Source organism: Mesorhizobium montanum (assembly GCF_033977145.1).
Taxonomy (GTDB): domain Bacteria; phylum Pseudomonadota; class Alphaproteobacteria; order Rhizobiales; family Rhizobiaceae; genus Mesorhizobium; species Mesorhizobium montanum.
On the sequence record NZ_JAVIJF010000003.1, the window covers coordinates 1 to 56,595 of the forward strand.

Consider the following 56,595-nt stretch of genomic DNA (forward strand, 5'->3'; position numbering starts at 1 on the left):
GGCCAGCGCTCACATATCCGCGCGCAAAAGGCCGGACATATGAGCGCAAGCGATCCGATCAAATCATCTCCAGCCAAAGCCTTGCAAGCAGGGGGCCGTCCACATATGAGCACCGGAAGCGCAGGAAGCCGCCATTTGCAGACCGGCCTCACCTGAATATCGGTGCACCTTAGATGTCGCTGGGAGGTGACAAGGTGTCGCCGACGAGCTATGGATGGCGCGTCGAGGGCTCAGGCGACTGAGTCCTTCCTGTTTGCGGGAGAGAGCAGCGCAAGCTGTCGCCGAAGGGGAAATCGCCCGAAATCTCTCAGGCAAAAGAACCGTAAACGGGAAAGACAACTCTGGAAAGTCGGGAATCTTCCCGCGCCGAAGGTGTAAGCGCTGCCGACAGAGTTACGGGGCGCGAGTCTCTCAGGCTTCAGACAGAGGGGCACGAACAGGCCGCCAACGGCGGTCGATTGGCGTGCGACTCTGGAGAAGACATGACAGGCCAAGACACCACAGGCGAAGACACCACCCACCTCCCCCTCGAGGATTTGCACCAGGCCGCGGGCGCGCGTTTCGGCGCCTTCGCCGGCTGGTCGATGCCGCTCACCTACCCGCCCGGCGTGATGAAGGAGCATCTTCACACGCGCGACCATGCCGGGCTGTTCGACATCTCGCATATGAAGCTTTTCGAGGTCAGCGGCCCGGGCGCCGCGGCGCTGCTGAACCGCGCCTGCCCTTTCGATGCCCGCGCGCTGGAAATCTCGCAGTCCAAATACACCTTCTTCCTCAACGAGGCGGCAGGCATCATCGACGACCTGATCGTCACGCGCCTCGGCAACGACCGATTCATGGTGGTGGCCAACGCCGGCAACGCCGTCGAGGACGAAAAGCATCTTTACGCGCTGGCCGCGGATTTCGACGTCAGCGTGGAACCGCTCGACCGGGTTTTCCTGGCCATCCAGGGTCCCGAGGCATGGGCTGCTCTGTCCCGCGCGGGCATCGAGACCGGCTCGCTGCTCTTCATGCACGGCATCGAGCCGCGGCAAAACTGGTTCATGAGCCGTTCCGGCTACACCGGCGAGGACGGCTTCGAAATCGGGCTGCCGGAAGCGGAAGCCCGCGATCTCGTCGCCAAGCTCCTGGAAGACGAGCGCGTGCAGTGGATCGGCCTTGCCGCCCGCGACAGCCTGCGCCTCGAGGCAGGTCTCTGCCTACACGGTCAGGACCTGACGCCCGAGATCGATCCGGCAAGCGCCGGATTGATGTGGGCAATCCCCAAGGAGGTTCGCGCCGCCGGCCATTTCATCGGCGCCGACGCACTGCGCTCGATTCTCGAGCGCGGGCCGTCGCAGAAGCGCGTTGGCCTGAAGCCCGACGGACGCCAGCCGGTGCGCGCGGGTGCGGCGCTCGTCGATGCCGACGGCCATCCGGCCGGCCACGTCACCTCCGGCGGCTTCGGCCCTTCGGCCGGGCATCCGGTCGCCATGGGCCACGTAAATGCGGCGCTGGCAAAACCCGGCACGAAGCTCTTCGCCGATGTCCGTGGGACCAAAATCCCTGTCGACATCGCCGCCCTGCCCTTCACCCCACATCGCTACCGCAAAGGATAAGTTCCCGATGGCAAAGACCTATTTCACGCAAGATCATGAATGGCTTCGCGTCGAAGGTGGCGTCGCCACCGTCGGCATCACCGACTATGCGCAGGAACAGCTCGGAGATCTCGTTTTCGTCGAGCTGCCGGAAGTCGGCCGCAAGCTCATCAAGGGCGACACCGCCGTCGTCGTCGAATCCGTCAAGGCGGCATCGGACGTCTACGCGCCGGTCGACGGCGAGATCACCGAAGCCAACGCCTCACTGTCCGCCGACCCCTCGCTGGTCAATTCGGCGGCGATCGGCGACGGCTGGCTCTGGAAGATGAAGCTTGCCAACGAAAGCCAGCTCGACAGCCTGATGGATGAGACCGCCTACAAAGCCCATATCGGCTGATAGCAGGATTCTGGAAATGACCGCAGCACCTATTCCCTTCTCGGCCCGCCATATCGGCCCCGGCGTCAGCGACGTCAGGGCAATGCTCGCCACCATCGGCGTTCCATCCGTCGAAACGCTGATCAGCCAGGCTGTGCCGAGATCGATTCGCCTCGACTTGCCGCTCAACCTGCCCGCTCCGGCGAGCGAAGCGGAAGCGCTGGCCGAATTGTCGGCGATCATGGCGAAGAACACGGTGCTGAAGAGCTTCATCGGCGCCGGCTATCATGGCGTCTTCGTGCCGCCGGTCATCCAACGCAACCTGTTCGAGAATCCGGCCTGGTACACGGCCTACACGCCCTACCAGGCCGAGATCAGCCAGGGCCGGCTGGAAATGCTGTTCAACTTCCAGACTTTGGTCGCCGAGCTCACCGGCCTGCCGGTGGCTTCGGCCTCGCTGCTCGATGAAGCCACCGCCGTCGCCGAAGCTGTCGGCATTGCGCTGCGCCACCACCGCGACAAGCGCACCAAGGTGGCGCTTGCCGGCACGCCGCATCCGCAGACGCTGGATGTCGTGCGCACCCGCGCCGAGCCGCTCGGCATCGAGGTCGACGGTGAGACGATCGACGACAACACCGCGGCCTTGCTCGTATCCTGGCCCGACACCTTCGGCGTCTATGGCGACCACAAGGCGGCGATCGAAAAGGCCCGCGCCGCCGGCGCGCTGGTCGTCTTCATCGCCGACCCGCTGGCGCTCACGCTGACGGACGCGCCGGCAAAGCTCGGCGCCGACATCGCCGTCGGTCCCATGCAGCGCTTCGGCGTGCCGATGGGCTTTGGCGGCCCGCATGCCGCCTATTGCGCCGTGTCCGACAAATTGACCCGTCTTATGCCCGGCCGTCTCGTCGGTCAGTCGACAGACACCAAGGGCCGTCCCGGCTATCGGCTGGCGCTGCAGACGCGCGAGCAGCATATCCGCCGCGACAAGGCCACCTCCAACATCTGCACGGCGCAGGCGCTGCTCGCCAACATGGCGACGGCCTATGCGATCTGGCACGGCCCAGCCGGCCTGCAGGCGATTGCCGGCCATGTTCATAACCTGGCCGACCGCCTTGCCTCCGGCCTCAAGGCAGCAGGCGTTTCCGTGCTCGGCGCGAGCCGCTTCGACACGGTGACGGCCGATGTGGAGGGCAAGGCGGCTTCGATCGCGCAAGCCGCCGAAAAGACCGGCCGGCTGCTGCGCGTCATCGATGCCGACCATGTCAGCATCGCTTTCGACGAGACCTCGACGGAAGACGATCTCGAGGCGATCGCCGGCCTCTTCGGCGCCAAGCCGGGCGCGGGACGCGGTTCGATGCCGGGCAAGCCGCGGGGCAAGGAGTTCCTGACCCAGCCGGTCTTCCACGAGAACCGCTCGGAAACCGAGATGATGCGCTTCCTGCGCCGGCTGGCCGACAAGGATCTGGCGCTCGACCGCACCATGATCCCGCTCGGATCCTGCACCATGAAGCTCAATGCCGCGGCCGAAATGATGCCGGTGAGCTGGCCGAGCGTCGCCAATTTGCATCCCTTCGCGCCGGCCAGCCACTCGGCGGGCTACCGCGCCATGGCCGGCGAGCTCGAAGCCTGGTTGTCGGAGATCACCGGCTTCGACGCGGTGACCTTGCAGCCCAATGCCGGCAGCCAGGGCGAGTATGCCGGCCTGCTTGCCATCCGCGCCTACCACCGCGCGCGCGGCGAAGGCCACCGCACCGTCTGCCTGATCCCGTCTTCCGCGCACGGCACCAATCCGGCGAGCGCCGCGATGGCCGGCATGAGCGTCGTCGTCGTGCGTTGCCTGGACGACGGCAATATCGACATGGACGATCTGCGCGCCAAGGCCAACGAGCACTCCAAGGACCTCGCGGCGCTCATGTTCACCTACCCCTCGACGCATGGCGTCTACGAGGAAGGCGCGCGCCATCTCTGCGCGCTGATCCACGAGCATGGCGGCCAGGTCTATTTCGACGGCGCCAACCTCAACGCCCTGGTCGGCCTCGCCCGTCCCGGCGATATCGGCGCCGACGTCTGCCACATGAACCTGCACAAGACCTTCTGCATCCCGCATGGCGGCGGCGGCCCGGGCGTCGGTCCGATCGGCGTCAGGGCGCATCTCAAACCCTATCTGCCGGGCCATGTCACCGAAGGCTCGGCGCATGCCGTGGCGGCCGCTCCCTTCGGCAGCGCTTCCATCCTGCCGATCACCTGGATGTATATCCGCATGATGGGCGGCTCCGGCCTGAAGCAGGCGACCGAGACGGCGATCGTTTCCGCCAACTACGTGGCGACGCGGCTCGCGCCGCATTTCCCGCTCCTCTACAAGGGCCGGAGCGATCGCATCGCCCATGAGTGCATTCTCGACACCCGCGTGCTCAAGGAAAGCGCCGGCATCAGCGTAGACGACATCGCCAAACGCCTGATCGACTACGGCTTTCATGCGCCGACCATGTCGTTCCCGGTTGCCGGCACACTGATGGTCGAGCCGACCGAGTCCGAGCCCAAGCGCGAGCTCGACCGCTTCTGCGAGGCGATGATCGCCATCGCCGGCGAAGCGGCGAAAGTGGCGAAAGGCGAGTGGCCGTCCAACGACAATCCGCTAGTCAACGCCCCGCATACCGCCGCGGAGGCGCTGGCAGGCGCATGGACCCATCCCTATTCGCGGTTGGAGGCCGCCTATCCGGCGGGCGACGCGGATCTTTCGGCAAAATACTGGCCGCCGGTGTCGCGCATCGACAACGTCGCCGGCGACCGCAATCTGGTCTGCTCGTGCCCACCGCTGTCGGAATATCTCGGCGCCGCGGAGTAGACGGTTTGTTCAGGCGGTTTTCAGGGCCGGCCCGGCATCGGGCTGGCCCGCTCCGTCCTGCTGCGTGACGACGCGGTTGCGCCCGGCACGCTTGGCCGCATAGAGCGCCGCGTCGGCTTGCGCCAGCACCTCGTCCAGGGGGGCGCCCGCGGCCGAGCCGAATCCCATGCCTCCGCTGACGCTGCTGCGCAGCGGACCGCGATGGGTCGGAACGATCTCGGTGCCGAACGCGACACCGATCCGGCTTGCCATGTCATGCGCCTTTTCCGGCGTCACGCGCGACATGACGAGCGCGAATTCCTCGCCGCCCAGCCGGAAGGCGTCGACCCCTGCCCTGCCGTACTTGTTGATCACCGCCGCGAAGCGGCAAAGAACCTGATCGCCGACCGGATGGCCGAAGACGTCGTTGGTCGTCTTGAAATGATCGAGGTCGAACATCGCGATCGCCATGAACGGACCGAAGCTGCGATCGCCGTAAAGCTCGTTCAGCGCCCTGCGGTTCATCAGGCCGGTCAACGGATCGGTCATTGTCTCGGCCTTGAGCTCGATCTGCGCCTGCAGGTGGTGCAGCGAAAGCGTCAGCGCGCCGAGGCCGGTCATGCAGGCGACCGCGATGACGGAGTTCAAACGCTCCGCCCAGTTGTCGGGCGCGGCGCCAAGCACCCATTGGCCCTCGACAAGCAGCACCAGGCCGCACAGCGCGAAGGATATGCCGCAGGCTCCGCTCAGGAAGGAGACGACCAGAAGGATGCGGCGGTCATGATCGCCTTTCATCCAGAACATCGTCCCGATCGCGGCGAGCAGCGCCGTCACGGTCGCGTAAGTGATCTGGAAGCCGATGCCATCGAAACCGAAATAGGTGAAAGCGGTGCAGGCGGCCATGGCTGCAAATGTCGGTACGATGCCGCGGCGGTAGTCGCGAAAACCAAGATACTGCATGGCCGACAGGCAGATGACCAGGAAACCCAGGGTGAGCAGCGCGAGCACGACCTGGCACAGCCAGGGATCGGCATCCTTGGTGTAACGCCAGAACGCGACGACATGGGCTACGAGCACCAAGATGCCGCAGGCGACCGTGAGCACGAAGCGCGTCCTCGGCGTGGTGAGCCAGATCGCAAACATGGTGATGCTGAGGCATGTGCCCGACAGTGCCGCCGCAAGCAGGAGCGAACTGAAATCCAACATCTGTGAATCACCTGCCCTCGGGAAGTCGCCGCTCGCCTGATTGTAGATCGTCGCGGCTCGTCGAAAACCGTTTTCGACTGTCACCTCGACTTGACTTCGATACAAGGTTTACAAAGCGTCGACTTTCAGAGAGAAAGCCATTGGCAGGACGGATGTAATAGAAACTTGATCAGCCTTTGTCGAGCAGCGCCAGATTGGCGTTGACCACCGTCTGGTCGGCCATGCCGGCCTTGGCCTCGAGCAGCAGCACGCGCGCCTTTTTCTTGTTGCCGCGCAGGAGCTGCGAATAGCCCATATTGTTGACGATCTGAGGTTTGCGCCCGGCGACCTTCACCAGCTGCGCATAGGCACGGTCGGCGAAGTCGAAACGGCCAAGCTCGTCATAGGACGCGGCAAGCCCCATCCAGGCCTCGGCATCGTCGGATTTGAGTTCGACCGCCTTGCGGAAATGCTGTTCGGCAAGGCCGAAATTCGCCTCCCGGAACTGCGCTTTGCCTTCAACGAGGTCGTTGGCGCTGACATCCTTGGCCACCGGCTGGATTGCCGTGGTCTTGGTCGTGTCGACGTTGTTGTTCGTCGTGCAGCCGGTGATCATCAAGACGGCCGCCAACGCCGCCGCTGCCCTGGGAAATCTCTGACGCATGCCCCTGCCCCATCGCCCGATTTGCCGGGTCGTTCTTCAGGTAAAGACCATACAGGGGAGCGATTAAGCTTCGGTGCCGAAATGCAGCTAAGTTTTGGTAGCCTGCAAACGATGCGTTAACCAGCGCCGGCGCCTGGATTTAGAGCAATTCCAGGAAAAGTGTGAGCGGTTTAGGCTCGCCGACTTCGCCGTAGCCTTCCGTCCGGAATTGCGTCAAAACAAAGAGATAGAGCGGTTCGCGGGTTTCCGTGAAACGCTCTAGTGGTGGGCGGTCAGCTTCACGATGATCGGTATTATGGCGATCATCAGCACCACCGGCAGGATGCAGACCGTCACCGGAACCGACATCTTGGCCGGCAAGGCATGCGCTTTCTCCTCGGCCAGCGACATGCGCTTGTGCCGCATTTCGTCGGAGAAGACACGCAGCGAGCCCGACAGGCTGGTGCCGAGCTCCTTGGATTGCTGCAGCAGCGTCGCGAAAGAACGCACCTCATCGAGGCTGAGGCGGTCGGCAAGCGCCTTCAGCGCATCGTCGAGGCTGCGGCCGGCGCGCAATTCCAGCGACACCAGCATCAGGTTCTGGCTGAGCGATGGATAGGTTCGGGCAAGCTCCTTGGAAACGCGTTCGATGCCAGCCTCCATGCTCATGCCGGCATCGGAGCAGACGATCATCAGATCCATGAAATCTGGAAAGCCGTTGCGGTATTCGCGCATCTTTTCCCGCACCTTCTGCGTCAATATCAGGCCGGGCAGGAAATAGCCGCCGGCGCCCGACAGGATGATGAAGGTCCAGCGGCTGGTCATGGTCGACTCGGCACTTGCCGCCCAGTGGTTGACCAGGAACGCGCCGAGCGCTGCGCCGACCAGGGTGGCGAAACGGACCAGGAAGAACGTGCCGACGGCGCGCGGCTCCATGTAGCCGGCCTGGATGAGCTTCATGCGCAGCCGCGCGACGTTTTCCGGATCGCTCTTGGCGTAGAACTCCTGCGCCCGCCGCACCGCCTTCTCGCGCACGACATTCGTATTCTTCTTGGGCGCGGGCTCCACGTGTTCGACCGGCAGCGCCAGCTCGACTTTCAGCCGGCGCTTGATATCGCTGCGATCGCCCTTGGCAAGCACGAGCGGCCAGGCCACCGCGCCGCCGCCCAGCGCCAGCAGCAATATGGCCACGGGCATCAGCGAAGTCGGCGCCAGCGAAGCGAGGAAGCGAATGATGTCTTCCATCTCAGAACCTGAAATTCGACATCTTGAACATGATGGCGTTGCCGAGCAGCAGCCAGATGATGGAGCCGCTCAGCATGTACCAGGTCTTCGGCACGTCCCAGACATCTTGGTAAAACTGCGGCATCAACACCATGATGGCGGTGAACAGAAGCACCGGCACCGCGGTCAGGATGTAAGCCGACATGCGCCCTTCCGTCGAAATGGCGCGGACCTTGCGGCGCAGCTTGCCGCGATCGCGGATCGTCGCGGACAGACCGTCGAGGATCTCGCGCAGATTGCCGCCCGAACTGCTTTGGATCGACACCGCCGTGACGAACAGCGGCAAGTCTTCGTGACCCACCCGATCGAACAGGTTGTTCAGCGCCGAGACCAGGTCGGAGCCATAGGTCACCTCGTCGGCGACGACACCGAACTCGGTGCCGATCGGATCGGCCATTTCGCGCGACACCATGGCAACAGCCACCGGCACCGGATGACCAGCCTTCAGGCCGCGCGTAATGAGTTCCAGCGCCTCAGGCAGTTGTATCCCGAACCGCTTGAGCCGGCGCTTGCGCATCCAGCGCATTGCCATCACAGGCAGAACTGGCAGCAACATGAGAAAAAGGACCAGGCCGAACAAGAGCGGCAAGCCCTTCCAGATCGCCACGAGCGCCAGTGCCGCGGCCACACCCGAGGTGATCATCAGGAATTTCGGCAGCGGTGTGGTCATGCCGGACTGCGTTCGCAAGGCGCGGAAGCGGTCGAGGGAAAAGATGGATGTGGCGCCGTCGATCCCGCGCTCCTTGCGCAGCTGGATCAGCACCTGCTCCTGGCTGATCTTGTTCTCCGCAAGCTTCATGCGGCGGTTGATTGCCGTGCGCTTGTCGCTGCGCCCGGCATAGAGCAGATAGCAGCCCTCGGCGATCATGATGCCGGTGAGCGCCGCCGCTGCGTACACGGCGTAGATCGGGCTGAAGCCATCCAGCATCGGCCTTAGTCCTGCGGCCGGCCGGGTTCAAAATACTTGCCCGGGAATTCGATGCCCATGTTGCGCAGATCCTCGAGGAAGCGCGGACGGATGCCCGTCGCCTCGAAGTGGCCTAGGATCTTGCCGTCCGCCTCCATGCCGGTGCGCACGAAGCGGAAAATCTCCTGCATCTGGATGACGTCGCCTTCCATGCCGGTCACCTCGGCGACGCTGGTCACCTTGCGCTTGCCGTCGGAAAGGCGCGTCAGCTGGACGATGATGTCGATGGCACTGGAGATCTGGCTGCGGATCGACTGCACCGTCATCGGCATGCCGGTCATGCCGAGCATCTGTTCCAGACGTGAGATGGCGTCGCGCGGCGTGTTGGCGTGGATGGTGGCCATCGAGCCTTCATGGCCGGTGTTCATCGCCTGCAGCATGTCGAAGGCTTCCTCGCCGCGGCACTCGCCGAGGATGACGCGGTCGGGGCGCATGCGCAGCGCATTCTTGACGAGGTCGCGCTGCTTCAATTCGCCGTGGCCCTCGATGTTGGCCGGGCGTGTTTCCATGCGCGCGACATGCGGCTGCTGCAATTGCAGCTCGGCCGCGTCCTCGATGGTGATCAGGCGTTCGTCTTCCGGAATGAAAGCCGACAGGGCATTGAGCATCGTCGTCTTGCCGGTGCCGGTGCCGCCGGAGATGATCGTGGTCTTGCGGGCATGCACCGCCGCCGCCAGCACCTCGGCCATGTTCTGGGTGATGGCGCCGAATTCGACCAGCTTGTGCAGGCCGAGCTTGTTCTTGGAAAATTTGCGGATCGAGACCAGCGGCCCGTCGACGCCGACCGGGCGGATCGCCGCGTTGAAGCGCGAGCCGTCGAGCATTCGGGCGTCGACCATCGGCTGCGATTCATCGACGCGACGGCCGACCGCCGCGACGATTTTGTTAATGATTCGAAGCAGATGCGCTTCATCCTTGAACGGGATGTGGACCTGCTGCAGCTTGCCGCGCTTTTCGACGAAGCAGTTCTGATGGCCGTTGATCAGGATATCGTTGATCTCGGGGTCCTTGAGCAGCGGCTCCAGGGGCCCGAGACCGACCATCTCGTCGACGATGTCGTCGACCAGGGAGTCTAGCTCGGCGTTATTGATCGCCATCCGCTCGTTGCGCGTCTTTTCGGAAACGAATTCGTGCACCTGCCGGCGCATTTCATCCTTGGGCAGCCGCTCAAGCGCCACGAGGTTGATCTCTTCGAGCAGCATGCGATGGATGCGCACGCGCGCATCGAGCACCTTGTTGGCGCTTTTTGCAGGCGCGGCTTCGGGCTTCGGCGGCGTCGGCCTGCGGGTCGTCGGAATGATCACTGCATTGTGTGCGACGGGCGCAGATTCGGGCGCCCGCTGCGGGCGGACGTCACGGCTCTGCAGGTTGGAAAAGCGGCTGGTCATCCTGCCTTCCTTTTCAGCAAGCCCTTGCCCAGGCCGAACAGTGACTTCGACTTGACCGTGGTCTGGACGGCCTCCTCCGGCAGGATGATCTTCTTCAGGTCGTTGACGACATTGGCGTTGGGGTCGATGGCGTGCAGCGGCACGCCGCGGTCGACGGCCTCGCGCACCAGTCGGTAGTTGTTGGAGATGCCGCCGACGAAATGCTCGCCGAGTATGTCCTGGACATCGGCCTGCTTGATGCCGCTGTCGAACATCTTCTGCTCGAAGCGGTTGACGATGACGTTGGGCTTCACTTCCTTGCCGGCGGTCTCATAGACGGCCTGGATGAGACGCTGCGTGTGGCGCAGGCAAGGCACCGTCATCTCGGCGACGATGTAGAGCTTGTTGGAACCCAGCAGCACCGTCTCGGTCCAGGGGAACCAGGTGCGCGGCAAGTCGATGACGACATTGTCGAAATAAGCCGCCACGAGGTCGAGCATGCGCACCACGACATCGGTCTTGAACGAGCGCATATCCGAGGGGCGCGTCGGCGCGGCAAGCACGCACAGCCCGCTCGCATGCTTGGACAGCATCACATCAAGCAATTGCCGGTCGAGGCGCTCCGGCTGGTTCTCGATTTCGGTGATATCGAAACGCGGTTCGAGGTCGAGATATTCGGCGCAGGCGCCCTGCTGGAAATTGAGGTCGACGACGCAGGTCGAGGCGCCGCGCATCACAGAGTGATGCAGCTGGAAGGCTGTCTGCAGGGCGAGCGTGGTGGTGCCGACGCCGCCGGCGGCCGGCATGAACGTATAGATGTGCGATTCGGTGTTCTCTTCCCGCCCCGGCCCCTGCAAGGCACGGATGACGGAACGCACGAGGTCGGCAGTCGTAATCGGCTTGACCAGGAAATCGGCGACCTTGAGCTGCACCAGGATGCGCACCGCCGCCGCGTTGAATTCCTGGGTGACGACGACAACCGGGACGCGCCCCTCCAGCCGGCGCATGATGCGCTGCAGGGACTCGATTTCCTCGAGCTTGGCGGCGTCCATGTCGACAATGACAACGCCGAAATCGGCATCCTGCACCTCGCCGCGCAATTCCTTGACGCTCTTTTCGACGGTCAGAAGCTCGATGACCTCGGAGGAGGCAAAGGCCGTCCGCGTGTCCTGCAAAAACGTCCTGTCCGTCGAAACCAGCAGGATCTTCTTGGTCTTGGTACCAGATGCCATCGTCGTCAGCCCATCAGTTCGATGTCGTTGATGATGATGTCGTCGATGCCGACCCGGAACCGGCCTTCGCACCGACGGCAATGGTCTCGGAACCCGGACGTTGAGCCGGCACCAGGAGCCTGGTGTTCTGGACGCCATATTTCCAGGGATCGACCATTTGCATGGCCGTGTTGGATGCCTGCGCGTTGCCAGCGGCCAGCGTCACCCCTTCGGCGCGCACACAGTCGTCGCTGGTGCAACCGCTAACGAAACCGGCCAAAAGCAGAGCGATGCAAAGGGGGGTGCGCATGGCCTTAGTCCTTCGGCAGGTCGAGGAAGTGGCCGGACGTGGCGGCGGCCACCGGGCGGGCGGCGCTGCCGTCGGCCAGGCTCACCGGACGCTTCGACGCCGAGGCGTCCACTTCCTCGGTGTTGTTCAGAAAATAGTCGGCGGAACTTGGCGGCTGGGTGCCATCGGTCGGTTCGACCATCTTCTTCGACGGATCGACCGGCTTGACCAGGTAAGGCGTGACGATGATCACCAGGTCGGTCTCGCGCCGCTGATAGGATTTCGAGGAGAACAGCGAACCGAGCACCGGCAGCTTGCCTATCCCCGGCACCCGCGATGTCGTGATATCGTTCTGCGACTGCAGAAGACCTGCAATCATGAAGCTCTGGCCGTTCTTGAGGTCGACCGATGTCCTGGCGCGGCGCACGATGAAGGCTGGGATGGAAATGCCGCTGCTGACCTGGATGGAAGCAGACGGGTCGATCGAGGACACTTCCGGCGCGATGTCGAGGCTTACCAATCCGTCCTTCAGCACCGTCGGCGTGAAATCCAGGCCGACGCCGTACTTCTTGTAGGTGACGCTGATCTTGCCATTGTCTTCCGAAACCGGGATCGGGAATTCGCCGCCGGCAAGGAAGCTCGCCGTCTGGCCCGAACGTGCAATCAGGTTCGGTTCCGCAAGCCGCCGCGCCAGACCGCGTTCCTCGAGCGCCTTGATGGCGATGTCGATTGAAACGCCGTTCGACAGCAGGCTACCGATGATTTCACCTGTTCCGGCAGCCGGCACGTTTCCCCCGTCCGGGTTCAGCACGACTTTGCGATTGCCGATGCCATAGGCGAAATTGGCGGCGTATTTGGCGCCCAGATCCTGACCGGCCTGACGGTTGATCTCGACGAAACGGACGTTGAGCTGCACCTGCTGCGAAGACGAGATGTTGACCGAGTTGATGACTTCTTCGTTGCCGGAAAAACGCGACGCGATCTTGCTGGCCTTGTCGGCGGCGACCGCATCGTCGGCCTCGCCCGACAGCACGACGCGGCCGTTTGCCGAACCGACCTTGATCTTGGCGTCGGGCACGCTGGCGCGGATGGTGCTGGCCAGTTGGTCGGTGTCCAGCGTCACCTCGATGTCGATGGTGCCGACAAGCTGCTTGTTCTGGTCGAACAGCGCGATACCGGTGGTGCCGAGATTGTTGCCCAGCACATAGAAAGATTTGTCGGTCAGCGGGTTGACGTTGGCGATCTCCGGATCGCCGATGACGATCTGATAGAAGGCGGCGCTCGTCATGATCGTCTTCGGTTTGCCCTTGGCGACCTTGATCGAGGCGTTCTTGTTCGCCGAGACATAGACGACGTCATTGTCCGCCCTTGCCGGCGCGGTAACGCCAAGCATTGCCGCCGCCAGCGCGATCGCGCCAAGCAGGCGCCATCCCCCGGTCGTCCGAAATGCATCAAACCCAAACATCTTACCCCGTCCCGCCGGTCCCCACCGGCTATTGCTGCAGTTCCTGCGGCGGTTCCCGTGAAGGAACCTTGTATTCCTCGACCTTGTCGCCACGCGTCACGATCACCGTCTTGAATTTCGGCTCGGGCTCCTTCGTCACCGCATTGACGAGCGAGGCGGCGCTCGCCTGCGCGCTTGCGGCAACCGAGCCGCCGAAGGACGAGATTGTCGTAAGCCCGTCTTTGCTGGCGCTGGCGTCGGCCGCCGAGCGCAAGGACAGCGACAAGGTGCCGACGGTGCGGGCAAGCGCCACCTTCTGCGCCCCCTCGTTGGTCACCTCGATGGTCACCGAGTTGGCGATCTGCGGCTCGGTCTTGCGCTCGTCGGCGCCCTGCCCGACCGAAAGCACCTTGGCATCGGAGACGACGACCTCGGACGTGACCGTCGAGCCGGCCGCGCCTTGAGCATTCTTGGACACTTCCTGGATGTCTCCCGCGTCACGCGTCAGCACGACGTCGACCCGGTCTCCCGGCGTGATGAAGCCGCCGACACCGGCGATCTCGTCGGTGCGGATGGTGACGGCCCGCATTCCAGGCGACAGCATGTTGGAAAGGGTGGCGCGACCGTTCGGGCCCGACAGCTTGGTCAGCAGCACCGGTTCGTTGACCTCGATCGGCGACAGCACGACCCGGCTGCCGTCGGCAAGCAGCTTGTCGATCGTGGGGAAAGCCCCTTGCGGCAGGGAATCCTGCGGCCACGGGATCTCGGCAAGTTGCGGTCGTCCGAGCTCCATGCCGTAGCGCAGCGGCGCTTGAGCCACAACGATGGTCTTGAACTCGATCTTGGGTTGCTGCGGCGCCTCGACGGAGACGACCTTGACCTCGGGCTGGGCCTTTGCCTGGCTCTTGACCCAGAAGTCCGCCGCAAAGATCGAGATCGCGCCGAAGACGGCGGCGATGCCGATCATGGTTATGGCCCTGCCCCTCACAACGAAACCCCTGACGCCCGTGGTCTTTTGTTGGTTTGCCCCACGCTAGGCATCATTGTTAAAGAAACGGGAATAGCGGGGCGCGCGGATCGCCCTATTTCGGCCGGCTTGGTTATCGAATGGTTTTAGAATATGAGACAGTTTGATCCCTGAACGGAACAGGAACTCGTTCGCCCGCCAAAAGCGTGGCAGTATCGCGAAATGATTCGCATTACCGGACGCTAGGCCCCAGCATGGACGACAGCAACGACCTCTTCGGCAAGGTGGAAAAGCCGGCACAGCCGGTGCGCTCGCCGTCGCGAGCCGCCGATCCGCTCGTGCAGGCCGCGAAGCGTTCGACCGCCGCCCGCGACGGCAGCGAAGGCTACAACGCCGCCGATATCGAGGTGCTCGAAGGACTCGAGCCAGTGCGCCGGAGGCCCGGCATGTATATCGGCGGCACCGACGACAAGGCGATGCATCACCTGTTTGCCGAGGTCATCGACAATTCGATGGACGAGGCTGTGGCCGGCCACGCCACCTTCATCGACGTCGAACTCTCCGCCGACGGCTTCCTGACCGTCACCGACAACGGCCGCGGCATTCCAGTCGATCCGCATCCGAAATACAAGAAGCCGGCGCTCGAAGTCATCATGACGACGCTGCATTCGGGCGGCAAGTTCGACTCCAAGGTTTACGAGACCTCCGGCGGCCTGCATGGCGTCGGTGTCTCGGTTGTCAATGCGCTGTCCGACCACCTCGAGGTCGAAGTCGCGCGCGGCCGTCAGCTCTACCGCCAGCGTTTTTCCCGCGGCGTCCCGGTCAGCGGTCTTGAGCATCTCGGCGAGGTCCACAACCGCCGCGGCACGAAGACCCGCTTCCACCCGGACGAGCAGATTTTCGGCAAAGGTGCAGCCTTCGAACCGGCGCGCCTTTACCGCATGACGCGCTCGAAGGCATATCTGTTCGGCGGCGTCGAGATCCGCTGGACCTGCGATCCGTCGCTGATCAAGGAGAAGGACAAGACGCCAGCCAAGGCCGAGTTCCATTTCCCCGGCGGCCTGAAGGATTATCTCAAGGCGACGCTGGGCGACGAGTTCCAGGTCACGCGCGAGGTTTTCGCCGGAAAGAGCGACAAGCAGGGCGGCCACGGTTCGCTCGAATGGGCGGTGACATGGTTCGGCGGCGATGGTTTCCTCAATTCCTACTGCAACACCATTCCGACCGCCGAAGGCGGCACGCATGAGGCCGGTTTCCGCAATGTACTGACGCGCGGATTGCGCGCCTATGCCGACCTGATCGGCAACAAGCGCGCCTCGGTCATCACCACCGAGGACGTGATGATCTCGGCCGCCGGCATGCTGTCCGTGTTCATCCGGGAGCCGGAATTCGTCGGCCAGACCAAGGACAGGCTGGCGACCATCGAGGCGATGCGCATCGTCGAAAATGCCCTGCGCGACCCGTTCGACCACTGGCTGGCCGACAATCCGCAGGAAGCCTCGAAGCTTCTGGAGTGGGTTATCGCGCGCGCCGACGAACGCGTGCGCCGCCGCCAGGAAAAGGAAGTCTCGCGCAAGAGCGCGGTGCGCAAGCTGCGCCTTCCGGGCAAGCTCGCCGACTGCACGCAGAATGCCGCCGCCGGCGCCGAGCTTTTCATCGTCGAGGGCGACTCGGCCGGCGGCTCGGCCAAGCAGGCGCGCGACCGCGCCAGCCAGGCGGTGCTGCCGCTGCGCGGCAAGATCCTCAACGTGGCCAGCGCCGGCAACGACAAGCTTGCCGCCAACCAGCAGATATCCGACCTGGTCCAGGCGCTCGGCTGCGGCACGCGCTCGAAATACCGTGACGAGGATCTGCGTTACGACCGCGTCATCGTCATGACCGACGCCGACGTCGACGGCGCGCATATCGCTTCGCTGCTGATAACCTTTTTCTACCAGGAGATGCCGAACCTGATCCGCGGCGGCCATCTCTACATGGCCGTGCCGCCGCTTTATTCGATCAGGCAGGGCGGCAAGGTCGCTTACGCGCGCGACGACGCGCACAAGGATGAGCTCCTGCGTACCGAATTCACCGGGCGCGGCAAGGTCGAGATCGGCCGCTTCAAGGGCCTGGGCGAGATGATGGCCTCGCAGCTCAAGGAGACCACGATGGATCCGAGGAAGCGCACGCTTCTCAGGGTCGACGTCAGCGAGGCCGAGCAGGCGACCAAGGATGCCGTCGACGCGTTGATGGGCACCAAGCCCGAGGCGCGCTTCCGCTTCATTCAGGAGCGCGCCGAATTCGCCGAGGCGGACGTGCTGGATATCTGATCGCCTGCTGGTCCATAAAAGTCTCCGGCACGGAGAACCGATGTGACCTGGACGCGGCTGAAAGAGCTTGTCGAGACACCGTTAGGCGGTCTGACGCAGCCGACCCGATCGGACTGGATTTTTGCCCTGCGCACCGTTTCGGCGGGGTTGATCGCGCTGCTTGTTGCCTACGCGCTGAAGCTCGACCATCCGCAATGGGCGATGATGACGGTGTTCATCGTCGCGCAACCGGTGGCCGGCATGGTGCTGGCAAAAGGCTTCTACCGGCTGCTCGGCACGCTGGCGGGCGGCCTCGCTGCGGTCGGTATTACATCCCTGTTCGGCGCCAATCCCTGGCTGCTGGTCACGGTGTTGGCGCTCTGGATCGGCGTCTGCACGCTCGTCTCGTCATTGCTGCGCAACCCGGAAGCCTATGGCGCCGCTCTTGCCGGCTATACGGCGATGATCATCAGCCTGCCGGCCCTCGGACAGCCGCACGTCGTCGTCGACCTCGCTGTCGCGCGTTGCGCCGAGATCGTGCTTGGCATCGTCTGCGCCGGCGTCACCAGCCGGCTGATCCTGCCGAAGCTCGCGGCCGACGCCATCATCTCCCGGCTGAAGCGCAGCATCCTCGACCTCGCCGAATATGCGTCAGGCGCTTTTTCCGGCGGCGATCCGGCGAGCCTTGCCGCGCTCCAGCGCAAGCTGATCGCCGACGCCCAGACGCTCGCCGAGATGCGCACCTATGCGCGGCTGGAAGCGCCGAGCTTCGGCACTCGCGCCCATCCGGTGCGGCGCACGATCGGTCAGCTTCTGTGGGCGCTTTCGGCGGCGCGCGCGCTGCATGGCCATCGCGCGCCGAAGAATGCAGCGCTGATCCCGATGCGGCGAGATTTAAAAACTTTCGTCGGCGAACTCGCGGCGACACCCGGTGCGCTCGATGACACGGGCCCCTGGGTCGCCCGGCTCGACGCGATCACAGGCAAGGCCCGGGAGATGCCAAGCCTGCCCACCGATAGCGGCCCAAACGATACCAGCGAAGACAAGGTCGGCACCATCACCCGCCTCACCATTGCCGGCGATTTCGCCGAGGCGCTGAAGCAGGTCATGCGCGGGCTGGACGCGCTTCGCTCGCCCGTCGCCCGGAAATCGAACGAGCGAGGTCAACCGGCGCTGGTCGTCCACCGCGACTACCAGGCCGCATGGCGCAACGCCGTGCGCGCCGCGCTCGCCACGTTGCTGGTGGCAATCTTCTGGCTGACGACCAAATGGTCGGAAGCAGCCGGCACCGTCATCCTCGTTGCCGTCGTCTCCAGCCTGTTCGCGGCGCGCCCCGATCCCGTGCAATCCGCCTGGGGTTTCTTCACCGGGACGCTGATGGCACTGCCTTTTGCCTTTCTGGTCGGCCAGATCGCGCTTCCGGCACTACCCGGCTTCGGCTGGTTCGCGCTCTTCGTCGTGCCGATCCTAGTGCCTGCGGCGCTCGGCATGGCCAATCCGCGCCATGTCGGCGTCGCCACCGCCTTCGCCATCAACTTCCTCGCCTTCCTCAGCCCGCATCAGCAGATGATCTACGATCCCGGGCCGTTCTTCGCCGGCTCGGCCTCGATCCTGGTCGGCATCCTGATTGCCATCGGCGTCTTCATCGTCGTGCTGCCTGCCGATCCCTGGGCCACTCTGGAGCGGATCTCGCAGGCGATGCGCGAGGACCTGGCACGGCTTTGCCTGCATGAGCGGATACCCCGGCGTTCCGCCTTCGAGAGCCTTGCCTATGACCGGATCAACCAGCTGATGCCGCAGGCGCAGCAGACGGGCCGCAAGGGCGACCCCGTTCTTGGCGGAAGCATCGCCGCCGTCACCGTGGGGCTGGAGGTGCTGCGGCTGCGCCACGCGCAACTGAACTCCGCCGTCCCGCACGAAACGGTCGAGTCGATCGGCAACTTCCTGCGCGGCCTGGCGCGCGAATTGCTGTTTAGACGACCCGGTGAGCCACAGACCGCGACGATCGCGGTGGCGCGGCAATATGCGGCCAGCATCGCCAAACGTAGCGATCGGCTCGAAGTGCTGCAGATCGCCGCCTCGCTGCGCATCATTGCCGCGGCGATGGAAGATTACCCGGATTTCTTTGCGAGGAGCCGAGGCTGAAGCCTCAAGCGGCCGCGATCGCCAGTGCGTGCCCGCGCGCGTTTTCGCGCAACGCTTCGAGATGGATCGACTTCACCAACCCGGCAAGATCGCCCTCGGCGGATTGGCCGCCGAGTTCCTTCAGCATCAGCCAACTCACTTCCTGCACGCCGGCGACACGCCGGCCATTGGCGACCTCGCGCCAGATCTTGAGCGCGCGCAGGATGATGGCATGTGTGGCAGGTGCAAGCCCGGCGCTGCGGAACAGCGCCTGCAGCACTATGTCATGCCCGCCGGCGAGAAGCGCCGTCACCCGCTGCTCGGACTGTCGGGCGAGCGCGACCAGTGTCGAGCCAAAGAAGTCGACCTTGCCATGTGCGATGGTGCGGATGATGAAGCCAGCGGTGAGGTCGCCGCGCAGCCTCAGATGCTCGATCAGCGCGGCATGCTCTTCCATGCGCGTCCCCTCGATCAACGTCACCGAGGCTTTCACGCAGGCGTCGCGCATCACGCGATCGGCACGCGCGGCCCCCATCATCGCCAGCACCAGCGGCGAACCTTTCAGCGTCTCGCCGAGCTTGACCAGCAGCATGTGACGGCAGTCGGCCGGCAGACGCTGATCGGCAATCAACGCCTCGCGCACCAGTGGCAGATGACCATGCCGCTCGGCCATGCGGCGAAAGCTCAACGAAGCAATCTCGGCGCCGCTGTTGCCGACAAGCGCGGCACAGGCTTCCGGTTCGCCGATCTCGGCGATCGCCGCCGCCAGCGACATCGAGACGACCGGGCGGTTGGCGATCAGCTTCTGCGTCGCCTTCTGGCCGCAGGCGACGCGTTCGACGAGATCGGCATCGGTAAGCAGCGGCGAACGCGCCAGCACCAGCGCAGCCACTTCCGGCTGGTCGGCGGCCAAGGCGCTGATCACCTGCGGCGGTGCGTGATGGCTCATCGACAGCGCCTCGGCAAGCGCAAAGCGCACCTTGGAGGAAGCGTCGTCCAGGAGCAGCGTGAGCGCCGCCTCGGCGGCGCAGCGATCCTCGAATGGCAGATCGGAATTGATATAGGCACGCGCCAGCGCGCTCGCGGCGGCTGCGCGCTCGCAAACCCTTGCCGTATCAATCCATTTTAGAAAGTGCGAAACAACCATACCGACCAGCTACGCCCTTGCCGGAACGGTCCCGGCCCCGTTGTGAACGTTAGGCTGGAAATGGTTTACGAACGGTTCACCATGTTTCTTAACCGGCTTGATGGCGTCGCAACCAACGCCTATCAAGCAGGGAAATTGGAGGAGATCGACCATGGCCGGGCTTTATCTGGAAGAGTTTGTCGTCGGCCATGTCTTCCATCACACGCTGCGCAAGACGGTGACCGAAAGCGACAACATGCTATTTTCGGTGATGACGCTGAACCCGCAGCCTTTGCACATCGATTTCGACTTCGCCGCGAAAACCGAATGGGGCAAGCCGTTGGTCAATTCGCTGTTCACGCTCGGCCTGATGATCGGCATTTCGGTGAACGACATCACCGTCGGCACCACTGTCGCCAATCTCGGCATGAAGGAAACCACCTTCCCGCATCCCGTTTTTCACGGCGACACCATCCGGGTCGAGACGACGGTCGTCTCCGTGCGCGAGTCCAAATCGAAGCCAGATCGCGGCATCGTTGAGTTCGAGCACCGCGCCTACAATCAAAATGACTTTCTTGTCGCCAAATGCACCAGGCAGGCGATGATGCTGAAGAAGGCGGCCTGATGCGCTCGCTGCTTTTCGTGCCCGGCGATTCCGAGCGAAAGCTGGAAAAAGCATTCGGGGCCGGCGCCGACATAATCATCGTCGATCTCGAGGATTCCGTGGCCGCCGCCAACAAGGTTGCGGCGCGCGCGACCGCGGCCGGTTTCATCTCGAGCCAGAGGCACCGGACAAGTTCCGCCGTGTATGTGCGGGTCAACGACCTTTCCACCGGCCTGACAGACGACGACCTCGCGGCTCTTGTCCCGGTGAAGCCCGACGGCATCATGCTGCCCAAGTCGAACAGTGGACAGGACGTCCAGCAACTGGCGGCGAAGCTTCGGGTGCATGAGGCCCAAAGCGGGTTGCCGGACGGCGGCATAAGAATCCTGCCGATCATCACCGAGACTGCGGCGGGCGTGCTGGCGGCGGCAAGCTATGCGGGGGCAAGCGCGCGGCTTGCCGGCCTGACATGGGGCGCGGAGGATTTGTCGGCGGCGATCGGCGCGCGCACGGCCCGCGACGAGAACGGCCGCTACACCGACGTGTTTCGCCTGGCCCGCGCCATGACCATTCTGGCGGCAGGAGCGGCGGAAGTCGCGGCAATCGATACCGTCTTTCCGGATTTTCGCGACATGGCCGGTTTCGAGGCCGAGTGCCGGCAAGCCGAACGAGACGGCTTCACCGGCAAGATGGCGATCCATCCGGCGCAAGTGCCGGTCATCAACGCAGCCTTCACGCCGTCCGCCGAAGCGGTCGAGCGCTCGCAGGCGATCGTCGACGCTTTCGCGGCAGCGGGAAACCCGGGCGTCGTCGGTATCGGCGGCAAGATGTACGACCGCCCGCATCTGCGGCTGGCCGAGCGGTTGCTGGCCCGCGCCAGGGCGGCAGGCGGTTCAGCCTGACCGCTACCAGACCATCGGGATCAGTTTGTAGCGGACGCGCGCGGCATAATCGTCATAGCCCTGCAGGCCGGTCCGCAAGGTCTTTTCCTCGATGAAGGTGCGGATGCCGAGCAGGACGATGAAGACGAGCACGGATGCCAGTCCCCACCAGGAACCAAGCAGCAGCGCCGTGCCGGCGAAGAAGAAAATGGCGCCGGCATACATCGGATGACGGACATAAGCGTACGGCCCGGTGGTGATCACTTTTTGCCCGCGCTCGTCCTGGATCTTCACGACAGGCGCGGCGAAGCTGTTTTCCATCATCGTCAGGTAGCTGACCCAGATGCCGAGCAGCAGGACGATCGCGCCGGCCACCTGCAGCCATAACGGAACGGCGGACCAATCGAAGCGGAAGTCGAGCCCCATCAGGACCTGCCAGGCAAAAATGCCGATGAGCAGGATGGAAAGCAGAATCTTGTCGGCCGCGGTCTGGTTCTTCTGGATGGGAGGGCTCAGCCGCTCATTCATCAGGCCGGGGTCGCGCTGCGCCATGGCGACGCCTAAGGTAAGGCTGAGCCCGACCATCAGCACCAGATAGACCCAGGCTCCCGGCCAGCGCAGCGTGCCGGCCGACACGAAAAGCAGCGCCCCCATTAGGCCGAACCACAGGAATGTCTGGACCACCAACCTCGATATCATGACCAACTCTCCATGACGTTTGCCCGCCGCGATTTGGTCGAATCCGACCAGTAGTCTATCATACCGACCGGCGGTCTATCTCTCAAGTCCCTCCGCGCTCTGGACGGGAACGGCCGCCGCGTGCACAAGGTTTCGCCAATGCCCCGCATCATCAGGCACCCGGAACTCAGGCGCGAACAACTGCTGGACCATGCCCAGGCCCTGTTCCTGACGCATGGCTACGACAGAGCGAGCCTCAACGACGTCATCGCGGCCGCCGGCGTCTCAAAAGGCGCCTTCTACCACTACTTCGCTTCCAAGGAGGCCCTGCTGGAGGCATTGGCGGAGCGTTTCGCCAGACAGGCGCTGGCCGGCGTCCAGAAGATCGTCGACGATCCGAACCTCGATCCGCTTGGACGCCTGAACGCCCTGCTCGCGCAGTCGCGCCAGATCGAGACCGCGCCGGAAGCATGGGCGCTCTTCGAGACGCTGTTTCGCCCGGAAAACCTGGTGCTATTCCACCGCATCAATCTGGCCGCGAGCAAGTCTTTCTCGCCGATACTGGTCGAGATCATCCGGCAAGGTGTCGAAGACAAGACGTTCCGGACTTTTGACCCGGAGGGTGTCGCCGATATCGTCATGCAATTCGGCCTGGCCACGCATGATGTGATTGCCAGGGCATTCGCCGGCGGCGGCGATGCCGACATGGACATCGCGATCGAAACCCTGGAGAGGCGCGTCAGGCTCTACGAGATCGCGCTCGATCGCATTCTAGGGCTCCCCGACGGCAGCATCCGGATCGGTGAGCCCGGCTACGTGCGTGCCGTCATGACCGCGCGCCGCGGTAATCCTGCCACGACGGCCGCGGCTTCCAAGCGCGCAGGGCGTGACTAACCGGCCCAGGGACCGGTGTAATCGGCATAAAGCTTCGCCGGATCGGGTCGCGGCCGTTCCGGCGCCGGTCCCTGATAGGAGCCGATATGGACGAAGCCGACGACGCGCTCCCGCGGCGAGAGCCCGAGGATCGCCCTGCCCTCGGCGACGTCGGAATACCAGTTGCTGATCATGTTGGTGCCGTAGCCTAGCGCATTGGCCGCGATCATCAGGTTCATGGCCGCCATGCCGCCCGACAGGAACATCTCCCATTGCGGGATCTTCGGGTTCTCCTTCGGCACCGACACGACGCCGATCACCAGCGGCGCCCGCGAAAAGCGCGCCAGTTCCTGGTTGCGCCGGCCTTCCGGCAGCGGTCCTTCGCGCTGCTCGGCAAGCGCTGCCAGCTTCCTGCCGATCTCGATGCGCGCCTCGCCGCGATAAAGGATGAAGCGCCAGGGCTCGAGCCTGCCGTGGTCGGGAACGCGCGAGGCGGCCGCGATCATCGTCGCGATCTCGGCGTCGCTCGGCGGCGGCTCCTTGAGGTCCGGGATCGGCGCGGAATTGCGGGTGAGCAGGAAGTCGATGATCGGCGACGCCATGGGCGCAAGTCTCCTGGAAAGCATTCGATTTTGAGCTGAAGCACGCCATCGGGAGGTCGGGCGGCTCGGGCGTTGGCGTTTTGCGCCGGATAAGGAGCCGCTTGAGGAAGCAACGCACTCCTAGGCCTTGAAATTGCCACCGCCTTGGGCTTCAACGCAAGGCATGTTTGAGGGGATCCTGCGCCTTTTCGTGATCGCACTCGTCGCTGCGTTGTTCGCGGTGCCGGTTTCCTTCGCTCTGGCCCAGAATGCCAACGATGTCGGCGACATCAAGCTTCCGGGCATTTCGAGCTACGCGAACCCGAAGACCGGAGCACCGCTGGCGCTCGGCAATGGCGGCGCCGTCACGCTGTCGGCGCAGTTGACCGACAAGGGCGCCGACATCACTCGCGGCATCGTCTGGCGGGTCTTCAAGCCGGAGCCCGCAAGCGACGGCAAGCTGCCCATGGTGGCGTCCGCCCATGGCGGCACGGCGGTGTTCCAGCTCGACCCCGGCAGCTATCTCGTCCATGCCTCCTACGGGCGCGCGGGCGCCACCAAGCGCATCACCGTCGGCAAGGAGGCCAGGCGTGAAAGCCTTGTGCTCGACGCCGGCGGCCTGAAGCTCGACGCGGTGACATCCGGCGGCGCGCCCATCCAGTCGAAGAAACTGCGTTTCTCGATCTATGAAGGCGTGGCCGCGGCCAATGGCGACCGCGCGCTGATCGCCCCCGACGTCGCACCGAATACCGTGGTGCGGCTCAACGCCGGTACCTACCATGTCGTCTCCACCTATGGCGCGGTCAACGCCGTGATCCGCTCCGACATCCGTGTCGAGGCCGGCAAGCTGACCGAGGCAACCGTCGAGCACCGCGCCGCCGAGATGACGATGAAGCTGGTGCGCGAGCCCGGCGGCGAAGCCATCGCCGACACATCCTGGTCGCTGCTCAACGAGAGCGGCGACCCGATCAAGGAAGCGGTCGGCGCCTTCGCCTCGATGGTGCTGGCCGAGGGCCAGTACACCATCATCGCCAAGAACCGCGACCGCATCTACCAGAAGGACTTTGCGGTCGTTGCCGGCCAGAACCAGGAAATCGAGGTTCTTGCCAATGAATCGTCGGCCATCGACCCCGAGGAAGGCGCGGACTAAACATCTTAGCCGTTTAGCCGTCAGGCTGCCTTGCGCATCCGCTTTTGCAGAAACGGCACACGGCCACGTTGCGCGGCCGGGGCCGCCAGGTCGAACACCGAGCGGTAGAGCCGATCGAGCAGCACTTTGCGATCGCGCAAGGGTTCAAGGTCGCTCCATCTCAGCACTTCGCCGATACGCACCTCGATCACCTTGCCCGACAACCGGGCGAACTCGCGGATGAGCAAGGAGGTGCGCAGCGTCAGCGATGCCTTGCCGATGAACTTCGCCACACGGTTGTCGCGCTCTGCCATGTTCATCGGGCCGCTGACGAGATGGAACAGGCGGCCGTTCTGGCCGGAGAAATGCATCGGAATGACCGAAGCCTTGGCGTCCTGAATGAGCTTGGCCGGGAACATCTTCCACGGCAGGTCGATGGCGCGGCCAAAGCCCTTCGGCGCCGTGGCGACGCCGCCGGCCGGAAAGACGACGATGGTGACGCCTTCCTTCAGCAACCGCACCGCTTCGTGGCGCACCGCCATATTGTTCTTCAGCGCTTCCTTGGTATCGGAAAAATCGATCGGCAGTGAATAGGGTTCCATCTCGCGGATCCTGAGCAGATCCTTGTGGATCATGACCCGGAACGGTCGGCCCAGTTGCTCGACGAGCGACAGCACCGCAATGCCGTCGCCGATACCGAAAGGGTGGTTGGCGACGATGACCAGCGGCGTGTCCGGCAGCGCGGCCGGCGGCCACTGAACGGCGTTGCGAACCTTGACGTCGATCAATTCCAGCATCTGGCTGAACACGCGATCGCCGGTCGGCACCACTTGGCGGCGCCAGAAATCATAGAGCACGGCGAACCGGTCGCGACCCGACAAGCCCTCGACGGAATGGATGAACCAGCGCGTCAGCACCGGTTGATGCGCGTTGGCATAGGAGAGCTCGGGAAAACGTCTTTCCCGCAGTTTCAACTTGAGCATGGCGGCTCGTTACAGGGCTGGCGTGACAGGGGTATGAAAATGGCGGTGGACGCACCACCGCCATTCATCTGGCATATCAGGCGGCGCGACGCTTGCGGTCAGGCGAGACCGCCTCGTCGGAAAGCTGCTTCACCGCATCGTCGAGCTTCAGCGATTCCTGGTCGCGAGAGCCCAGCCGGCGGATATTGACGGTTTCTTCTTCCGCCTCGCGCTTGCCGCAGACGAGGATGACCGGCACCTTGGCCAGGGAATGCTCGCGCACCTTGTAGTTGATCTTCTCGTTGCGCAGATCGGCCTCGGCCAGCAGCCCCGCCGCCTTCAGCCGCTCGACAACCTTCCTTGCATAATCGTCCGCATCCGAGGTGATCGTCGCCACCACCACCTGCAGCGGCGCGAACCACAGCGGGAAATGGCCGGAATAGTTTTCGATCAGGATGCCGAGGAACCGCTCCATCGAGCCGCACACAGCTCGGTGCACCATAACCGGCTGTTTCTTCTCCGAATCCGAGCCGATATAGAAGGCGCCGAAGCGCTCCGGCAGGTTGAAGTCGACCTGCGTGGTGCCGCACTGCCATTCGCGGCCGATGGCATCCTTCAGCACATATTCGAACTTCGGCCCGTAGAAGGCGCCCTCGCCCGGATTGATCGAGGTCTTGATGCGGTTGCCGGAGCGCGCGCGGATCGTCTCCAGCACATTGCTCATGATCGCCTCGGCATGATCCCAGGCCTCGTCGGTGCCGACTCGCTTGTCCGGCCGCGTCGACAATTTCACGCTGACCTCGTCGAAGCCGAAATCGGCATACGTCGACAGGATCAGATCGTTGATGCGCAGGCATTCGGCGGCGAGCTGTTCCTCGGTGCAGAAGATATGCGCGTCGTCCTGCGTGAAGCCGCGCACGCGCATCAGCCCGTGCAGCGCGCCGGACGGCTCATAGCGATGCACATTGCCGAACTCCGCAAGTTTTACGGGCAGTTCGCGATAAGACTTCAACCCATGCTTGAAGATCTGCACATGTCCGGGACAGTTCATCGGCTTCAGCGCGAAGACGCGGTCGTCATCGGTGTCATCGCCGGCGACCGTGACCTTGAACATCGCGTCGCGATACCAGCCCCAGTGTCCCGACGTCTCCCACAGGCTCTTGTCCAGCACCTGCGGCGCGTTGACTTCCTGGTAGCCGTGCTCGTCGAGGCGGCGACGCATGTAGTTGATCAGGTTCTGCACCATCCTCCAGCCGTTGGCGTGCCAGAAGACGACGCCCGGTCCCTCTTCCTGGAAATGGAACAAATCCATCTCGCGGCCGAGCTTGCGGTGGTCGCGCTTTTCGGCCTCTTCCAGCAGCGTCTGGTAGGCCTCGAGCTGCGCCAGGTCGGCAAAGGCCGTGCCGTAGATGCGCGTCAGCATCGGATTTCTGGAATCGCCGCGCCAATAGGCGCCCGCGACCTTCATCAGCTTGAAGGCGTTGCCGATCTGCCCGGTCGAAGCCATGTGCGGACCGCGGCAAAGGTCGAACCAGTCGCCCTGCGCATAGATCTTGAGGTCCTGGTCTTCGGGAATGGCGTCGATCAGCTCGAGCTTGTAGCGCTCGCCCTTGTCGGCGAAGACCTTCTTCGCCCTCTCGCGCGACCACACTTCCTTCGTGAACGGCTTGTTTCGGGCGATGATCTCGCGCATCCTCTTTTCGATCACCGGGAAATCGTCCGGCGTGAACGGCTCGTTGCGCGCGAAGTCGTAATAGAACCCGTTCTCGATCACCGGACCTATGGTCACCTGCGTTCCCGGCCACAGCTCTTGCACGGCCTCGGCCAGCACATGCGCCGTATCGTGGCGGATGAGTTCCAGCGCGCGCGGGTCCTCGCGGGTGATGATCTCGACCTTGCCCGACTTGCCGAGCGGATCGGAAAGATCGCGAACGGTGCCGTCGAGGCTGTAGGCGACGGCCTTCTTGGCCAGCGACTTCGAGATCGACTCGGCCAGACCGGCGCCGGTCATCGCCGCGTCGTAGTCGCGGACCGAACCATCGGGAAACGTCAGGGAAACGGAATTCGGCATCAAGGTTCTCCTATCCAGTCCCGCAAACGAGCGCGGGTGGTGAAACGCATGTCGAACATATAGGTGCGTCATGCAGAGGGTTAGCCGGAGGCGCCAATCGCATGGACCATGGCCGGCGGCAGTCTTTTATGGGGAGTTTCCGCCGCCGTAAAGCCGCACCCCATTCTATTTGATGAGGCCGGGAAGATCCTTCAGGAACGCCGCCCGCGTTGCGACGCCCTTCGGCTCGCCGGTACGCTTGGCATCCACGACGAGCCTCGCAAAGATGATGCGGCGTCCGTCCCTCTCCGCCCAGCCGACGAACCAGCCGAGCGAGCGCTTGCCGTCTTGGCCGAGCTTGGTGCTGCCGGTCTTGCCTTGCACGGTCCAGTCCCCTGCCGCGAAGGTCGGGACGATCGCCTTGGTCATCTCATGCGCTTTGGCCGACACCGGCATTTTGCCGGCGAGCATCTGGCGCAGGAACGCCGTCTGCTCGACCGGCGATATTTCGAGTGAGGAATTTATCCAGGATTGCGTGAGCCCATTGTCCTTGCCGGCATCGCCCGACACATCTTTGTTGCCATAGGCGAATTTCGACATATAGCCGGCAAACTTTTCAGCGCCGAGCCGCCGCGTGATCTCGCGCGAGTACCAGACGATGGAATCGCGTTCCCAGGTCGTCGGATCGACGGTCTTCCGGTCGCGCTTTGGCCCCTTGAACTCAGGCTTGTAGTCCCAGCTCGGCGTATGCTGGTCGCTCAGGATGCCGGAATCGTAGCCGATCAGCGCCAGGGGCACCTTGAAGGTGGAAGCCGGGCTGACGCGCCGGTCGCATACGCCATCCTGGTAAAGCGTGGCGCCGCTCTGCTGATCCTGGATCAGCGTACAGCGGATGTCGTCGAGCGGCGCCGATTGCGCCCGCACCGGCAAGCCCAGCATCCAGGCCAGGAGGAAAAGGACGACGGCAAAAATGAAGGGATAGCGGTCCATCTGGCGCATAGCAAAGCTCACTCCTGAACGGGATTACAGGCAGCGGCTTAACCGGGCGTCTTGTCTCGATTTTGTCTCAAATTGGCAGTGTTTGTGCAGCTTCGCGTTAACCCTACCAGATCGTAAAATTCGATCGTCGCGACCGCCCGAGCAATCAGATTTCAGGTTGGCCGCGTTTCTTGCCGATGCGCCAGTAACGCCAGGGCATGAACCAGACATAGCGCCGGGCGAGCGTCTCCGGCACGCGGTCGATGCCATGCGTTCCGAACGGCCCGCAGCGCAAGACCCGGAACAGTCCCATCCAGCCGCCGGCCCACAGGCCGTGGCGGGCGATTGCCTCATGCGCATATTCGGAACAGGTCGGCAGGTGCCGGCAGCTGTTGCCGACAAAGCCGGAAAGCGTCAGCTGATAGAGGCGCACGAACGACGTGCCGAGGATACGGCCCGGTGTCTTGCGCCACGGTCCCGGCCAGTTGCGCCCGCGCTGGATCGGCCGGGCGCCGTGCGTATGTCCGTGACGGTCGCCCATCTGTCTCCGCAGCCTGTTTCGCTGCGCGATAGATGTGAGCTTCGACGCTGAAACGCAATGCTTTCGCCCTCAAGACCTGCAGCGCCGGATGGGATACCTGTCGGCTGGCGGAACGTGGTGGCAGGAAGCATCTCGATATCCGTGGCAACTGCCGCCTCGCAGGACCTCGCCATGCCATTGAAAGGTGGCGATCCGCATAACGTCGTTCAAAATGGCCAGGAACTGGTTCATGGCAGTGCTCCTTTGAGCGCCGATTAGACTGCCGCTGGCCTTCCCTCTCAAACGAGTATAATTTCCCCATCGGATAACCTGGGGTTATGCGAATGAAGCGAGGACGGCTGCCGCTGACGGCGCTCAGGAGCTTCGAGACAGCCGGGCGGCATTTGAGCTTCAGCCGGGCGGCCGAGGAGCTTTACGTTTCGCAGGCCGCGATCAGCCGGCAGATCCGCGAGCTCGAGACCTTCCTGCGCAAGCCGCTGTTTCTCCGCCTCCATCGGCGCGTCGAACTGACGGATACGGGGCATCGTCTCCTCGCGCAGCTGGTCAGAAGCTTCGACGACATCGACCGGGTGCTTTCGGAATTGGTGGCGTCGCCGGCGCAATCGGTGGTCCGCGTCAGCGTCGAACCATCGCTGGCCGCCGTGTGGCTGGTGCCGCGGCTCAATCGCTTTCGCCAATTGCGGCCCGACATCGACGTGTCCCTCGAAGTCGATCCACGGCCGATTGAGTTCCGCAGCGATCAGCCCGAACTCGCCTTGCGTTTCAGCGCGCACGCCACGTCATGGCCGCGCAGCGAAGCCGAGCGCCTGGCCTCGACTGTCGATTCACCGGTTCTGTCGCCGGGGTTGCTGGCATCTGGCCCTCCCTTGGAAAAGCCGATCGACCTTCGCCATTACACGCTGCTGCACGAGGAAAACCGCCAGGGTTGGGCGCGCTGGTTCCAGGCAGCCGGCGTGCCCGCTGACGCGGTACCCGCGCGTGGCCCGATGCTGGCCGACGTCTCGCTTTCGAAACAGGCTGCGCTGCTCGGCCACGGCGTAGCGCTCGGCGATCTCTTGCAGATCGGTGAGGAGCTCACGTCAGGCACTTTGATCAAACCGTTCGATATCGATGTCGCTTCCGGCGCCTACTGGCTGGTGGCCAGGAGCTTGCGGGATCTGCCGGAGCCGGCCAGGGCTTTCGCCGACTGGATCCGAAGCGAATTCGCCGAGACCAGGGAAGCAGCTTAGCCGCCTATCCTTAAGCCGCCTGTTCGGCGCGCTTCTTCTCGATCTGGCCGATCGCATCGACCACCGCGTCGAAGGTCAGCATGGTCGAGGCATGGCGCGCCTTGTAGTCGCGCACCGGCTCCAGATATTTAAGATCGGCGAAGCGGCCTTCCGGCGGCGCGCCGTTTTCCTTGAGCATCTTCAGCATGGTTTCGCGCACGGCGCGCAATTCGTCGGCGTTGGCGCCGACCACATGCCGGGCCATGATCGACGACGAGGCCTGGCCGAGCGCACAGGCCTTCACGTCGTGGGCGAAATCGGTCACCACGTCGCCGTCCATCTTGAGGTCGACGGTGACGGTCGAGCCGCATAATTTGGAATGCGCCCTGGCCGTCGCGTCGGCGTCGGCGAGCCGGCCGATCCGCCCTATGTTTCCGGCGAAGCCGAGAATTTTCGCATTGTAGACGTCGTCGATCATATTTTTCCAATCCGTCGCCGCCCAGCGAACAGGCTTTGCCGCTCTCGCGTCTTCCTTTCGCTCTGCTGGAACCATATATAATGGTGGCAGTCGGGCATCGACAAGGCGACAGGAAGCCGTTGTCCATGCTCATATGTTCACGCCGCTTGCGGGATGGAAATGGGCGATTTTCACCCAAAAGGTCGTGGTCCGTTCAACTCGTTCCACCTTTGAGTGGGACTACGGGAGACGCCTTTATGGATGCCGTAATCAAGAAAATCATGCCCCCGTCCGACTATATGGAAAAGCCCGTCACCGACCGGCCCAGCGAAGCCGAAGTCGAAGCCGCCGTGCGCACGCTTTTGCGCTGGACCGGCGACAATCCCGAGCGAGAAGGCCTGATCGACACGCCGAAGCGTGTCACCAAAGCCTTCCGCGAAATGTTCAACGGCTATGACATGTGCCCGGCCGACGAGCTTGGCCGCACCTTCGAGGAAGTCGCCGGCTATGACGATCTCGTCATCGTCAAGGACATAAACTTCCATTCGCATTGCGAGCATCACATGGTGCCGATCATCGGCAAGGCGCATGTCGGCTATCTGCCGGACGGCAAGGTCGTCGGCCTGTCGAAGATCGCGCGTGTGGTCGACATCTTCGCCCATCGCCTGCAGACGCAGGAAGCGATGACGGCGCAGATCGCCGGCGTCATCCAGGACGTGCTCAACCCGCGTGGCGTCGCCGTTATGCTTGAGGCCGAGCATATGTGCATGGCCATGCGCGGCATCCGCAAGCAGGGCTCGACCACGCTGACCTCGACCTTCACTGGCGTCTTCAAGGACACGCCCGAGGAGCAGATCCGCTTCGTCACCATGGTGCGCGCCGGCTGATTTGCCGGCCGTCGCCGGCCCATCAAACCATGATCCCGAACCGAAGGACCGCGTCAGCGAAAAAGTGGAGACCGGTTTTCGGATAAGATCATGGTCAAACAGAAAGATGGACCAGCGATGTCGGCAGTCGAATTTCCAAAAGCTCCATCAGACAAGAAAGCGCTGGAGGAAGGCACCGTTCTTTCTCCGCGCTTCGATGCCGCGGGCCTCGTCACCGTCGTCGTCACCGATGCCGGCGACGGCATGCTGCTGATGGTCGCGCATATGAATGCCGAGGCACTGGCGCTCACGCTCGAGACCGGCATTGCCCACTACTGGTCGCGCTCGCGCAACGCACTGTGGAAGAAGGGCGAGACCTCGGGGAATTTCCAGCACGTCGTCGAGATGCGCACGGATTGTGACCAGGACGCGATATGGTTGAGCGTGAAAGTGTTGGGCCACGACGCAACCTGTCACACCGGACGGCGTTCCTGCTTTTATCGGACGGTGGGGCTGAATGACGGCAAGGCGACGCTTGCCGGCGACGGCAGCAGGCCGCTGTTCGATACAGACAAGACGTATCGGAAGCCGGTGTGAACCATTCAATATTCACAAACCACTCATATTCACTATTCTCAAATATCCTTGCGGTAGAAGGGATATGGGACAAGGGAGATCATGATGCTCGAATGGGCGTCATTGCGCAGCAAACCTGACGTTCGGGAGGCCAACGGCCCCGCATCGTCCGGCGGCGCGTCTGATCCAAAGCCTCAGAAGAAAACCGGCATTTCGCTGGCGCTCGGCGGCGGTTGCGCCAGGGGCTGGGCGCATATCGGTGTCCTGCGTGCGCTTGACGAGGCCGGCATCGAAGTGTCGATGATCGCCGGCACCTCGATCGGCGCCCTGGTCGGCGGCTGCTATCTGGCCGGCAAGCTCGACGAGTTGGAAGAGTTCGCCAGGAGCCTTACCAAGCGGCGCATTTTCGGCCTTCTCGATCTCAATCTGCGCGGCAGCGGTCTGTTCGGCGGCATGAAGCTCGACGCGCGGCTGCGCCAGGATCTGGCCGGTGTCCGCTTCGATGACCTGTCGAAACCCTTCGTCGCCGTCACCTCGGAAATCCGCACCGGCCATGAGATCTGGCTGTCGAACGGCTCGCTTATCACGGCAATGCGCGCGTCCTACGCGCTGCCCGGCGTTTTCGAGCCGGTGAACTGCAACGGTCGCATCCTGGTCGATGGCGCGCTGGTCAATCCGGTGCCGGTCTCGGTCTGCCGCGCCTACGAGCAGCCGCTCGTGGTCGCCGTCAATCTTCACTATGACCTGTTCGGCCGCGCCGCGGTGATAAAACACAGCGCCGGTGAACTCATCGTAGAGAATGACGCGCCGAGACCCGGCCAGCCTGAGCACCAGGCCCAGCATACACGCCTCGGCATCACCGGCGTGATGGTCGAGGCCTTCAACATCATCCAGGATCGGATTTCGCGCGCCAGGCTTGCCGGCGACCCGCCGGATATGTCGCTGCAGCCGAAACTCAGCCATATCGGCCTGACGGAATTCCACCGCGCCGACGAGGCGATCGACATTGGTTACCAGGCAACGAAGTCGCAGATCGCCGAACTGATCCGGCTGCAGTCCGTTCTCGTGTAAATTTCCCGACTTCGTCCTTACGCCAACGCCGCATCGCTGATGCGGAACTGCACCGTGCGGTTGCCGTTCCAGTAATTGCCCGACAGCGAACCGGCGATGTGCACGGTCCTGCCCCTGTTCCTGAACAGGAATTCGCCAAGCGCCGTGTCGACGGCACGGAACGCGATCGCCTGGATGTTGCCGCCGCTTTGCGACTGCAGGTCCACGCGAATGTGATTGGTGCCGATCGCGCGCGCGTCGGTGAGCCGGTGGCGCGGCAGCACGAACACCGGCGCGATGTGCCCGGCGCCGAACGGCCCGGCCTTCTCCAGCGCGTCGAGCAGCGCGATCGTGGCGCCCTCCGCGGCCAAAGCGCCGTCGACCGCCAGGCTTTCCTCGTTCTGCAGTCGGAACACGTCGGCCGCGGCCCGCTCCTCGAAGAAGGCGCGCAGTTCGCCGAGCTTGGCGCGCTCGACGGTGATGCCGGCGGCCATCGCATGGCCGCCGCCCTTGACGATCAGCCCGGCATCCGCCGCCTCGCGCACCATCCGGCCGAGATCGAAGCCGGTCACCGAACGCCCGGAGCCGGTGCCGATGCCGGTCGAATTGAAGGCGATGGCAAAGGCCGGCCGGCGCGCATAGTCCTTGAGCCGAGAAGCGATCAGCCCGACGATGCCGGGATGCCAGTTGTTGCTGGCGGTGACGATGACGGCGGGACCATTGCCGCCGGCAAGCTCCGCGTCGGCCTCGGCGCGCGCCTGCGCCAGCATGTCCTGCTCCATCTGCTGCCGTTCCTGGTTCAGCCGGTCGAGCGTCTCGGCGATGCTTGCCGCCTCGACGGGATCGTCGGTGGCTAAAAGCCGGCTGCCGAGTGCTGCATCGCCGATGCGGCCGCCGGCATTGATGCGTGGTCCGATCAGGAAGGCAAGATGGAAGGTGTTGATCGGCTCGCCGATGCGCGAAACCCGCGCCAGCGCCGCCAGCCCTTCGTTCTTCAGCTGGCGAACCACCTGCAGCCCCTTGACCACGAAGGCGCGGTTGACGCCGGTGAGCGGCACCACGTCGCAGACCGTCGCCAGCGCGACGAGATCGAGCAGCGAAAGCAGATCCGGCGGCGCGGCATTCGGCAGCTTTTCGCGCAGCACCTTCGCCGTCTGGACAAGGCACAGGAAAACGACGCCGGCGGCGCAGAGATGCCCCTGTCCCGACAAATCGTCCTCGCGATTGGGATTGACCACGGCGTCGGCCGCCGGCAGCGGACCGCCAACCTGATGATGGTCGAGCACCACGACGTCGGCTCCGGCCTGCTTGGCCGCCTCGATCGAGGTCGCGCTGTTGGTGCCGCAGTCGACGGTGACGATCAGCTTCGCGCCCCGCGAGATCAGCTCTCGCATCGCTTCCGGATTGGGTCCGTAGCCCTCGAAGATGCGGTCCGGGATATAAATTTCGGACGGCACCGAAAAATGCGTCAGAAAGCGCTTGATCAGCGCCGACGAGGCAGCGCCGTCGACATCGTAATCGCCGAAGATCGCCACTTTTTCGCCGGCGACGATCGCGTCCGCCAGCCTTGCAGCCGCTTTCTCCATATCGGTCAGCGATGCCGGATTTGGCAGAAGTTCGCGAATGGTCGGATCGAGGAAACGCTCGGTCTGCTCCACGCCGACGCCGCGCCCGGCAAGCACCCGCGCCACGATGTCGGGCACGCCATGGCCTTGCGCTATCGCCAAAGCGGCCATGTCCTGCCGCTCGGTCAGCCGGTGTTCCCAGGAAACACCGGTCGCCGACTGCCTGACATCGAGGAAGAGCCGTTTCTCGCCCGTCATGCGACGCGCCGTCTGCACATCATCATTGGGCAGATATCAATATGCGGGCGCCGGAGCAATTCCAGGGAAGCGAGCAATCCGGGGAAAAGTGTGGAACGGTTTTCCTCGAATTGCCGCGAAAGCGTCCGGGCGAGACGAAATCAAAACTTATCCAGATCCTGGTGACGCGCCTTGATCTCGCGCACGGTGCGCGAGGATGAGCGTAAAACGATGGTGTGCGTGGTGATGAAGGTGCGGCCGAACTTCACCCCTTCGAGCAGATTGCCGTCGGTGACGCCGGTCGCCGCGAACAGCACGTCGCCGCGCGCCATGTCCTGGACGCGATAGACCCGCTTCGGGTCGGAAATGCCCATCTTCTGCGCCCGCGCCACCTTCTCCGGCGTATCGAGGATCAGCCGGCCCAGCATCTGCCCTCCGGTGCAGCGCAGTGCAGCCGCGGCCAGCACGCCCTCCGGCGCGCCGCCGGTGCCGAGATAGATGTCGATGCCGGTCTCATCCGGATCGGTGGTGTGGATGACGCCGGCGACGTCGCCGTCGCCAATCAGCCGGATCGCGGCGCCCGTGGCGCGTACGGCGTCGATCAGCTCGGCGTGACGCGGCCGGTCGAGGATGCAGGCGGTGATGTCGGAGACGGCAACGCCCTTGGCCTTTGCCAGATTGGCGAGGTTCTCGGCCGGCGAGGCGTCGATGTCGATCAGGCCTTCCGGATAGCCTGGGCCGATCGCGATCTTGTCCATGTAGACGTCGGGCGCGAACAACAGGCTGCCCTTTTCCGCGATTGCGATCACGGCAAGCGCATTGGGCAGGTTCTTGGCGCAGATCGTCGTGCCCTCGAGCGGATCGAGCGCGATGTCGACAGCGGGACCTTTGCCGGTGCCGACCTCCTCGCCAATATAGAGCATCGGCGCCTCGTCGCGCTCGCCCTCGCCGATCACCACCGTGCCCTTGATGGCCAGCCGGTTGAGCTCCTCGCGCATCGCATCGACCGCCACCTGATCGGCGGCTTTCTCATCGCCGCGCCCGCGCAGCCTGGCGGCGGCGACCGCGGCCCGCTCGGTTACGCGCACGACTTCCATGGTAAGGATCCGGTCGAGGCCGGCGGCGATGTTCTGGGCCATGTTCATGGATTACGCATTCCTCGTTGACTGTTGCTTCGCGCAATTCCGGACGGAAAGCCGCCAGGCGCTTTTCCAGGAATTGCTCCCGCCTCCCTCCAGAGGCGCGCTTCTTCTGGCAAAGCTCCATGACAACGGCAAGACTTGCCCCGTCACTTTTTGAAATGGCAGCAAAATCAATCGATTGAAGGCAGATTGCGCCCCGAGCTATTCCGCCCGCTCGATGCGGATCACCTGCGGCTTGTCGGTCAGATGACCATCCTTGGTGATGCCTTCGACCGCCTTGCGCACCGCCGCTTCCGTCGTCTCGTGAGTGACGAGGATCACCGTCTTCTGCGCCTGCGTTTCCGCGCCGGCCGCCTGCTGGACGATCGATTCCAGCGAGATGTCGTTGTCGGCCATGCGCTTGGCGATGGCTGCGAAGACACCGGTGCGGTCATGCACGGTAAGGCGGATAAAGTAGCCGCCGGCATGGCTGCGCATCCGCGCCCTCTTGTAAGGCTTCAGTTCCTTCGCCGGCCAGCCGAACACCGGCGCGTGCTGGAAGCCAGGTCGGCTCTTGGCGATATCGGCGATGTCGCCGATCACCGCCGAGGCGGTGGCGTTGCCGCCGGCGCCCGGACCGGAAAGCAAAAGCTCGCCCAGAATGTCGGTCTCGATCGCCACGGCATTGATGACGCCATGCACCTGCGCGATGACGGAGGCCGTCGGGACCATGGTCGGGTGCACGCGCTGCTCGATGCCGCTGTCGGTCCGCTGCGCGACGCCGAGCAGTTTGATGCGATAGCCGAGGTCGCCGGCCGCGCGGATGTCGGCCTGGGTGATGTTGGAGATGCCTTCCATATAGATGTCGTTGGCGGCGATCTTGGTGCCGAAGGCAAGGCTGGTCAGGATCGACAATTTGTGCGCCGTGTCGTGGCCCTCGATATCGAAGGTCGGATCGGCTTCGGCATAGCCGAGCCGCTGCGCGTCCTTCAGGCAGGCGTCGAAGGAGATGCCTTCTGCCTCCATGCGGGTCAGGACGTAGTTGCAGGTGCCGTTCAGGATGCCGAAAACACGCGTCACCGCGTTGCCGGCCATCGCCTCGCGCATCGTCTTGATGACCGGGATGCCGCCGGCCACCGCAGCCTCGTAGTTGAGCAGCACGCCCTTCTTCTCGGCGATCTCGGCCAGTTGCACGCCGTGCTTGGCAAGCAGCGCTTTGTTGGCGGTGACGACATGGCGCCCCGCCTCGAGCGCCGCCTTCACCGACAGCCGCGCCGGCCCCTCGTCGCCGCCGATCAGCTCGACGAAGACGTCGATATCGGCCTTTTCGGCCATCTTGACCGGATCGTCGAACCATTTCGCGGCGCTCAGATCGATGCCGCGGTCGCGCTTCGGATCGCGGGCCGAAACGGCTGTCACGACGATGTCGCGGCCACACTGGCGGGTGAGCACGTCCGCTTTGTCGCGCAGTACGCGCGCCACCGAGGCGCCAACCGTGCCGAGGCCGGCAATTCCAACACGCAACGCTTCAGCCATGTCCGGCGACGCCCCTCAAAATTCTATAAATATAAGGCAAACTCAACGCCGAGCGGCGAGCGGCACCACATTGTTGGACTGCTTGGCGGTCACGGTCAGGAAGCGCTTGATGTTGCGGGCGGCCTGGCGGATCCGGTGCTCGTTCTCGACCAGCGCCACGCGCACATAGTCGTCGCCATGCTCGCCGAAGCCGACACCCGGTGCCACCGCGACATCCGCGTGCTCGATGAGCAGTTTCGAGAATTCGAGCGAGCCGAGATGGCGGAACTGTTCGGGGATCGGCGCCCAGGCGAACATCGAGGCCGCGGGTGCCGGAATGGTCCAGCCGGCGCGGCTGAAAGAATCGACCATCACGTCGCGGCGCTTGAGATAGACCTCGCGCACCTCGGCGATGTCGGCGCCGTCGCCATTGAGCGCATACGCGGCCGCCACCTGGATCGGCGTGAACGCGCCATAATCGAGATAGGACTTGACGCGCGTCAGCGCCGCGATCAGCCGCTCGTTGCCGACGGCGAAGCCCATGCGCCAGCCGGGCATGGAAAAGGTCTTCGACATTGAGGTGAACTCGACGCAGACATCCATCGCGCCCGGCACCTGCAGCACCGAAGGCGGCGGATTGCCGTCGAAATAGATTTCCGAATAGGCAAGATCCGACAGGATGATGATGTCGTTCTTCTTCGCGAAGGCGACCACGTCCTTGTAGAAGTCGAGCGAGGCGACGAGCGCCGTCGGGTTCGACGGATAGTTGAGAATCAGCGCCAGCGGCTTCGGGATCGAATGGCGGACGCCGCGCTCGAGCGCGGGGATGAAACCGTCGTCGGGCTCGACCTGCAGCGAGCGGATGACGCCGCCCGACATGATGAAGCCGAAGGCATGGATCGGATAGGTCGGATTGGGGCACAAGATGACATCGCCAGGCGCGGTGATGGCCTGTGCCATGTTGGCGAAGCCTTCCTTCGAGCCGAGCGTCGCCACCACTTGCGTGTCGGGGTTGAGCTTCACGCCGAAGCGGCGCTGGTAATAGTTGGCTTGCGCGCGGCGCAGACCCGGAATGCCGCGCGAGGACGAATAGCGATGCGTGCGCGGATCGCGCACCACCTCGCACAATTTGTCGACGATGGCTTTCGGCGTCGGCAGGTCCGGATTGCCCATGCCAAGGTCGATGATGTCGGCGCCGCGCGAACGGGCGCTGGCCTTCAGCCGGTTGACCTGCTCGAAGACGTAAGGCGGAAGCCGGCGGACCTTGTGAAATTCTTCCATTTCAGTTCCAGACCATCAGAGTTTCGGCGCGCGATATAGACCTAATTGCAGTTAGGGTCGAGGGTCGGGTCGCATTTGCCCTCGATCTGCTTCAGCGTGTCGGCGCCATGCGTCTTGGCTAAAGTGTTGAGCGCCGCCGAATTCGCCGGTGCCTTGGCGCCGCGGCCCTTGGCAAGCTGCGCCTGCTGCTGGGCCTTGAGCTGGGCGAGGTTGGCGGCGGTCTCTTCCTTGGTGAACTGCTTGGCGGCCACTTGTGGCGGGATGTTGAGGTTCGGATAGGAGCCGGTGTCCTTCGGGCCCTCGGTCAAGGCCGTCGGCGCCGCATTGTTCGTGGTGGTGCTCGTGCAGCCGCCCGCGGGCAACAGCACACCGGCCAGTCCCGCCACGATCGCCATGCGGCAACCCGCGCCGAGAAAAAAAGTCCCGCCAACATTAATCGTCATATTGTTTTCCTGGCAGCCGGGTTACAGCGAATTGGACCCGGTCAGTTGTCCCATGGTAATATGTCAAGAAAACGCTCCGGGAGGAACCCCGCGAACCATGTCCAAACCTGACGATTCGGACAAAGCGGAAAATGGCGGACCTTCGGCCATCGAGCAATATCTGGTGAAGGACCCCGAGCGCTTTGCCTTGAACATGGCGCGTATGGTCGAGCAGGCAGGCAAGGCTGCTTCCGCCTGGGCCGAGCCGCGCGAGAAGGGTGAGTTGCGCGATCACGTCGCCGAACCCGTCGTTGACATGGTCAAGACCTTCTCCAAGCTCTCGGAGTACTGGCTGGGCGACCCGCAGCGCGCGTTGGAAGCACAGACGCGGCTTTTCGCCGGCTATATGACCGTCTGGGCGAACGCCATCCAGAAGGTCACGCCCAACGCTGAAGCTTCCGACGATGCCGTCATGCCGGAGCGCGGCGACAAGCGCTTCCAAGACCCGGAATGGGGCCGCAATGCCTTCTTCGACTTCCTGAAACAGGCCTATCTCGTCACCTCGCGCTGGGCGAACGAGCTTGTCGAGCATGCCGAGGGCCTCGATGAGCACACGCGCCACAAGGCGAGCTTCTACGTCAAGCAGGTGTCGAACGCGATCGCGCCGTCGAACTTCATCCTGACCAATCCGGAGCTGTTCCGCGAGACAGTGGCGTCGAATGGCGAGAATCTGGTGCGCGGCATGAAGATGCTGGCCGAGGACATCGCCGCCGGCCGGGGCGACCTGAAGCTGCGCCAGGCGGACTACACGCCCTTCGAAATCGGCAAGAACATCGCCACGACGCCCGGCAAGGTGATCGGCCGCAGCGACGTCGCCGAGATCATCCAATACGATCCGGTGACGGAAACGGTGCTCAAGCGCCCGCTGCTGATCTGCCCGCCATGGATCAATAAATTCTATATTCTCGACCTCAACCCGCAAAAATCCTTCATCCGCTGGGCGATCGAGCAGGGCCATTCCGTCTTCGTCATCTCCTGGATCAACCCGGACGAGCGCCACGGCGCCAAGGGCTGGGAGGCCTATATCCGCGAAGGCCTGCAATTTGGCCTCGACATGGTGGAGAAGGCGACAGGCGAAAAAGAAGTCAACGCCATCGGCTATTGCGTCGGCGGCACGCTGCTCGGCGCCGCGCTCGCGCTTTTGGCTCAGGAAGGCGACCACCGTATAAAATCGGCCACCTTCTTCACCACGCAGGTCGACTTCACCTATGCCGGCGACCTCAAGGTGTTCGTCGACGAGGACCAGGTCGCCGCCGTAGAGCGCTCGATGAGCGAAAAGGGCTATCTCGACGGCACCAAGATGGCGACCGCCTTCAACATGCTGCGCTCCGGCGACCTGATCTGGCCGTACGTGGTCAACAACTACATGCGCGGCAAGGAGCCCCTGCCCTTCGACCTGCTCTACTGGAATTCCGATTCCACGCGCATGGCGGCGGCCAACCACTCCTTCTACCTGCGCAATTGCTATCTCGAGAACAATCTTTCGCGCGGGGTCATGGAGCTTGCCGGGCGCATCGTCTCGCTGGCCGACATCACCATCCCGGTCTACAACCTTGCCACGAAAGAGGACCACATCGCGCCGGCGCTTTCGGTGTTCCTGGGATCGCAGTTTTTCGGCGGTGACGTCGAGTATGTGATGGCGGGTTCCGGCCACATCGCAGGCGTCGTCAACCCGCCCGCGGCCAAGAAATATCAGTATTGGACCGGCGGCAAGCCGGTGGGCGACTTCAACGCCTGGCTTGCCGCGGCGCACGAGCATCCAGGCTCCTGGTGGACGCACTGGCAGCACTGGATCGAGAACCAGGACAACATCCACGTACCTGCCCGCAAACCCGGCAAGCGTATGAAAACCTTGGGAGATGCGCCGGGCACCTATGTCAAGGTGCGTGTGTAACGGACTGTAATGTCTGGTGAGTTGACGGGCCGCCAAAACAGGGCGAAATGGTGGCGTCAATCGTTTGGCGGCCTCAAATTACCTTCCGACGCGGAATAATTCCGAGGCTTGCAGATTCGACACAGTCCCGTTTCCGGTTGGGGAACAGGAGGATTATCGCGGCGCGATTCTGGAGTGGCGCGGCGATAACGAACCGACCGGATATCGAGGGGGAATTTGTTTTGAAATCAGTAGGTTGGCGTCTTGCACGAAGGGAAAGTCGCAGCATTGCGGCGGCGCTTTTCTCCGTGCTTCTGGCCTCCTGCACGTCGACCGGCGACCCGACGATGTCGGTCGTTTCGCCCGCCTACAATTCAACCGCCGGCGAAATGAGCGCGACATCCAGCGCCAAGACCGCAACGGCGGCCGATTCGTCGATTCAGGCAGCGTCCGCAACCGCCGATGCGGCATCGACCGTGATGAGCGAAGGCGACACGCCTTTGCCCGAAAAGATTGCCTATGTGCCGGAAACGCGGCCGCAAGCCGCCTTCCCCGCCGTCGCCGTGCCCGCGGGCGCCGCCACGATCGCCGGTAACACGCCGCAACCGCTGGTTCAGCAGGCGCAGAGGGCCGAACAGACGCAAACCGTCGCCCAGCAGGTCGCCGCCGGCGATGCCGCCGCCGTTGCATCGAAGGCGCAGGCGACCACGCAAGCCATGAGCAACGGCGTCTATGTGACCGCGGGTGATCCGACACAGCCTCAGATCGCCGCCCCGAAAAAGGGCCTGTTCGCCTCGCTGTTCAGCACCGCCCCCGCTTCTGCCGCGCCAGCACCGCTGATCAACAACGCGCGCTCCGGCGACCAGCCCGCCGCGCAGGCCAAGACCCCGCCGCCGCCGGCCAAGCCGATCGTGACGCTGGCCTCGGCGACGCCGGGCGAAAAGCCTGTGCAACTGGCCTCGCTCGACAATCCAAGCAATCACATCACCGGGGCCGACGCCCTTCCCGGCGTGCGCCAGACCGCGCTGTTCGAGATCAAGCGCAAGTCCGGCATCGACGACGAGAGTGACGTCGACCTCAACGAGGATGAGGGCGGCGGTGGTTCCTACCAGGTTGCATCGGCCGCCGGCATGGCCAGGCTCGCGCCCAACGGCCTTTTGAAGCAGAACGAAAGCGTCGACGTCGCCTGCCTCAAGCCGTCACTGGTGCGGGTGCTGAAGACGATCGAAGGTCATTTCGGCCGCAAGATGATCGTCACCTCCGGCTATCGCGATCCCTCGCGCAACCGGCGCGCCAACGGCGCCAAGAACTCGCTGCACATGTATTGCGCCGCCGCCGACATCCAGGTGCCCGGCGTCTCCAAATGGGACCTGGCGAGCTACGTCCGCGCGATGCCCGGCCGCGGCGGCGTCGGCACCTACTGCCACACCGAATCCGTCCATGTCGACGTCGGCCCCGAGCGCGACTGGAACTGGCGCTGCCGCCGTCGCAGCGGCGGTGGCGAGGACGGCTGATTTCGCCCACGACACGCACACGTTTCACGGCACCGCGAAAAAAGTTGTCGCATGTGGCTGCGGACGGGTTGCCGGTTGGCAACAACGCAATTATAAGCCGCTTCGTCTGAGCGCGCCCATCGTCTAGCGGTTAGGACACCGCCCTTTCACGGCGGTAACAGGGGTTCGATTCCCCTTGGGCGTACCAGGTCACCTGACCACTCCAACGATTTCAAACGGCATTTTGGACGTGAGGTCGCGCACTTGGGGGAGGGAATGGCGAGTACGTTTGACCCTTACGAAAAGGACATCGCTCGCTCAGGACTTCTTATCGCCGTTAGGATTTGGTGCCGGTGCCTCTCTCACGTCTCGCGGTGGCGGGTCGACATGGTCGGGCTCTGGTGATGTTTCCTTGCCTGGACGACCGGCAGGTGGCGGCTTCCTCTGGTTCGGCTTCGGTTGTGGTTCTTTGACCTTGCTTGGCATATCCACTTAACCGGCTACCCCAGATCCTCGTTCCCTTGATTGCAAAAGCCCGGCCGCCGAAGCAGCCGGGCTCATAAGCCTCGCACCGGCGTTATATTAGCACTAGCTTGTATTTTGCTGGCCGCAGGCAGATAATATCGCTCGGTACTCTTGAGGGAGGTGCCGATGCGTTGGCCTCTTGTCGTGATCGCGCTGATCATTGGCTTCATTCTCTGGGACCGCTTCGCCAATGACGGCATCTATACCGCCACGGCCGAGCGGAGTTTCCGTGAGGCATCCTTGGCTATGCCGGGAAGTGGTGGGTGGAGGCCACCTAGCATCACCTTCAACCGGGATATGCTTAAGCATTGAACGCTTTCATCCCTGCTTTACGACGCTTATGGAATGATCCGATGGCTGAGACTATGGAGACCCTCCTGTTGGCGAAGATGGTCAATCGGCGCTGTCACGGCGCCTCGCATTGTCAAAACCAGCGGAACCATCTCCGAGGACGGGAAGACGGCCATCTACTCGCGTCCGCTTGCGGAGGCATTTACGAGCGATCAGGCCACAAGTTTCAGGGTCGTTTGCTCCACCACTTCTCCGGGAAGGATCGATCGCATCATGAGCTGGTTCAAATAAGTCTCGCCTTGATATCTGGGCTGTCCAATCAGGCGTGAGCAGAAACGCGCTGTTAACGTCGTTCGCGGTTGACGGGATGTCGGCTTCGACCCGAAAGTATAAAGTTCTTCTTTGCTCCCAGCCGTGGAGGCGAGAATGAACTTGCTTCGCACAGCGCTCTTATGCGCGGCAATAACCGGACTGGCGGGGCTGCAGCCCGTCCGCGCCGAGGATCAGCCGGCTCAGTCGAACGGCGACGCAACGCAACAGCAGCCGGCCATTCACTGCGAGGGGCAAAATTGCCTGCCCCCGGCCGAAGACCACGTGCTCGACTGCAAGGGTCCGGACTGCACACCGGCTCCGCCCGCGGACCAGACGCCGGCTCCGGAGATTAAGAAGGTCAAGTGACCGGCATTGACCGGACCGTGCCGCGAACAGCACGCAGCGGCCCAGATTCGGCAGCTGCGAGCGTGCATCGCTTCTCACCTTATCAAGGCGGAACTTGAGGCGACGGCTCATCGCATCGGTAGACGACGCACGGGCCGTCACTTGCGGGGACATAGTCAACCATCGGGACATAAGGGGCATCGCACTCATTGCCGAACTGGCGGACATAGCGATCATAGGTGTTCGGCCCGGTGCTCAGCACCGCGGCATGCTGGCTCTGGATCAGGGCCTGGGTCTGCGCGCAGCTCATCTTGCGCGTGTCCGGCCGGGCATTGGCGAAATTTGTAGCAGCGACGACCATCGCTGACGCGCAAAACACAATCTTGCCTATGGGCATGGTGGCATCCTCGCAAACCATTGCATCGCAAATTCGCATCTTGCGACGCCGTTTCGCAACGGTCGCGCTGTCACGATGCAGCGAGCGACATCGGCCACACTCACAAGAGGACGAACGGGGTTGGCCGCCACTAAGCTATTGCAAAAACCACGGTCTGCTGCAGCCCTCCTCCCGGCCTGTTCTCCAGCGTGATCGTTCCGCCATAGCGTTCGATGATTTCCTTGGCGATGGCGAGGCCGAGACCGGCGCCCGGGATGAACTGCGTACGGGCGGGATCGACGCGGAAGAACGGCTCGAATGCCTTGTTCAGAAGATCCGGCGGGATGCCGGGCCCGCGATCAGCGATGGTGAGAACCGCCCGGCCGCCCTGCGTGGCGAGCGAAACCGTGCAGCCCTTGCCATGCGTCGCCGCATTGACGATCAGGTTGCGCAGCGCGCGCCGCAGGCCCAGCGCGCCGGCTTTGACCGAAACCTTGTCCAGATGATCGATCGAGACCGCGTGACCGAGCGAAACCATCTCGGCCTCGATATCGCGGACCAGCCTGTCCAGCTTCAGCGGCTCGACCGCATCCTGGTTGACCTCCTCGCGCACCAGGCGGATGGCGCTGTCGGCGATGCGGTCGAGTTCGTCGAGATCGCTCAGCCATTTCTCGCGGTCTTCGTCGAGAAATTCGGCCCTGAGCCGCATCCTGGTCATCGGCGTCCGCAGGTCATGGCCGGCGGCGGCGACCAGGCGCATGCGGCTCTCCATCGCGGTCTTCAGCCTCTCCGAAAGCTCATTGAGCGCGCGCGCCGTCGCCCTGACTTCTGCCGGCCCTTTTTCTGGAACACCCGCCAGCATGCCGTCCGATCCGATCTTGCTGACAGCGGTCTCGAGCATTTCGAGCGGCCGCACCAGCACGCCGGTGAAATAGATCGACACCGGAGTAGCGCCGAGCACGATCAGCGCCATCCAGCCCACCAGCCCGTACCAGACATCGCGCGGTGGGCCGAAATCGGGAACGTCGACGATCATCCAGCGATTGCCGGGCAATGCGACGGAAGCGACCATGCCAGGCCGGCCGGCATTGCGAGTCACGACAGCCGAAACATCGAGGCCGTCTTGCTGGAGGATTTCGTTCAGCACGCGCGTGTGCTTGCCGTCCTCGATGCCGGGGGCCGGACTGTCCCTGACGGTGATCAGGGCGTCGCCCGCGGTCTGCGCGCGGCCGGGAACCAGTTGCACCATATACTGGATCTGATGCGCGAGCGGACCCATGATCAGCTCGGGCGACGGACCGCCAAGCACCTTGACCGCAACGAACGTCGCGAGGCCGACAACGCCGAGGATCGAAACGACGAGCAGGATGATCAGCCGCCGGCGCAGCGAGGTCATGTCTCGGCCTCCGCCGTCTCGACGCGCGCGGTGAGCTGGTAGCCACCGTTGCGCACGGTCTTGAAGAGAGCCGCTTCGCCCGCCTCGGCAAACTTCTTTCGCAGCCGGCTCATCAGGACATCGACGGAACGCTCAAGCGGATCGCGTTCGCGCCCTTGCGTCAGGTCGAGCAACTGGTCGCGTGACAACAGCCGCCCCGGCCGATCGAGAAAAACCTGCAGAAGGTCGAACTCGGCGCCGGTGAGATCGATCGTTGAGCCGTCTGCATCGATCACCTTGCGCGTGTCCGGCTCAAGCCGGTAGCCGGCGAAACGGTAGACGCGCACCTTGGGCGGAGCGGCTTGCTCCGGCGCCGAGCGCCTGAGCACCGCGCGGATGCGGGCCGAGAGCTCGCGCGGATTGAACGGCTTGCCGAGATAGTCGTCGGCGCCAAGCTCGAGACCAATGATGCGGTCGACATCTTCCTTCAGTGCGGTCAGCAGGATGACCGGGATATGCGGCTTGCGATCGCGCAGCGAGCGGCAGATGTCGAGCCCCGAACCATCCGGCAGCATGACGTCGAGCACGATCAGGTCGAACTGACCGGAGCCGAGCTTATGCTCGCATTCGCGCCGGTCCGCCGCCACCGAGACGCGAAATCCCTGGCCGTCCAGATAACGCCCGAGCAGGGTCCTGATCTCGCGGTCGTCATCGACGACAAGTATATGGGATTGTGCCTGCACTCTTCGCCCGCCCGCCTCGCCTGCTTGTCTTTTCGATTGTGAATATAGGCAGCGACGCCGCTGAGCGGCATGGAAAATTGCAACGGAACGTTTCCGCAAAGCCGCCGGAAACATTCGGAAACAAATCTCCTTTTTTCGGAAACCTTCAGCAACGCGCCGAAGCAAAGCGGCAAAAGACGCTTCCTATCCTCCAGCGCATCCGAAGCATGCAGGAAAAAGGATCACGTCATGCGAAGCAGACTTTTAGCGCTCGGGCTGTTCTCGGTCGCGGCCATCCATCCCGTGTTCGCCGCGCAGCCCGAGCCCGGCGCCGCGCCCGGCGACGAGCCGCCGGCAATCGGCCGGCAGGACGATGCCGGCCCCGGCCCCATGCCGTGGCATGGCCCGCGCTGGGCGATGCGGCACGGCCCCGAGGACTTCGGCCCTCGCCGCATGGGTCCGCCGCCGGAGTTTCTAGCGGCCCGGCTCGCCGCGCTCGAGACCCGGATCGGCATCCGCTCCGAACAGCTCGACGCCTGGCGCGACTATACCAGCGCGCTGCAAGCGGTGCTGGCGCCGCCACCGCGGCCCGATTTCGGCCCAGCCGGCCGCGCGCCGGACGACGCGGATGCCGGCGGCAAGCCCGATCAGGCAAAGCATGACCCCTTCGCCTTCCAGGAAAGGCTGGCCGACGAGGTGACCAAACGCGCCGCCTCGGCCGCGAAGCTCAAGGACGCCATCGCCGTGCTGCGCGCCAAGCTGACGCCCGAGCAGCTCGAAATCCTTGCTTCGGCGGATCGGCCGCACGGCCCGCCCCCCGGTCCATGGGGTGATCCGCCGGATGCAGCCGGCCCCGGAAGTCTGCCCGATCACGGCGGACAGCTCCCTCCACCCCTACCCCGGGGTGGCGAGCAACTCTGACCGGCTGCGCCGGCCGGCCCGCTGACCCACCCGTTCAAGGGCCGGCCGGGTTCACTCCCGGCCCTGTCGGCAAACCTCGAAAAAACATGATCAGAAAATCGCATAAGTTTGGGTTTTCATGGAGGAACCCTCATGTCGATTGGCGGTACGGAAGGCGCGCCGGCGGCAAGCAAGACCCTTGGCTTATTGCCGTGGATCGGCATACTGATACCCGTGGGCATCGCGGCCCGGCATTCGATCCCGTTGTCGATTGCCGATCGGCTGGGGAGAAGGAGCGAGACATGAGCCGCTTCGACGCGTTGCTCGATGCCCAGCCGCGGCACTCCGTCGTCCAGAAGCGGTGGCCTGTCGCGGCCGCGATCAACGGCCGCTTTCCTCGTCCTTCCCTGCTTGTCCAACATTTGTCCGACCGGGGTGCGGCGCCGGATAGCGCAGCAATGGGTCCCCCCGTCGGCCATCAGGCTGCCACAGCAACTCCAGCGAAAGATGATCCCGACCATGCACATTCCAACCTGCCAGCCTTTCCTGCCGACACGCCGTCAAGCGACCCTGGCGGTATTGGGTGCCTTGCTTCTGGCTGCCTGTTCGCAGGAGAAGAGCCAGGTTCCGCCAGGCATGGGAGGCGTCGGCCGGCCTGAGGTCGGCGTGGTCACGCTGCATCCGCAGTCGGTCGCCATCACCGCTGAGCTGCCTGGCCGCACGGCGGCCTCGCTCATCGCCGAGGTGCGCCCGCAGGTCGACGGCATCATCCAACAGCGCCTGTTCCAGGAAGGCGCCGAGGTCGTGGCGGGGCAGCCGCTCTATCTCATCGATCCGGCAAGCTATCAGGCCGCCTATGACAGCGCCGTCGCCGCGCAGCAAAAGGCGGAAGCCGCGGTGCCGACCGCCCAGGCGAAGTTCGATCGTTATTCCGGGCTGCTGAAGCAGAACGTGGTCTCGAAGCAGGATTACGACGATGCCGCCGCGACGCTGGCGCAGGCTCAAGCCGATGTCGCATCGGCCAACGCCAGCGCCGAGACCGCGCGCATCAGCCTCAACCGCACCTCGATCACCGCGCCGATTGCCGGCCGGATCGACAAATCGACATTGACGCCCGGAGCGCTGGTCACAGCCAACCAGGAAACGGTGCTGACCACCATTCGCTCGCTCGATCCGATCAATGTCGATGTCACGCAGTCGAGCACCAACCTGCTCAATTTGCGCCAGGCGATCAATGAGGGCCGGCTGAAGTTCAGCGGCCCCAACGTCAGCGTCAAGCTGAAGCTCGACAACGGCACTATCTATGCGCAGAACGGCAAGATGGAATTCGCCGGCGCCAATGTCGACCAGTCCACCGGCACCTTCGCGCTGAGAGCCCAGTTCCCCAATCCCGACCGCCTGCTGCTGCCCGGCATGTATGTGCGCGCCATCGTCGAGGAAGGCGTCGCGCAGAACAGCTTCCTTGTGCCGCAGCGCGGCGTCACCCGCGACCCAAAAGGCCAGGCGACGGCCATGGTGGTCAATGGCCAGGGCAAGGTCGAGCAGCGCGTGCTCAGCGTGCGCAACAGCGTCGGCAGCAACTGGCTGGTCGATTCCGGCGTCAACGACGGCGACCGCGTCATCGTCGAGGGCCTGCAACTGGTGCGCGCCGGCGGCGACGCAACCGCTGCTGAGGTGACGATCGACGAGACGACAGGCGAGATCAAGGACCGCGAGCAGAACTCCGCCTCGACAGCACCCGCCGGCGGCAGCGCCACCGGCGCCGCAAAGCAACCAGCCTCTGGCGCAACCGGGAACTGAAGCGATGTCGGGTTTCTTCATCAACCGGCCGATCTTCGCCTGGGTGATCGCCATCGTGATCATGCTGGGCGGGCTGCTGGCGCTGCAATCGCTGCCGATCTCGCAATATCCGCAGATCGCGCCCACCACCGTCAACATCAGCGCCAGCTACCCCGGCGCCGATGCCCAGACTGTCGAAAACTCGGTGACCAAGGTCATCGAACAGGGCATGACCGGTATCGACAATCTCGATTACATGACGGCGACGTCGACCTCGACCGGTTCGGCCACGATCACGCTGACCTTCACCAGCGCCGCCAATCCCGACACTGCCCAGGTGCAGACGCAGAACAAGCTGCAGTTGGTGCAGTCGCAACTGCCGCAGGTCGTCCAAAGCAACGGCATCACCGTTTCCAAATCCTCGACCGGCTTCCTGATGGTCATCGGCTTCGTCTCCAGCGACGGCAAGATGAACTCGACCGACCTCGCCGACTATGTCGACAGCACAGTCAACGACACGCTGAAGCGCGTCGAAGGCGTCGGCTCGACCCAGCTCTTCGGCTCGGGCTACGCCATGCGCATCTGGCTCGACCCCGACAAGCTGGCGCAATATGCGCTGATGCCGAGCGATGTCGCAACGGCGATCGAGGCGCAGAACACGCAGGTTTCGGCCGGCCAGCTCGGCGGCCTGCCGGCTCGCAAGGGCCAGCAGCTCAATGCCACCGTGACGGCCAAGAGCCGGCTGCAGACCGCCGAGCAGTTCCGCAACATCATCCTCAAAAGCAACACCGACGGCTCGCTGGTACGGCTGAACGATGTCGCCAAGGTCGAGATCGGTGCTGAAAGCTACACCACATCGGCCCACTACAACGGCAAGCCGGCCGCCGGCGTCGCCATCAACCTGGCGACAGGCGCCAACGCCATCAGCACCGCCGAGGCAGTGCGCGCGACGATCAATCGCCTGAGCTCGACCTTCCCGCAGGGCGTCGAGGTCGTCTACCCGTATGACACCTCGCCGTTCGTGCGCCTGTCGATCGAGGAAGTGGTGAAGACGCTCGCCGAAGCGATCGTACTGGTGTTTCTGGTGATGTTTCTGTTCCTGCAGAACCTGCGCGCCACCATCATCCCGACGATCGCCGTGCCGGTGGTTCTGCTCGGCACATTCGGCGTGCTCTCTTTCTTCGGCTATTCGATCAACACGCTGACCATGTTCGCCATGGTGCTGGCCATCGGTCTGCTCGTCGACGACGCCATCGTCGTGGTCGAGAATGTCGAACGCGTGATGCAGGAGGAAGGCCTGCCGCCGAAAGAGGCGACGCGCAAATCGATGAACGAGATCACCGGCGCGCTGATCGGCATAGCCACCGTGCTGTCGGCCGTGTTTGTGCCGATGGCCTTCTTCGGCGGTTCCACCGGCATCATCTACCGACAATTCTCGGTCACCATCGTCTCGGCGATGGTGCTCTCGGTGCTGGTGGCGCTGGTGCTGACGCCGGCGCTCTGCGCCACGATCCTGCGCCCGGCCAAGGACCATGCGACGCAGAAAGGTCCGTTCGGCTGGTTCAACCGCGTCTTCGATCGCGGCACGATCGCCTACCGCGACGGCTCGCACGGCATCATCAACCGGTCCTGGCGCTTCCTCGTCGTGTTCCTGGCCATCGTCATCGCCATGGGCTGGATGTTTGCCCGCCTGCCGAGCTCGTTCCTGCCGGACGAGGACCAAGGCATTCTCATCACCAGCGCATCGCTGCCCGTTGGCGCGACGCAGGACCGCACCGAGCGCGTGCTGGCTGAGGTGACCGACCACTATCTGAACGAAGAGAAAGACGCGGTCGAAGGTGTGTTCACCGCTTCCGGCTTCGGCTTTGGCGGCGCCGGACAGAATGTCGGCATCGCCTTCGTGCGGATGAAGGATTTCGACCAGCGCAAATCGCCGGCTTTAGCCGCGCAAGCGGTCGCCGGCCGCGCCATGGGCGCCTTCTCCAAGATCAGGGACGCGCAGGTCTTCGCGCTCGCCCCGCCCGCCATCCAGGGCTTCGGCAACACCAACGGCTTCGACTTCTACCTGCAGGACGTCAACGGCGCCGGCCATGATGCGCTGATCCAGACGCGCAACCAGCTTCTCGGCCTGGCCGCGCAGAGCAAGCTGCTTGCCAACACCCGCCCCAATGGCCAGGAGGACCAGCCGCAATTCTCGGTCGATATCGACCAGGAGAAGGCGAGCGCGCTGGGCATCAGCCTTGCCGACATCAACAACACGCTTTCGACCGCCTGGGGCAGCGACTACGTCAACGACTTCATCGATCGCGGGCGGGTGAAGCCGGTCTATCTGCAGTCGGACGCGGACTTCCGCATGCAGCCGGAAGATCTGGACAAATGGCAGGTCCGCAACTCTGGCGGCGCCATGGTGCCGTTCTCGGCCTTCGCCTCCAGTCACTGGACGTACGGATCGCCCCGCCTCGAACGCTATAACGGATCGGCGGCGGTCGAGATCCAGGGTGCCGCGGCCGCAGGCCAAAGCTCGGGCGCGGCCATGGACGAGATGGACAGGCTGGTCGCGCAACTGCCCGCCGGGTATTCGCATGAATGGACAGGGCTGTCGCACCAGGAGAGGCTTTCGGGCAATCAGGCGATGTCGCTCTACGCGATTTCGGCGCTGGTCGTCTTCCTCTGCCTTGCCGCGCTCTATGAGAGCTGGTCGATCCCGTTCGCGGTGATGCTGTCGGTGCCGATCGGCATCTTCGGCGCGCTGGCGGCGGCGAGCCTGTTCGGGCAGACCAACGACGTCTACTTCAAGGTCGGGCTGCTGACCACGATCGGTCTCGCCGCCAAGAACGCCATCCTCATCGTCGAGTTCGCGATCGAGCGGCAGACGGCCGGAATGGGATTGGTCGAAGCGACGCTTGAAGCCGCGCGACAACGCCTGCGGCCGATCCTGATGACGTCGCTGGCCTTCATCCTCGGCGTCACGCCGCTTGCGATCGCAAGCGGCGCGGGCTCCGGCGCGCAGAACTCGGTCGGCATCGGTGTCATGGGCGGCATGATCGCGGCGACCGTGATCGGCGTCTTCCTGGTGCCGCTTCTGTTCGTCACGGTGCGCCGCATCTTCAAGGGCAAGGCAGCCAACGAGAATACGGGCGGGACGCAAGCCACAGCCACTCAGGAATAAAGGTTTCTCTCAAATGATTGGTTTTGAACGCGGTCTCGCGACCGCGACGGGATTGCTTTTGCCCGCGTTTGCCGCTGTCCTGCTTTCGGGATGCGTCGTCGGTCCGGATTACCAGAGGCCTCTGCTGGCGATGCCGGCGAGTTGGAGCGGACAGAAGGCGGCGAAGTCGGCGCAATTGTCGAAATGGTGGCTGCGGCTGCGCGATCCCGAACTGAACGCGCTTGTGGACGAAGCGGTTGCCGGCAATCTCGACGTTGCCACCGCCAGGGCCAAGATCCGCGAAGCGCGGGCGAGCTATCGCCAGTCGGTCGCGACATTGCTCCCGTCCGCCGACGGTTCGGCCTCGGCCACCCGCAACAGGGTCGCGGCAAGCAGCTCGGGCACCTCAGCCAGCGAGACCTATGGCCAGTATCAGGCGGGCTTCGATGCCAGTTGGGAACTCGACCTCTTCGGTGCCAACCGCAGGGGCGTGGAGGCGGCCAGCTACGGCCTGGACGCTTCCGAGGAAAACCTGCGCCAGACCCTTTTGACTTTGGTCGGCGATGTCGGCTCAAACTACGCCCAGGCGCGTGGCTATCAGACCCGCATCGCGCTCGCCCGGCGTTCGGCCGCGTCGCAAAGGCAGACCGCCGAACTTACCCGTACGATGGCTCTGGCCGGCACCGCGACGGCGGCGGATGTCGCCAAGGCCATGGGACAGGCAAGCGGCACCGAAGCGGAGATCCCGACGCTGGAAGCGAACTATGCCGAAGCCGTGCACCGGCTTTCGGTGCTGACCGGCCGGCCGCCGGCCGCCCTTGCCGAGCGGTTGAAGCGAGTTATGCCGATCCCGACGCCGCGCCTGCCGATCCCGACCGGCATTCCGGCCGACATCCTGCTCACTCGCCCGGACGTGCGCATGGCCGAGCGGCAATATGCGCAATACACCGCCAAGATCGGCCAGGCCGAGGCGGCGCGCTATCCGGGCGTCAGCCTGACCGGCGACATCAGCACCACTGCCCTCAAGCTTGGCGATCTCGGCAAGAACTCCACCATCGGCTGGTCGTTCGGACCGTCGCTCAGCGTGCCGTTGTTCAACGCCGGGCGATTGGAGGCGGCCGTCGATGTCGCCCGCGCCCAGCGGGATCAGTATTTCATTGCCTACAAGGCTTCGGTCCTGACCGCGCTGGAGGATGTCGAGAACGCGCTCGTGTCGCTGGCGCAGGAGCGGATCAGGAATGGCAAACTTGCGTCCTCCACGAAATCCTACACGGACGCGGCGCAACTGGAGCGCACTCTCTACAAGGCCGGCGAGGCAAGCCTTCTCGATGTCCTGGATGCCGAGCGTTCGGCCTACTCGGCCGAGGACTCGCTGCTGCAAAGCCGCGTGTCGATCGCCACCGACTATATCGCCCTCAACAAGGCGCTTGGCGGCGGCTGGGACGGCGCGATCGACACCACCGGGCCCGAAATCATCGATGTCGGCACCGGCCCGCGGCTGGCATCGGAGACCCAGCAAGCGGCCGTTGACGGCTCAAACAAATCTCCGTGAGCCATCGCCGCAAGCAATATCCCACTATATAACAGCGTCGTCGAGGTAATGAGATGTCGAGCGCCTACGATCTAGGAACCGGTCTGGTCCGCCGTATCTATGAAAAGCGCATAGATGCACCGGCGATTCTCGATACCGGCACGCATTTTCCCAATGCGGCGAAGTTCGCCGCCGCCTGGCAGAGCATCCGCGACGAGGCGCTCGCGGTAAAGCTGAACAAGGTTCCGCGCTTCCACGACATCATGCCCGAGCAAGCCGAAATCTCAGCCAATGACGGTCTCGATTGGCGCATGTTCGTGCTCAAGGCCTACGACATGACGATCCCGGAGAACCTCGCGAGGATGCCGGTGCTGAGCCGGCTGCTCACGGAGTGTCCCGAGGTCAAATCTGCGGCCGTCTCGTTTCTCGCCCCGCGCAAACATATCCCCGCCCATCGCGGACCCTTTCGCGGCATCATGCGGTTCCATCTCGGCTTGGCCATCCCGAAACAGGCGGATGGCCGCCCGGCAACGATCATGATGGTCAACCACGAGGAAAGGCGCATTGCCGACGGCGAATGCATGCTGTGGGACGACACTTTCGAGCACGAAGTCATGAACAACTCGGATCAGCCGCGCGTCGCTCTTCTCCTCGACGTCTGGCGTCCGAAGATGCCGCTGGACATGGAAATCCTGTCGCGCGTGATCGTGCGCGGCGTGCAGGTAGGGATGCGCTACCGGGGCGTGTCGTTCGGCGGCTGAACCGGGCCGCTGATTTAGAGTCTGGCCTCACGATAGGCTTTGAAGCCGTTGCCACGCTTACCGGGAAACATCGCATCCCTCGCCAGCAATCCGCTAATGCGGCAGAAGGCCGCGAAGGCCCGGCAGGCTTCCTCGGTGCTGGCCACATCGACCGTCGCCCCGAAGCAGGCATTGAAGGCAGTGTCATAGACTTTGCCTTGGCGACGCTTCGGCCAATCCTGCAGGAAATCGAGCGCCTGCTCGACGCTGTAGATTTCCTCGACCGGCAGGCCGGGCGCCGGCATGATACGTACCGGCACCTCGAATTGCAGTCTGTCCATTCCCTGTCTCCCGAACTGGCGTAGCCCTAGCAACGCCGTTCGATGTGAAAAGTTGCTTTGGCGGCCTTCTGGCGCACGAATGTGACCTCAGTGCGGTGAACCGACACCCCCGCGGTGCGGCAGATCGGCGCCCCGCTGCGCCGCCTCGATGCGCATTGCCAATGCCGGATTTCCAACGTATTGCCGGGCCGGCGCAGCTGTCGTGGACAAAGCATGAGCGAAATCCGGGTCGAGTCCCTCATCAAGCGCTATGGCGACACGACCGCGCTGGACGGCGTTTCTCTGGACTTTCCGGAGGGGTCTTTCACGGCGCTGCTCGGCCCCTCGGGTTGCGGCAAGACGACGATGCTGCGGCTGATCGCGGGCTTCGAGGCGCCGAGCGAAGGCCGTGTGTTCCTTGGCGACGCGCTTGTCGCCGACCCGAAACGCCAACTGCCGCCGGAGGCTCGCAATATCGGCGTCGTTTTCCAATCCTATGCGCTGTGGCCGCACATGGATGTCGCCGAAAACGTCGCCTATCCGCTGAAAGCGAGGCGCGTGGCCTCTGCCGGCATCCCTGCCCGCGTTGCGGCGGTGCTCGATATCGTCGGGCTCGGCGGCTTCGCAAAGCGCCGCATCGACGAGCTGTCGGGTGGCCAGAGGCAGCGCGTGGCGCTTGCCCGCTGTCTGGTCGCCGAGGCCGGCGTTATCCTGTTCGACGAGCCGCTCGCCAATCTCGACATGCATCTGCGCGCGGCAATGGTCGATGTCTTCCGCGATATCCATCGCCGCACCGGCGTGACCATCGTCTATGTCACGCATGACCAGACCGAGGCGCTGGCGCTGGCCGACCGCGTCGTTGTGATGAGCAAAGGCAGGCTGCTGCAGGCGGCGCCGCCGCAGGAAATCTATCGCTCTCCCGCCGACGTTGCGGTTGCCGGTTTCGTCGGCCGCGGCAACCTGATCTCGGGCAACACCGTCGACCATTGGGATCGGACCTCGATCATCGATATCGCCGGCCACCGGCTTGCTGCGCGCAGCCGTGACAAACCGGCCGGCACGGTCAAGGTCCTGTTGCGCCCGGAAGCCTTGCGCATCGCGGCCGAAGGGCTGCCGGCAACCGTGCTGGACAGCGTCTATCGCGGCCCGGTGCACGAGGTGCGGCTCGCGCTCGCCGAGCCCGGACAGCATCTGCTGGTCGACAGCACCGAGGCACTGACGGTGGGCCAGCGCGTGCATGTCGCGGTGTCCGATGCCTGGGTGGTGCCGGGCGCCTGATTACCGCCAGGGCAAAACCCCTGCCGGCAGGCGGCGGCCGAACCGGTCGAGCGCCAGAAGCAGCACGATCACGACGACGATCGTGGACACCGCGATCGCCGCCGCTTGCGTGCCGAGCCCTGCCTCTTCCAGGCTGAACAGCACGACGCCGAGTGTCTCCTTGCCGCTCGACCACAGCAGCGCCGAGACCGTCAGTTCGTTGAAGGCGCTCATGAAGACCAGCAAACCGCCCGCCACGGCCGCGGGCGCCGCAAGCGGCGCGGTGATGGTCCACAGCCGC

The 56,595-nt window shown here is 64.0% G+C and carries 51 protein-coding genes, 1 tRNA gene and 1 riboswitch (1 of these 53 only partly in view); of the genes, 24 read left to right on the forward strand and 28 right to left on the reverse strand.

What is annotated here, in order from left to right; genetic code table 11:
- Positions 1-246 precede the first annotated feature (246 nt).
- Positions 247-333, forward strand: a riboswitch (glycine riboswitch).
- A gap of 149 nt (positions 334-482) precedes the next feature.
- From gcvT to gcvP, 3 genes are read left to right on the forward strand one after another with little or no spacing between them, the layout of a single operon-like run.
- Positions 483-1,598: a glycine cleavage system aminomethyltransferase GcvT gene (gene gcvT, locus RFM68_RS04415; RefSeq protein WP_320231474.1), complete on the forward strand. Its 1,116-nt coding sequence runs from the start codon at positions 483-485 to the stop codon at positions 1,596-1,598.
- Between the two features lie 7 nt (positions 1,599-1,605).
- Positions 1,606-1,974, forward strand: coding sequence for a glycine cleavage system protein GcvH (gene gcvH, locus RFM68_RS04420; RefSeq protein WP_320231475.1), 369 nt, complete (start codon positions 1,606-1,608; stop codon positions 1,972-1,974).
- A 16-nt stretch (positions 1,975-1,990) separates the two neighbouring features.
- Positions 1,991-4,798 carry an aminomethyl-transferring glycine dehydrogenase gene (gene gcvP / locus RFM68_RS04425; protein WP_320231477.1) on the forward strand — a complete coding sequence of 936 codons (2,808 nt, stop codon included), beginning with the start codon at positions 1,991-1,993 and terminating at the stop codon, positions 4,796-4,798.
- Positions 4,799-4,807: 9 nt separating this feature from the next.
- On the opposite strand, the gene RFM68_RS04430 is transcribed toward gcvP, so the two are convergent.
- The 9 genes from RFM68_RS04430 to cpaB all read right to left on the reverse strand — a co-directional run bounded on the left by RFM68_RS04430 (position 4,808) and on the right by cpaB (position 14,134).
- On the reverse strand, positions 4,808-5,983 hold the full coding sequence (locus tag RFM68_RS04430; protein ID WP_320231479.1) for a GGDEF domain-containing protein: 1,176 nt from the start codon (positions 5,981-5,983) through the stop codon (positions 4,808-4,810).
- Positions 5,984-6,152: 169 nt separating this feature from the next.
- Entirely contained in the window at positions 6,153-6,626 is a 474-nt protein-coding gene (locus RFM68_RS04435; protein ID WP_320231481.1) for a hypothetical protein, read from the reverse strand.
- Between the two features lie 258 nt (positions 6,627-6,884).
- On the reverse strand, positions 6,885-7,850 hold the full coding sequence (locus tag RFM68_RS04440; protein ID WP_320231483.1) for a type II secretion system F family protein: 966 nt from the start codon (positions 7,848-7,850) through the stop codon (positions 6,885-6,887).
- A 1-nt stretch (position 7,851) separates the two neighbouring features.
- A complete protein-coding gene (locus RFM68_RS04445) occupies positions 7,852-8,817 on the reverse strand; it encodes a type II secretion system F family protein (protein ID WP_320231485.1) in 966 nt (321 codons plus the stop codon).
- Between the two features lie 5 nt (positions 8,818-8,822).
- Positions 8,823-10,244, reverse strand: a complete 1,422-nt coding sequence (locus RFM68_RS04450; RefSeq protein WP_320231487.1) for a TadA family conjugal transfer-associated ATPase — start codon at positions 10,242-10,244, stop codon at positions 8,823-8,825.
- On the reverse strand, positions 10,241-11,455 hold the full coding sequence (locus tag RFM68_RS04455; RefSeq protein WP_320231489.1) for a CpaE/TadZ family protein: 1,215 nt from the start codon (positions 11,453-11,455) through the stop codon (positions 10,241-10,243). Before RFM68_RS04455 ends, RFM68_RS04450 begins: the two co-directional genes overlap by 4 nt.
- 13 nt (positions 11,456-11,468) lie before the next feature.
- Entirely contained in the window at positions 11,469-11,744 is a 276-nt protein-coding gene (locus RFM68_RS04460; RefSeq protein ID WP_320231491.1) for a hypothetical protein, read from the reverse strand.
- A gap of 4 nt (positions 11,745-11,748) precedes the next feature.
- Positions 11,749-13,188, reverse strand: a complete 1,440-nt coding sequence (locus RFM68_RS04465) for a type II and III secretion system protein family protein (RefSeq protein ID WP_320231493.1) — start codon at positions 13,186-13,188, stop codon at positions 11,749-11,751.
- Positions 13,189-13,216: 28 nt separating this feature from the next.
- A complete protein-coding gene (gene cpaB / locus RFM68_RS04470) occupies positions 13,217-14,134 on the reverse strand; it encodes a Flp pilus assembly protein CpaB (RefSeq protein WP_320231495.1) in 918 nt (305 codons plus the stop codon).
- 254 nt (positions 14,135-14,388) lie between these two features.
- Between cpaB and parE the strand changes: the two genes are divergently transcribed.
- Together parE and RFM68_RS04480 are read left to right on the forward strand one after the other, a co-directional pair.
- Entirely contained in the window at positions 14,389-16,443 is a 2,055-nt protein-coding gene (gene parE, locus RFM68_RS04475; protein WP_320231497.1) for a DNA topoisomerase IV subunit B, read from the forward strand.
- A 42-nt stretch (positions 16,444-16,485) separates the two neighbouring features.
- Positions 16,486-18,567, forward strand: coding sequence for an FUSC family protein (locus tag RFM68_RS04480; RefSeq protein ID WP_320231499.1), 2,082 nt, complete (start codon positions 16,486-16,488; stop codon positions 18,565-18,567).
- 4 nt (positions 18,568-18,571) lie between these two features.
- Here RFM68_RS04480 and RFM68_RS04485 read toward each other — a convergent pair whose 3' ends face one another.
- Positions 18,572-19,693, reverse strand: a complete 1,122-nt coding sequence (locus RFM68_RS04485) for a DUF2336 domain-containing protein (RefSeq protein WP_320231501.1) — start codon at positions 19,691-19,693, stop codon at positions 18,572-18,574.
- 151 nt (positions 19,694-19,844) lie between these two features.
- Between RFM68_RS04485 and RFM68_RS04490 the strand changes: the two genes are divergently transcribed.
- The gene (locus tag RFM68_RS04490; protein ID WP_320231502.1) at positions 19,845-20,297 is read left to right on the forward strand and encodes a MaoC family dehydratase; all 453 of its coding nucleotides are present in this window, start codon (positions 19,845-19,847) and stop codon (positions 20,295-20,297) included.
- Positions 20,297-21,178 carry an HpcH/HpaI aldolase/citrate lyase family protein gene (locus RFM68_RS04495; protein ID WP_320231504.1) on the forward strand — a complete coding sequence of 294 codons (882 nt, stop codon included), beginning with the start codon at positions 20,297-20,299 and terminating at the stop codon, positions 21,176-21,178. Before RFM68_RS04490 ends, RFM68_RS04495 begins: the two co-directional genes overlap by 1 nt.
- A 3-nt stretch (positions 21,179-21,181) precedes the next feature.
- Here the strand turns inward: RFM68_RS04495 and RFM68_RS04500 are convergent, their stop codons facing one another.
- Positions 21,182-21,856, reverse strand: coding sequence for a methyltransferase family protein (locus RFM68_RS04500; protein WP_320231506.1), 675 nt, complete (start codon positions 21,854-21,856; stop codon positions 21,182-21,184).
- Positions 21,857-21,994: 138 nt separating this feature from the next.
- Here RFM68_RS04500 and RFM68_RS04505 point away from each other — a divergent pair, with 138 nt between their 5' ends.
- On the forward strand, positions 21,995-22,729 hold the full coding sequence (locus RFM68_RS04505) for a TetR/AcrR family transcriptional regulator (RefSeq protein WP_320231507.1): 735 nt from the start codon (positions 21,995-21,997) through the stop codon (positions 22,727-22,729).
- On the opposite strand, the gene RFM68_RS04510 is transcribed toward RFM68_RS04505, so the two are convergent.
- A complete protein-coding gene (locus tag RFM68_RS04510; protein ID WP_320231508.1) occupies positions 22,726-23,310 on the reverse strand; it encodes a nitroreductase family protein in 585 nt (194 codons plus the stop codon). The genes RFM68_RS04505 and RFM68_RS04510 overlap by 4 nt on opposite strands.
- A 163-nt stretch (positions 23,311-23,473) precedes the next feature.
- Between RFM68_RS04510 and RFM68_RS04515 the strand changes: the two genes are divergently transcribed.
- Positions 23,474-24,439, forward strand: a complete 966-nt coding sequence (locus RFM68_RS04515) for an RgsD C-terminal domain-containing protein (RefSeq protein ID WP_320231509.1) — start codon at positions 23,474-23,476, stop codon at positions 24,437-24,439.
- Between the two features lie 20 nt (positions 24,440-24,459).
- Here RFM68_RS04515 and RFM68_RS04520 read toward each other — a convergent pair whose 3' ends face one another.
- The 4 genes from RFM68_RS04520 to yidD form a co-directional block, all read right to left on the reverse strand.
- Positions 24,460-25,401 (reverse strand): lysophospholipid acyltransferase family protein, encoded by a 942-nt coding sequence (locus tag RFM68_RS04520; protein ID WP_320231510.1) that lies wholly within the window; start codon positions 25,399-25,401, stop codon positions 24,460-24,462.
- 76 nt (positions 25,402-25,477) lie between these two features.
- Positions 25,478-27,451, reverse strand: a complete 1,974-nt coding sequence (gene thrS / locus RFM68_RS04525; protein WP_320231511.1) for a threonine--tRNA ligase — start codon at positions 27,449-27,451, stop codon at positions 25,478-25,480.
- A 165-nt stretch (positions 27,452-27,616) separates the two neighbouring features.
- Positions 27,617-28,429 (reverse strand): class D beta-lactamase, encoded by an 813-nt coding sequence (blaOXA, locus tag RFM68_RS04530; RefSeq protein ID WP_320231512.1) that lies wholly within the window; start codon positions 28,427-28,429, stop codon positions 27,617-27,619.
- Positions 28,430-28,574: 145 nt separating this feature from the next.
- Complete coding sequence (gene yidD, locus RFM68_RS04535; RefSeq protein ID WP_320231513.1) at positions 28,575-28,949, reverse strand: membrane protein insertion efficiency factor YidD; 375 nt, start codon at positions 28,947-28,949, stop codon at positions 28,575-28,577.
- Between the two features lie 323 nt (positions 28,950-29,272).
- Here yidD and RFM68_RS04540 point away from each other — a divergent pair, with 323 nt between their 5' ends.
- Positions 29,273-30,178, forward strand: a complete 906-nt coding sequence (locus RFM68_RS04540; RefSeq protein ID WP_320231514.1) for a LysR substrate-binding domain-containing protein — start codon at positions 29,273-29,275, stop codon at positions 30,176-30,178.
- A gap of 10 nt (positions 30,179-30,188) precedes the next feature.
- Here the strand turns inward: RFM68_RS04540 and RFM68_RS04545 are convergent, their stop codons facing one another.
- On the reverse strand, positions 30,189-30,635 hold the full coding sequence (locus tag RFM68_RS04545) for an iron-sulfur cluster assembly scaffold protein (protein WP_320231515.1): 447 nt from the start codon (positions 30,633-30,635) through the stop codon (positions 30,189-30,191).
- A 236-nt stretch (positions 30,636-30,871) separates the two neighbouring features.
- On the opposite strand from RFM68_RS04545, the gene folE reads away from it, so the two are divergent.
- The 3 genes from folE (at position 30,872) to RFM68_RS04560 (ending at position 33,127) form a co-directional block, all read left to right on the forward strand.
- Positions 30,872-31,501, forward strand: a complete 630-nt coding sequence (folE, locus tag RFM68_RS04550; RefSeq protein WP_320231516.1) for a GTP cyclohydrolase I FolE — start codon at positions 30,872-30,874, stop codon at positions 31,499-31,501.
- A 117-nt stretch (positions 31,502-31,618) separates the two neighbouring features.
- Positions 31,619-32,077 (forward strand): phosphoribosyl-AMP cyclohydrolase, encoded by a 459-nt coding sequence (gene hisI, locus RFM68_RS04555; RefSeq protein ID WP_320231517.1) that lies wholly within the window; start codon positions 31,619-31,621, stop codon positions 32,075-32,077.
- A gap of 84 nt (positions 32,078-32,161) precedes the next feature.
- Entirely contained in the window at positions 32,162-33,127 is a 966-nt protein-coding gene (locus RFM68_RS04560) for a patatin family protein (RefSeq protein ID WP_320231832.1), read from the forward strand.
- Between the two features lie 17 nt (positions 33,128-33,144).
- On the opposite strand, the gene recJ is transcribed toward RFM68_RS04560, so the two are convergent.
- From recJ to RFM68_RS04585, 5 genes are all read right to left on the reverse strand, one after another.
- Entirely contained in the window at positions 33,145-34,929 is a 1,785-nt protein-coding gene (gene recJ / locus RFM68_RS04565; RefSeq protein WP_320231518.1) for a single-stranded-DNA-specific exonuclease RecJ, read from the reverse strand.
- A 140-nt stretch (positions 34,930-35,069) separates the two neighbouring features.
- The gene (gene glpX / locus RFM68_RS04570; RefSeq protein ID WP_320231519.1) at positions 35,070-36,053 is read right to left on the reverse strand and encodes a class II fructose-bisphosphatase; all 984 of its coding nucleotides are present in this window, start codon (positions 36,051-36,053) and stop codon (positions 35,070-35,072) included.
- Positions 36,054-36,251: 198 nt separating this feature from the next.
- On the reverse strand, positions 36,252-37,565 hold the full coding sequence (locus RFM68_RS04575; RefSeq protein WP_320231520.1) for a homoserine dehydrogenase: 1,314 nt from the start codon (positions 37,563-37,565) through the stop codon (positions 36,252-36,254).
- A gap of 42 nt (positions 37,566-37,607) precedes the next feature.
- A complete protein-coding gene (locus RFM68_RS04580; protein WP_320231521.1) occupies positions 37,608-38,825 on the reverse strand; it encodes an LL-diaminopimelate aminotransferase in 1,218 nt (405 codons plus the stop codon).
- Between the two features lie 41 nt (positions 38,826-38,866).
- Complete coding sequence (locus tag RFM68_RS04585) at positions 38,867-39,268, reverse strand: hypothetical protein (protein WP_320231522.1); 402 nt, start codon at positions 39,266-39,268, stop codon at positions 38,867-38,869.
- A gap of 97 nt (positions 39,269-39,365) precedes the next feature.
- On the opposite strand from RFM68_RS04585, the gene phaC reads away from it, so the two are divergent.
- The 5 genes from phaC to RFM68_RS04610 all read left to right on the forward strand — a co-directional run bounded on the left by phaC (position 39,366) and on the right by RFM68_RS04610 (position 44,167).
- A complete protein-coding gene (phaC, locus tag RFM68_RS04590; RefSeq protein WP_320231523.1) occupies positions 39,366-41,201 on the forward strand; it encodes a class I poly(R)-hydroxyalkanoic acid synthase in 1,836 nt (611 codons plus the stop codon).
- Positions 41,202-41,527: 326 nt separating this feature from the next.
- Positions 41,528-42,694, forward strand: a complete 1,167-nt coding sequence (locus tag RFM68_RS04595; RefSeq protein WP_320231833.1) for a YcbK family protein — start codon at positions 41,528-41,530, stop codon at positions 42,692-42,694.
- 112 nt (positions 42,695-42,806) lie between these two features.
- Positions 42,807-42,881, forward strand: a tRNA-Glu gene (locus RFM68_RS04600).
- 443 nt (positions 42,882-43,324) lie between these two features.
- Positions 43,325-43,510 (forward strand): hypothetical protein, encoded by a 186-nt coding sequence (locus tag RFM68_RS04605; RefSeq protein WP_320231524.1) that lies wholly within the window; start codon positions 43,325-43,327, stop codon positions 43,508-43,510.
- Between the two features lie 405 nt (positions 43,511-43,915).
- Positions 43,916-44,167, forward strand: a complete 252-nt coding sequence (locus RFM68_RS04610) for a hypothetical protein (protein WP_320231525.1) — start codon at positions 43,916-43,918, stop codon at positions 44,165-44,167.
- 82 nt (positions 44,168-44,249) lie between these two features.
- Here RFM68_RS04610 and RFM68_RS04615 read toward each other — a convergent pair whose 3' ends face one another.
- The 3 genes from RFM68_RS04615 to RFM68_RS04625 all read right to left on the reverse strand — a co-directional run bounded on the left by RFM68_RS04615 (position 44,250) and on the right by RFM68_RS04625 (position 46,640).
- A complete protein-coding gene (locus RFM68_RS04615) occupies positions 44,250-44,543 on the reverse strand; it encodes a hypothetical protein (protein WP_320231526.1) in 294 nt (97 codons plus the stop codon).
- Between the two features lie 130 nt (positions 44,544-44,673).
- A complete protein-coding gene (locus tag RFM68_RS04620; RefSeq protein WP_320231527.1) occupies positions 44,674-45,918 on the reverse strand; it encodes an ATP-binding protein in 1,245 nt (414 codons plus the stop codon).
- Entirely contained in the window at positions 45,915-46,640 is a 726-nt protein-coding gene (locus tag RFM68_RS04625; RefSeq protein ID WP_320231528.1) for a response regulator, read from the reverse strand. Before RFM68_RS04625 ends, RFM68_RS04620 begins: the two co-directional genes overlap by 4 nt.
- 228 nt (positions 46,641-46,868) lie before the next feature.
- Between RFM68_RS04625 and RFM68_RS04630 the strand changes: the two genes are divergently transcribed.
- Positions 46,869-47,540 (forward strand): hypothetical protein, encoded by a 672-nt coding sequence (locus RFM68_RS04630; protein WP_320231529.1) that lies wholly within the window; start codon positions 46,869-46,871, stop codon positions 47,538-47,540.
- Between the two features lie 116 nt (positions 47,541-47,656).
- Here the strand turns inward: RFM68_RS04630 and RFM68_RS04635 are convergent, their stop codons facing one another.
- Positions 47,657-48,040: a hypothetical protein gene (locus RFM68_RS04635; protein ID WP_320231530.1), complete on the reverse strand. Its 384-nt coding sequence runs from the start codon at positions 48,038-48,040 to the stop codon at positions 47,657-47,659.
- On the opposite strand from RFM68_RS04635, the gene RFM68_RS04640 reads away from it, so the two are divergent.
- Genes RFM68_RS04640 through RFM68_RS04655 form a run of 4 tightly spaced genes read left to right on the forward strand, consistent with a single transcriptional unit; the run spans position 48,039 to position 54,738 of the window.
- Positions 48,039-49,319: an efflux RND transporter periplasmic adaptor subunit gene (locus RFM68_RS04640; protein WP_320231531.1), complete on the forward strand. Its 1,281-nt coding sequence runs from the start codon at positions 48,039-48,041 to the stop codon at positions 49,317-49,319. The two genes, RFM68_RS04635 and RFM68_RS04640, sit on opposite strands and share 2 nt — an antisense overlap.
- A 4-nt stretch (positions 49,320-49,323) precedes the next feature.
- Positions 49,324-52,467 (forward strand): efflux RND transporter permease subunit, encoded by a 3,144-nt coding sequence (locus RFM68_RS04645; RefSeq protein ID WP_320231532.1) that lies wholly within the window; start codon positions 49,324-49,326, stop codon positions 52,465-52,467.
- A gap of 13 nt (positions 52,468-52,480) precedes the next feature.
- Positions 52,481-53,998, forward strand: coding sequence for an efflux transporter outer membrane subunit (locus RFM68_RS04650; protein ID WP_320231533.1), 1,518 nt, complete (start codon positions 52,481-52,483; stop codon positions 53,996-53,998).
- Between the two features lie 53 nt (positions 53,999-54,051).
- Positions 54,052-54,738: an aspartyl/asparaginyl beta-hydroxylase domain-containing protein gene (locus RFM68_RS04655; protein ID WP_320231534.1), complete on the forward strand. Its 687-nt coding sequence runs from the start codon at positions 54,052-54,054 to the stop codon at positions 54,736-54,738.
- 14 nt (positions 54,739-54,752) lie between these two features.
- On the opposite strand, the gene RFM68_RS04660 is transcribed toward RFM68_RS04655, so the two are convergent.
- Complete coding sequence (locus RFM68_RS04660) at positions 54,753-55,058, reverse strand: DUF982 domain-containing protein (protein WP_320231535.1); 306 nt, start codon at positions 55,056-55,058, stop codon at positions 54,753-54,755.
- Between the two features lie 213 nt (positions 55,059-55,271).
- Here RFM68_RS04660 and RFM68_RS04665 point away from each other — a divergent pair, with 213 nt between their 5' ends.
- Positions 55,272-56,315 (forward strand): ABC transporter ATP-binding protein, encoded by a 1,044-nt coding sequence (locus RFM68_RS04665; protein ID WP_320231536.1) that lies wholly within the window; start codon positions 55,272-55,274, stop codon positions 56,313-56,315.
- Here RFM68_RS04665 and RFM68_RS04670 read toward each other — a convergent pair whose 3' ends face one another.
- Positions 56,316-56,595: the 3' end of an ABC transporter permease gene (locus RFM68_RS04670; RefSeq protein WP_320231834.1), read on the reverse strand. Its footprint extends 1,373 nt past the window's final position; only the last 280 of its 1,653 coding nucleotides appear in the window; its start codon lies off the right edge, out of view; the stop codon is at positions 56,316-56,318.

Bases quoted from the DNA above. Each gene is read 5' to 3' on its own strand.
- RFM68_RS04485 (WP_320231501.1), bottom strand. From the start codon at position 19,693: ATGGTTGTTTCGCACTTTCTAAAATGGATTGATACGGCAAGGGTTTGC.
- gcvP (WP_320231477.1), top strand. From the start codon at position 1,991: ATGACCGCAGCACCTATTCCCTTCTCGGCCCGCCATATCGGCCCCGGC.
- glpX (WP_320231519.1), bottom strand. From the start codon at position 36,053: ATGAACATGGCCCAGAACATCGCCGCCGGCCTCGACCGGATCCTTACC.
- RFM68_RS04610 (WP_320231525.1), top strand. From the start codon at position 43,916: ATGAACTTGCTTCGCACAGCGCTCTTATGCGCGGCAATAACCGGACTG.
- RFM68_RS04435 (WP_320231481.1), bottom strand. From the start codon at position 6,626: ATGCGTCAGAGATTTCCCAGGGCAGCGGCGGCGTTGGCGGCCGTCTTG.
- RFM68_RS04505 (WP_320231507.1), top strand. From the start codon at position 21,995: ATGCCCCGCATCATCAGGCACCCGGAACTCAGGCGCGAACAACTGCTG.
- parE (WP_320231497.1), top strand. From the start codon at position 14,389: ATGGACGACAGCAACGACCTCTTCGGCAAGGTGGAAAAGCCGGCACAG.
- RFM68_RS04630 (WP_320231529.1), top strand. From the start codon at position 46,869: ATGCGAAGCAGACTTTTAGCGCTCGGGCTGTTCTCGGTCGCGGCCATC.
- RFM68_RS04665 (WP_320231536.1), top strand. From the start codon at position 55,272: ATGAGCGAAATCCGGGTCGAGTCCCTCATCAAGCGCTATGGCGACACG.
- RFM68_RS04650 (WP_320231533.1), top strand. From the start codon at position 52,481: ATGATTGGTTTTGAACGCGGTCTCGCGACCGCGACGGGATTGCTTTTG.
- RFM68_RS04595 (WP_320231833.1), top strand. From the start codon at position 41,528: ATGTCGGTCGTTTCGCCCGCCTACAATTCAACCGCCGGCGAAATGAGC.
- RFM68_RS04440 (WP_320231483.1), bottom strand. From the start codon at position 7,850: ATGGAAGACATCATTCGCTTCCTCGCTTCGCTGGCGCCGACTTCGCTG.
- RFM68_RS04520 (WP_320231510.1), bottom strand. From the start codon at position 25,401: ATGCTCAAGTTGAAACTGCGGGAAAGACGTTTTCCCGAGCTCTCCTAT.
- RFM68_RS04580 (WP_320231521.1), bottom strand. From the start codon at position 38,825: ATGGAAGAATTTCACAAGGTCCGCCGGCTTCCGCCTTACGTCTTCGAG.
- RFM68_RS04640 (WP_320231531.1), top strand. From the start codon at position 48,039: ATGCACATTCCAACCTGCCAGCCTTTCCTGCCGACACGCCGTCAAGCG.
- RFM68_RS04430 (WP_320231479.1), bottom strand. From the start codon at position 5,983: ATGTTGGATTTCAGTTCGCTCCTGCTTGCGGCGGCACTGTCGGGCACA.
- RFM68_RS04465 (WP_320231493.1), bottom strand. From the start codon at position 13,188: ATGTTTGGGTTTGATGCATTTCGGACGACCGGGGGATGGCGCCTGCTT.
- recJ (WP_320231518.1), bottom strand. From the start codon at position 34,929: ATGACGGGCGAGAAACGGCTCTTCCTCGATGTCAGGCAGTCGGCGACC.
- RFM68_RS04645 (WP_320231532.1), top strand. From the start codon at position 49,324: ATGTCGGGTTTCTTCATCAACCGGCCGATCTTCGCCTGGGTGATCGCC.
- thrS (WP_320231511.1), bottom strand. From the start codon at position 27,451: ATGCCGAATTCCGTTTCCCTGACGTTTCCCGATGGTTCGGTCCGCGAC.
- RFM68_RS04615 (WP_320231526.1), bottom strand. From the start codon at position 44,543: ATGCCCATAGGCAAGATTGTGTTTTGCGCGTCAGCGATGGTCGTCGCT.
- yidD (WP_320231513.1), bottom strand. From the start codon at position 28,949: ATGGGCGACCGTCACGGACATACGCACGGCGCCCGGCCGATCCAGCGC.
- RFM68_RS04620 (WP_320231527.1), bottom strand. From the start codon at position 45,918: ATGACCTCGCTGCGCCGGCGGCTGATCATCCTGCTCGTCGTTTCGATC.
- gcvT (WP_320231474.1), top strand. From the start codon at position 483: ATGACAGGCCAAGACACCACAGGCGAAGACACCACCCACCTCCCCCTC.
- RFM68_RS04515 (WP_320231509.1), top strand. From the start codon at position 23,474: ATGTTTGAGGGGATCCTGCGCCTTTTCGTGATCGCACTCGTCGCTGCG.
- RFM68_RS04605 (WP_320231524.1), top strand. From the start codon at position 43,325: ATGCGTTGGCCTCTTGTCGTGATCGCGCTGATCATTGGCTTCATTCTC.
- RFM68_RS04545 (WP_320231515.1), bottom strand. From the start codon at position 30,635: ATGATCGACGACGTCTACAATGCGAAAATTCTCGGCTTCGCCGGAAAC.
- RFM68_RS04660 (WP_320231535.1), bottom strand. From the start codon at position 55,058: ATGGACAGACTGCAATTCGAGGTGCCGGTACGTATCATGCCGGCGCCC.
- RFM68_RS04635 (WP_320231530.1), bottom strand. From the start codon at position 48,040: ATGGTCGGGATCATCTTTCGCTGGAGTTGCTGTGGCAGCCTGATGGCC.
- RFM68_RS04460 (WP_320231491.1), bottom strand. From the start codon at position 11,744: ATGCGCACCCCCCTTTGCATCGCTCTGCTTTTGGCCGGTTTCGTTAGC.
- RFM68_RS04445 (WP_320231485.1), bottom strand. From the start codon at position 8,817: ATGCTGGATGGCTTCAGCCCGATCTACGCCGTGTACGCAGCGGCGGCG.
- RFM68_RS04500 (WP_320231506.1), bottom strand. From the start codon at position 21,856: ATGATATCGAGGTTGGTGGTCCAGACATTCCTGTGGTTCGGCCTAATG.
- hisI (WP_320231517.1), top strand. From the start codon at position 31,619: ATGTCGGCAGTCGAATTTCCAAAAGCTCCATCAGACAAGAAAGCGCTG.
- folE (WP_320231516.1), top strand. From the start codon at position 30,872: ATGGATGCCGTAATCAAGAAAATCATGCCCCCGTCCGACTATATGGAA.
- RFM68_RS04575 (WP_320231520.1), bottom strand. From the start codon at position 37,565: ATGGCTGAAGCGTTGCGTGTTGGAATTGCCGGCCTCGGCACGGTTGGC.
- RFM68_RS04655 (WP_320231534.1), top strand. From the start codon at position 54,052: ATGTCGAGCGCCTACGATCTAGGAACCGGTCTGGTCCGCCGTATCTAT.
- phaC (WP_320231523.1), top strand. From the start codon at position 39,366: ATGTCCAAACCTGACGATTCGGACAAAGCGGAAAATGGCGGACCTTCG.
- cpaB (WP_320231495.1), bottom strand. From the start codon at position 14,134: ATGATCGGCATCGCCGCCGTCTTCGGCGCGATCTCGATCTTTGCGGCG.
- RFM68_RS04585 (WP_320231522.1), bottom strand. From the start codon at position 39,268: ATGACGATTAATGTTGGCGGGACTTTTTTTCTCGGCGCGGGTTGCCGC.
- RFM68_RS04540 (WP_320231514.1), top strand. From the start codon at position 29,273: ATGAAGCGAGGACGGCTGCCGCTGACGGCGCTCAGGAGCTTCGAGACA.
- RFM68_RS04455 (WP_320231489.1), bottom strand. From the start codon at position 11,455: ATGGCATCTGGTACCAAGACCAAGAAGATCCTGCTGGTTTCGACGGAC.
- RFM68_RS04560 (WP_320231832.1), top strand. From the start codon at position 32,162: ATGCTCGAATGGGCGTCATTGCGCAGCAAACCTGACGTTCGGGAGGCC.
- blaOXA (WP_320231512.1), bottom strand. From the start codon at position 28,429: ATGCGCCAGATGGACCGCTATCCCTTCATTTTTGCCGTCGTCCTTTTC.
- RFM68_RS04490 (WP_320231502.1), top strand. From the start codon at position 19,845: ATGGCCGGGCTTTATCTGGAAGAGTTTGTCGTCGGCCATGTCTTCCAT.
- RFM68_RS04450 (WP_320231487.1), bottom strand. From the start codon at position 10,244: ATGACCAGCCGCTTTTCCAACCTGCAGAGCCGTGACGTCCGCCCGCAG.
- gcvH (WP_320231475.1), top strand. From the start codon at position 1,606: ATGGCAAAGACCTATTTCACGCAAGATCATGAATGGCTTCGCGTCGAA.
- RFM68_RS04495 (WP_320231504.1), top strand. From the start codon at position 20,297: ATGCGCTCGCTGCTTTTCGTGCCCGGCGATTCCGAGCGAAAGCTGGAA.
- RFM68_RS04510 (WP_320231508.1), bottom strand. From the start codon at position 23,310: ATGGCGTCGCCGATCATCGACTTCCTGCTCACCCGCAATTCCGCGCCG.